This is a genomic window from Shimia sp. R9_3, assembly GCF_017743755.1.
GTDB lineage: Bacteria > Pseudomonadota > Alphaproteobacteria > Rhodobacterales > Rhodobacteraceae > Shimia.
In genome coordinates, this window is record NZ_JAGHRP010000011.1 from 1 (window position 1) to 57,671 (window position 57,671).

At 58.1% G+C, this 57,671-nt stretch carries 43 protein-coding genes and 1 tRNA gene (1 of these 44 running past the window's edge); 22 read left to right on the plus strand and 22 right to left on the minus strand.

Annotated features, from left to right (window positions below):
* The 5 genes from J7412_RS19650 to J7412_RS19670 all read right to left on the minus strand — a co-directional run.
* Window positions 1-3,932: Ig-like domain-containing protein (locus J7412_RS19650; RefSeq protein WP_209080821.1), on the minus strand; the 3,932-nt coding region annotated here is incomplete at its 3' end.
* A gap of 215 nt (window positions 3,933-4,147) precedes the next feature.
* Window positions 4,148-5,452: an HlyD family type I secretion periplasmic adaptor subunit gene (locus J7412_RS19655; RefSeq protein ID WP_247744025.1), complete on the minus strand. Its 1,305-nt coding sequence runs from the start codon at window positions 5,450-5,452 to the stop codon at window positions 4,148-4,150.
* An 8-nt stretch (window positions 5,453-5,460) separates the two neighbouring features.
* Window positions 5,461-7,638 (minus strand): type I secretion system permease/ATPase, encoded by a 2,178-nt coding sequence (locus J7412_RS19660; RefSeq protein WP_209080825.1) that lies wholly within the window; start codon window positions 7,636-7,638, stop codon window positions 5,461-5,463.
* 11 nt (window positions 7,639-7,649) lie between these two features.
* Window positions 7,650-9,032, minus strand: a complete 1,383-nt coding sequence (locus tag J7412_RS19665; protein WP_209080827.1) for a TolC family protein — start codon at window positions 9,030-9,032, stop codon at window positions 7,650-7,652.
* Between the two features lie 313 nt (window positions 9,033-9,345).
* Window positions 9,346-10,269, minus strand: a complete 924-nt coding sequence (locus tag J7412_RS19670) for a LysR substrate-binding domain-containing protein (protein ID WP_209080829.1) — start codon at window positions 10,267-10,269, stop codon at window positions 9,346-9,348.
* Window positions 10,270-10,401: 132 nt separating this feature from the next.
* Here J7412_RS19670 and J7412_RS19675 point away from each other — a divergent pair, with 132 nt between their 5' ends.
* The 4 genes from J7412_RS19675 to J7412_RS19690 all read left to right on the plus strand — a co-directional run bounded on the left by J7412_RS19675 (window position 10,402) and on the right by J7412_RS19690 (window position 15,295).
* Window positions 10,402-11,118 (plus strand): hypothetical protein, encoded by a 717-nt coding sequence (locus tag J7412_RS19675; protein WP_209080831.1) that lies wholly within the window; start codon window positions 10,402-10,404, stop codon window positions 11,116-11,118.
* 172 nt (window positions 11,119-11,290) lie between these two features.
* On the plus strand, window positions 11,291-12,214 hold the full coding sequence (locus tag J7412_RS19680) for an alpha/beta hydrolase (protein WP_209080833.1): 924 nt from the start codon (window positions 11,291-11,293) through the stop codon (window positions 12,212-12,214).
* Window positions 12,215-12,385: 171 nt separating this feature from the next.
* The gene (locus J7412_RS19685) at window positions 12,386-14,320 is read left to right on the plus strand and encodes an acyl-CoA synthetase (protein ID WP_209080835.1); all 1,935 of its coding nucleotides are present in this window, start codon (window positions 12,386-12,388) and stop codon (window positions 14,318-14,320) included.
* Window positions 14,321-14,386: 66 nt separating this feature from the next.
* The gene (locus tag J7412_RS19690; RefSeq protein ID WP_209080837.1) at window positions 14,387-15,295 is read left to right on the plus strand and encodes a bile acid:sodium symporter family protein; all 909 of its coding nucleotides are present in this window, start codon (window positions 14,387-14,389) and stop codon (window positions 15,293-15,295) included.
* Window positions 15,296-15,549: 254 nt separating this feature from the next.
* Here the strand turns inward: J7412_RS19690 and J7412_RS19695 are convergent, their stop codons facing one another.
* Window positions 15,550-15,771 carry a sulfurtransferase TusA family protein gene (locus J7412_RS19695; RefSeq protein WP_209080839.1) on the minus strand — a complete coding sequence of 74 codons (222 nt, stop codon included), beginning with the start codon at window positions 15,769-15,771 and terminating at the stop codon, window positions 15,550-15,552.
* Window positions 15,772-15,864: 93 nt separating this feature from the next.
* On the opposite strand from J7412_RS19695, the gene J7412_RS19700 reads away from it, so the two are divergent.
* The 3 genes from J7412_RS19700 to J7412_RS19710 are packed head-to-tail and all read left to right on the plus strand — an operon-like array spanning window position 15,865 to window position 19,236.
* Window positions 15,865-16,617, plus strand: a complete 753-nt coding sequence (locus J7412_RS19700; protein ID WP_209062983.1) for a cytochrome c biogenesis protein CcdA — start codon at window positions 15,865-15,867, stop codon at window positions 16,615-16,617.
* A 55-nt stretch (window positions 16,618-16,672) separates the two neighbouring features.
* On the plus strand, window positions 16,673-17,893 hold the full coding sequence (locus J7412_RS19705) for a hypothetical protein (protein WP_209080841.1): 1,221 nt from the start codon (window positions 16,673-16,675) through the stop codon (window positions 17,891-17,893).
* Window positions 17,890-19,236 (plus strand): cytochrome P450, encoded by a 1,347-nt coding sequence (locus tag J7412_RS19710; RefSeq protein ID WP_209080843.1) that lies wholly within the window; start codon window positions 17,890-17,892, stop codon window positions 19,234-19,236. Before J7412_RS19705 ends, J7412_RS19710 begins: the two co-directional genes overlap by 4 nt.
* A 172-nt stretch (window positions 19,237-19,408) precedes the next feature.
* On the opposite strand, the gene J7412_RS19715 is transcribed toward J7412_RS19710, so the two are convergent.
* Window positions 19,409-21,124, minus strand: coding sequence for an extracellular solute-binding protein (locus tag J7412_RS19715; protein WP_209080996.1), 1,716 nt, complete (start codon window positions 21,122-21,124; stop codon window positions 19,409-19,411).
* Window positions 21,125-21,578: 454 nt separating this feature from the next.
* Between J7412_RS19715 and J7412_RS19720 the strand changes: the two genes are divergently transcribed.
* From J7412_RS19720 to J7412_RS19730, 3 genes are all read left to right on the plus strand, one after another.
* Complete coding sequence (locus tag J7412_RS19720; RefSeq protein WP_209080845.1) at window positions 21,579-22,352, plus strand: 3-hydroxybutyrate dehydrogenase; 774 nt, start codon at window positions 21,579-21,581, stop codon at window positions 22,350-22,352.
* Between the two features lie 34 nt (window positions 22,353-22,386).
* Window positions 22,387-23,415 (plus strand): patatin-like phospholipase family protein, encoded by a 1,029-nt coding sequence (locus tag J7412_RS19725; protein ID WP_209080852.1) that lies wholly within the window; start codon window positions 22,387-22,389, stop codon window positions 23,413-23,415.
* Window positions 23,416-23,507: 92 nt separating this feature from the next.
* Window positions 23,508-24,107 carry a pyridoxamine 5'-phosphate oxidase family protein gene (locus J7412_RS19730; RefSeq protein ID WP_247744026.1) on the plus strand — a complete coding sequence of 200 codons (600 nt, stop codon included), beginning with the start codon at window positions 23,508-23,510 and terminating at the stop codon, window positions 24,105-24,107.
* A 122-nt stretch (window positions 24,108-24,229) separates the two neighbouring features.
* Here J7412_RS19730 and J7412_RS19735 read toward each other — a convergent pair whose 3' ends face one another.
* The 7 genes from J7412_RS19735 to J7412_RS19765 all read right to left on the minus strand — a co-directional run bounded on the left by J7412_RS19735 (window position 24,230) and on the right by J7412_RS19765 (window position 30,211).
* Window positions 24,230-25,864: a hypothetical protein gene (locus J7412_RS19735; RefSeq protein ID WP_209080854.1), complete on the minus strand. Its 1,635-nt coding sequence runs from the start codon at window positions 25,862-25,864 to the stop codon at window positions 24,230-24,232.
* Window positions 25,865-26,053: 189 nt separating this feature from the next.
* A complete protein-coding gene (locus J7412_RS19740; RefSeq protein ID WP_209080856.1) occupies window positions 26,054-26,335 on the minus strand; it encodes a hypothetical protein in 282 nt (93 codons plus the stop codon).
* A 95-nt stretch (window positions 26,336-26,430) separates the two neighbouring features.
* Window positions 26,431-27,138: a DUF502 domain-containing protein gene (locus J7412_RS19745; RefSeq protein WP_209062971.1), complete on the minus strand. Its 708-nt coding sequence runs from the start codon at window positions 27,136-27,138 to the stop codon at window positions 26,431-26,433.
* 145 nt (window positions 27,139-27,283) lie between these two features.
* Window positions 27,284-28,186 carry a pseudouridine-5'-phosphate glycosidase gene (locus J7412_RS19750; protein WP_209080858.1) on the minus strand — a complete coding sequence of 301 codons (903 nt, stop codon included), beginning with the start codon at window positions 28,184-28,186 and terminating at the stop codon, window positions 27,284-27,286.
* On the minus strand, window positions 28,183-29,100 hold the full coding sequence (locus tag J7412_RS19755; protein WP_209080866.1) for a PfkB family carbohydrate kinase: 918 nt from the start codon (window positions 29,098-29,100) through the stop codon (window positions 28,183-28,185). The genes J7412_RS19750 and J7412_RS19755 overlap by 4 nt, the downstream gene beginning before the upstream one ends.
* Window positions 29,101-29,166: 66 nt before the next feature.
* Window positions 29,167-29,790 carry a thiamine phosphate synthase gene (locus tag J7412_RS19760; protein ID WP_209062965.1) on the minus strand — a complete coding sequence of 208 codons (624 nt, stop codon included), beginning with the start codon at window positions 29,788-29,790 and terminating at the stop codon, window positions 29,167-29,169.
* A gap of 82 nt (window positions 29,791-29,872) precedes the next feature.
* Window positions 29,873-30,211: a TfoX/Sxy family protein gene (locus J7412_RS19765; protein WP_209080869.1), complete on the minus strand. Its 339-nt coding sequence runs from the start codon at window positions 30,209-30,211 to the stop codon at window positions 29,873-29,875.
* A gap of 167 nt (window positions 30,212-30,378) precedes the next feature.
* Here J7412_RS19765 and J7412_RS19770 point away from each other — a divergent pair, with 167 nt between their 5' ends.
* The 3 genes from J7412_RS19770 (at window position 30,379) to J7412_RS19780 (ending at window position 33,897) form a co-directional block, all read left to right on the plus strand.
* Window positions 30,379-31,122, plus strand: coding sequence for an RNA methyltransferase (locus J7412_RS19770; RefSeq protein ID WP_209080871.1), 744 nt, complete (start codon window positions 30,379-30,381; stop codon window positions 31,120-31,122).
* Between the two features lie 118 nt (window positions 31,123-31,240).
* Window positions 31,241-32,392 carry a heme A synthase gene (gene ctaA, locus J7412_RS19775; protein WP_209080873.1) on the plus strand — a complete coding sequence of 384 codons (1,152 nt, stop codon included), beginning with the start codon at window positions 31,241-31,243 and terminating at the stop codon, window positions 32,390-32,392.
* 29 nt (window positions 32,393-32,421) lie between these two features.
* Window positions 32,422-33,897 (plus strand): carboxypeptidase M32, encoded by a 1,476-nt coding sequence (locus J7412_RS19780; protein WP_209080875.1) that lies wholly within the window; start codon window positions 32,422-32,424, stop codon window positions 33,895-33,897.
* Between the two features lie 231 nt (window positions 33,898-34,128).
* Here the strand turns inward: J7412_RS19780 and J7412_RS19785 are convergent, their stop codons facing one another.
* On the minus strand, window positions 34,129-35,679 hold the full coding sequence (locus J7412_RS19785) for a YARHG domain-containing protein (protein WP_209080877.1): 1,551 nt from the start codon (window positions 35,677-35,679) through the stop codon (window positions 34,129-34,131).
* 121 nt (window positions 35,680-35,800) lie between these two features.
* Here J7412_RS19785 and J7412_RS19790 point away from each other — a divergent pair, with 121 nt between their 5' ends.
* The gene (locus tag J7412_RS19790) at window positions 35,801-36,571 is read left to right on the plus strand and encodes a class I SAM-dependent methyltransferase (protein ID WP_209080879.1); all 771 of its coding nucleotides are present in this window, start codon (window positions 35,801-35,803) and stop codon (window positions 36,569-36,571) included.
* Window positions 36,572-36,643: 72 nt separating this feature from the next.
* On the opposite strand, the gene gyrA is transcribed toward J7412_RS19790, so the two are convergent.
* Window positions 36,644-39,376: a DNA gyrase subunit A gene (gyrA, locus tag J7412_RS19795; protein ID WP_209080881.1), complete on the minus strand. Its 2,733-nt coding sequence runs from the start codon at window positions 39,374-39,376 to the stop codon at window positions 36,644-36,646.
* 198 nt (window positions 39,377-39,574) lie between these two features.
* On the opposite strand from gyrA, the gene J7412_RS19800 reads away from it, so the two are divergent.
* Window positions 39,575-41,872 (plus strand): CARDB domain-containing protein, encoded by a 2,298-nt coding sequence (locus J7412_RS19800; RefSeq protein ID WP_209080883.1) that lies wholly within the window; start codon window positions 39,575-39,577, stop codon window positions 41,870-41,872.
* A gap of 19 nt (window positions 41,873-41,891) precedes the next feature.
* Here J7412_RS19800 and J7412_RS19805 read toward each other — a convergent pair whose 3' ends face one another.
* Complete coding sequence (locus J7412_RS19805; protein WP_209080892.1) at window positions 41,892-42,833, minus strand: radical SAM protein; 942 nt, start codon at window positions 42,831-42,833, stop codon at window positions 41,892-41,894.
* A 215-nt stretch (window positions 42,834-43,048) separates the two neighbouring features.
* Here J7412_RS19805 and zwf point away from each other — a divergent pair, with 215 nt between their 5' ends.
* Genes zwf through pgi form a run of 3 tightly spaced genes read left to right on the plus strand, consistent with a single transcriptional unit; the run spans window position 43,049 to window position 46,778 of the window.
* Window positions 43,049-44,503, plus strand: coding sequence for a glucose-6-phosphate dehydrogenase (zwf, locus tag J7412_RS19810; RefSeq protein ID WP_209080894.1), 1,455 nt, complete (start codon window positions 43,049-43,051; stop codon window positions 44,501-44,503).
* Entirely contained in the window at window positions 44,500-45,171 is a 672-nt protein-coding gene (gene pgl / locus J7412_RS19815) for a 6-phosphogluconolactonase (RefSeq protein WP_209080896.1), read from the plus strand. Before zwf ends, pgl begins: the two co-directional genes overlap by 4 nt.
* 5 nt (window positions 45,172-45,176) lie before the next feature.
* Entirely contained in the window at window positions 45,177-46,778 is a 1,602-nt protein-coding gene (gene pgi / locus J7412_RS19820) for a glucose-6-phosphate isomerase (RefSeq protein ID WP_209080903.1), read from the plus strand.
* A gap of 53 nt (window positions 46,779-46,831) precedes the next feature.
* On the opposite strand, the gene J7412_RS19825 is transcribed toward pgi, so the two are convergent.
* The 4 genes from J7412_RS19825 to J7412_RS19840 form a co-directional block, all read right to left on the minus strand.
* A complete protein-coding gene (locus tag J7412_RS19825; protein ID WP_209080905.1) occupies window positions 46,832-47,545 on the minus strand; it encodes an enoyl-CoA hydratase/isomerase family protein in 714 nt (237 codons plus the stop codon).
* A 131-nt stretch (window positions 47,546-47,676) separates the two neighbouring features.
* Window positions 47,677-47,750: transfer RNA gene (locus J7412_RS19830), tRNA-Gly, on the minus strand.
* Window positions 47,751-47,887: 137 nt separating this feature from the next.
* Window positions 47,888-48,412 (minus strand): outer membrane beta-barrel protein, encoded by a 525-nt coding sequence (locus J7412_RS19835; protein WP_209080907.1) that lies wholly within the window; start codon window positions 48,410-48,412, stop codon window positions 47,888-47,890.
* A 244-nt stretch (window positions 48,413-48,656) separates the two neighbouring features.
* A complete protein-coding gene (locus J7412_RS19840) occupies window positions 48,657-50,702 on the minus strand; it encodes an ASKHA domain-containing protein (RefSeq protein WP_209080909.1) in 2,046 nt (681 codons plus the stop codon).
* A 259-nt stretch (window positions 50,703-50,961) separates the two neighbouring features.
* Here J7412_RS19840 and guaB point away from each other — a divergent pair, with 259 nt between their 5' ends.
* The 3 genes from guaB (at window position 50,962) to J7412_RS19855 (ending at window position 55,952) form a co-directional block, all read left to right on the plus strand.
* Window positions 50,962-52,413, plus strand: coding sequence for an IMP dehydrogenase (gene guaB / locus J7412_RS19845; protein WP_209080918.1), 1,452 nt, complete (start codon window positions 50,962-50,964; stop codon window positions 52,411-52,413).
* Window positions 52,410-53,558 carry an RsmB/NOP family class I SAM-dependent RNA methyltransferase gene (locus J7412_RS19850; protein WP_209080920.1) on the plus strand — a complete coding sequence of 383 codons (1,149 nt, stop codon included), beginning with the start codon at window positions 52,410-52,412 and terminating at the stop codon, window positions 53,556-53,558. The genes guaB and J7412_RS19850 overlap by 4 nt, the downstream gene beginning before the upstream one ends.
* Window positions 53,559-53,648: 90 nt before the next feature.
* Complete coding sequence (locus J7412_RS19855; protein ID WP_348540516.1) at window positions 53,649-55,952, plus strand: ATP-binding protein; 2,304 nt, start codon at window positions 53,649-53,651, stop codon at window positions 55,950-55,952.
* Here J7412_RS19855 and J7412_RS19860 read toward each other — a convergent pair.
* Window positions 55,949-56,548 carry a sulfotransferase family 2 domain-containing protein gene (locus J7412_RS19860; protein ID WP_209080930.1) on the minus strand — a complete coding sequence of 200 codons (600 nt, stop codon included), beginning with the start codon at window positions 56,546-56,548 and terminating at the stop codon, window positions 55,949-55,951. The two genes, J7412_RS19855 and J7412_RS19860, sit on opposite strands and share 4 nt — an antisense overlap.
* A gap of 196 nt (window positions 56,549-56,744) precedes the next feature.
* Here J7412_RS19860 and recA point away from each other — a divergent pair, with 196 nt between their 5' ends.
* On the plus strand, window positions 56,745-57,671 hold the 5' portion of the coding sequence (gene recA / locus J7412_RS19865) for a recombinase RecA (protein ID WP_209080932.1). The gene runs 147 nt beyond the window's last position; only the first 927 of its 1,074 coding nucleotides appear in the window; its start codon is at window positions 56,745-56,747; the stop codon falls past the right edge of the window.

Below are 57,671 nucleotides of genomic sequence, written 5' to 3' on the forward strand. Positions count from 1 at the left end.
GCGGCGGGGGCATCGTTGACCGGGGTGACGGTGATGGTGATGGTGCCGGTGTCCTGCCCGCCATTGCCGTCATCAATGGTGTAGCTGAAGCTGTCACTCCCAGAAAAATCCGCATCGGGAGTGTAGAGATAGCCTTCGCCGTCCAGCGTGACGGTGCCGTTTGCGGGTGTGCCGATGGCCGCGATGGAGAGGAGGTCGCCATCAGCGTCGCTGTCATTGGCAAAGAAGGGAATATAGACGGAGGCGTCTTCGTTGGTTGTGATGGCGGTGTAGTCCCCGGCCACCGGCGCGGTGTTGTCATTCACGGCGACGGTCACGGTGCCGGTGGCGAGGCCGCCTGCGCCATCTGACAGCGTGTAGGTGAAACTTGCCTGACCTGAGAAGGTGGCATCCGGCGTGAAGGTGATGGTGTCGCTAGCCAGCGCCACAGTGCCACCCACGGGCGCCTCCACCGACAGGACGGAGAGTGTCTGGGTCAGCTCCGGGTCACCATCGGTGTCATTGGCTAAAAGCGTGGCCACGGCGATGGAGATCGGGGTGTTGAAGGCGGTGGAGAGCCCGCCGTCATCAGTGGCCACCGGCGCGTCGTTGACGGGGGCAATATTGAGCGTGACGGTTGCGGTGCTTGTTTCCCCGTTTCCGTCGTTGATCTGGTAAGTGAAGCTGTCGTTGCCGTTGAAATTTGCGTCCGGCGTGTAGGTGAAGCTGCCGTCATCATCGAGGGTGAGGGTGCCGTTTGAGACATCGCTGGTCAGGGTGACACTGATCGGATCGCCATCGGGGTCGCTGTCGTTGGCCAGAAGGCCCTGGGCTGCGTCTATGGCGAGGGGGGTGTCTTCTGTCAGGCTGTAGCTGTCATCGGTGGCCACGGGGGGCAGGTTGACGAGGGCCACGGCGAGGGTGACGGTGGCGGTATCGCTGCCGCCATTGCCGTCTGCCACGGTGTAGGTGAAGCTGTCGGCGCCGGAGAACCCAGCGTCCGGCGTGTAGGTAAGCTGGCCGTTGGCCTCAATCACCACGGAGCCGTTGGTGGGATCTGTCACGCTGGTGACGGTCAGCGGATCGCCGTCCGGATCGCTGTCATTGCCCAGCACGTCGAAGGTGACGGCCAGGTCTTCATCGGTTGCGGCGCTGTCATCCTGTGCCACTGGCGCGTCATTGATGGGGGCAACAAGCACAACCACGGTTGCGGTGTCGGTGGCGCCGTTGCTGTCGGCCACGGTGTAGGTGAAGCTGTCGTTGCCATTGAAGTTTGCATCCGGCGTGTAGGTGAGCTGGCCGTTGGCCTCAATCACCACTGTGCCGTTGGCGGGATCAGAGACGCTGGTGACAGACAGCGCGTCGCCTTCCACATCCGCATCATTGCTGAGCACATCAAATGTGAGCGCGAAATCCTCATTGGTGCTGACGCTGTCATCTGCGGCGGCGGGGGCATCGTTGACCGGGGTGACGGTGATGGTGATGGTGCCGGTGTCCTGCCCGCCATTGCCGTCATCAATGGTGTAGCTGAAGCTGTCACTCCCAGAAAAATCCGCATCGGGAGTGTAGATGACCCTTCCATCAGTCGTTAGATCCACTGTGCCGTTGGAAGGTTGCTCAACCGAGGCCAATGAAACAGCATGACCGTCAACGTCTACAGCGTTTTGCAGCAGATCAATGGTAGTTGCGCTGTCCTCGAGGGTGCCAATGGTGTCGTTGGAGGCGATTGGGGGCGTGTTTTCAGCGACCTCGATGAGCACTGTTGCCGTAGCTAGCCCGCCCGCACCATCAGAAACTTCATACGTGAAGCTGGCTTGCCCGCTAAAATCTGCGTCTGGCGCGAAGGTTACAGCACTTGTTGAGAGCGCAGCCGTGCCTCCTACCGCAGAGCCAACCGAAAGCATTGTGAGGGGCTGCACAGTTTCTGGATCACCATCGGAATCATTGGCCAAAAGTGCGGACATGTCGATCGCCAAGGGCATATTATACGCAGTGGATAATCCGATATCGTCTGCTGCAATCGGCGCGTCGTTGACGGGGGTGATCGAAAAGGTCACCGTTCCGGACGTGCTGTCGCCCTGTTCGTTCTCCACATTGTAGGTGAAGCTGTCGGTGCCTGCGAAATCGGCGTTTGGCGTGTAGGTCACATCCCCGTTTGTCAGGAGGGTCGCAACGCCGTTTGAGGGGGCACTTGTTGCGGTGAAGGACAGCGTTGAGCCGTTGGCACCACCGACCGCGCTGGCGAGGTTCAGTGACATCGAGGTATCTTCAGCCAGCTCAGAATTGGTGTTTTCGGTCGTTAGCTCTTCGCTCTCAGTGCTTCCGGATGAGGAGGATCCTCCGTCTTGACCTGAAGAGGCGTCATTAACTGGAGAGTTTGTTGGCGGGGGCGTGGGTGCGGGCGATGTTTGCGCCGCAGGCGCACCAATTTGTGTGAAAGACTCACCACTTGTGGTGTCGCCAAGACCTGGGTCGGAAGAAAAGGTACCGGTGTCAGCGGTTTCTGTTCCGGGACCAAGCCCCGGATCAGCAGTACCAAGGGAGCCTGTGTCTAAGCCATCCTCGCCAGTGACCAAATTTGTTACGCCTTCAAGGCCAAGATCCCCGCCGTCGGCGTCTAGTTGCGCAAGAGCGAGCGCGGCGATGCTTTCTGCTGAGGTCTCGGAGTTATCGACCTCGGAAGGCGCGACCGCCGCAAATTGCTCCTGGCTGTTTTGTTGAAGTGAGGCGTCGTCTTCGCCCTGAGTTTCTGCGTCGTTGGGAGTTTGAGGGACTGTCTCTTCGCCTTCGGAGTCCCCAGGGTCTTGTCCCTGATCCTGAGGAGGTGCTGCATCTTGACCACCGCCACCATCTTGAGGCGTGGGCGCCGGAGCAGGGGGGGCGTCGCCGGGGGCTGCCTGCCCGCCGCCGTCAGGCCCTGCTTCGCCTGTGCCTGTTCCGTCAAAGTCTATGTAGCTGCCGCTGTTCTCCAGACGCAGTTCGGCGCGTTCTGTCACCTCATTTGTTTGGACTTGTAGCGCCTCCGAGTCCGCTTGAACCACCTGGGCGCGCGGCACTGGGCGTGTTTCGCCATCGACGGGTGACACAATCCAGCTGGTTTCCGGGTCGGAAAGGGAAGAGACAAAATTCCCGTTCTGATCAAACAGATCTATGCTGCCGAGAGCGCCGTCTGGCCAGTCTGGCAAGAGAGAGACGACAACTTCCGTCACACCGTTGACCACCACGATGCGCACTTCCACAGTTGTGCCTCTAATGCCGATTGTCGAAGTGGGTGTGTTCACCTCCATGTCGCCGATCTTGGCAACTTGTCCAGCCACAAAAACAAAGCCGCCCTGTATCAGATTAAACGCTGCGGAATTGTCTGACCCGTCAGGATCATAGATCAGCTCGTCCAAAATCATGCGGCTGTCTTGCGCCAAGGTAAAAATCGTTCCGTCGATAAATACCAAAGATACCGTGCTGCCAGCGCCGGTCTGGACCACATCGTTTTGAAAAACCAACGCACCGTCGTTCAGCCGGACGGTAGAGCCGTCACCGCGGGTGACCGTCACCACACCTTCAATCGTATCAACTTGTCCGATGGCGTCAGATGACGCTTGCGCTTGAACAGGAACGATATCTGATTGCGTGATATCTGTGTGTTGGAAAGTCGCTTCGGTCTTTAAGGCGGCTGTGCGCGTATCGATACCGGCCCCAGCAAGCCGAGCCACATCTGCGCCCTGGATTTTCGCTCCATTGGGAGCGATCAGCGCTGCAGGAGAGGCGAAGGTAAAGTACCCAGCAACCCGCAGCGTTTCTGCACCATCAAAAGAGATGACGAGGTCTTGGCCGTCCTTGGCGTAGTCGCCTTGAAAGAGGGCTTCAGTATTCGGGGTCAGAACCTCTGACCCATCCGCCACAACCACAAATTCGTTTTCGCCGCTATCAGGGCGGTCGAACTCACTAATACTCATGGGCAGTCCCCAGGAACAACCAATACAAAAACACGTCCGCGAATATTGAGGCGAGAAACGCCAGGCGGCTCTAAAAACAATTGGATAGAAAATTAAATCAAATTGTAAATAAATGCCACAATTTAGATGTGGGGCTGACTTAAGTAACTGTTATGTTTCGATATTTCATGTTGTGTGACAGATTTACCCTCGACCTCTGGCCGGTATCTGTCTTGCTAGCGTTCGCGTAAAGCCTCGTGCTGGGCGCGCAATACAGGGCGGATAAGATACTCGAGTACCGTTTTGCGGCCGCTTTGTATATCGATGCTTGCAACCATTCCCGCAGAGATGTCGAGTGCTCCGTTGTCGCCTTCCAATGAGGTTTGTTCGGTGCGTAGCATGACTTGAAAATAGGGCACGCCATCGGCGTTGTTGAGCGCATCCGCGCCGATACGTTCTACTTGGGCAGGGAGGTCACCATAGCGCAGATAGTCATAGGCGGTGATCTTGACGGACGCATCTGCCCCAACCCGGACAAAGGCCAGATCCCGTGGGCTGACCTCTGCCTCAATCAGCAGCGTATCATCCAGAGGCACAATTTCTGCCAGCGTCATCGCGGGTTGGACGACACTCCCGACATTGGTGACTGAGATCCGATTGACAGTTCCACGAACAGGCGCACGCAAATCTGTGCGCGAGACCCGATCTCTCGCGGCGGTCAGCGTTTCCTCGACCACTGCGAGATCTCCAAGCACCACCGAGATACGCTCCCGCGCAGTGAGACCATAGGATGATTGGGCAGAGCCGATCTGTTTTTCGGTTTCCGCAATGCTCGCACGGACACGGAGTTCGGTGGCTTCTGACACGGTGATGTCGCCTTCGATTTCCGCCAGCTGCCCCCGCAAGCGCAGGATTTCAATCTCAGGGACCGATCCACTTGCAAAGAGGCCTTCAGAAATTTGGACTTCCCGCCGAAGGGGGGCAGCGACCGCTTCAAGACGCGCGCGTTTTGCGGTCAGTTCCACAAGCTCGGCTTCCCGCTGTAACAGGCGATCTTGCAAAACACTGATCTCCAGATCCAGTTGGCTTCGCCGCGTGTCAAACACGGCTATTTCTGCCGCGATGAGCCTGGCATTCCAGTTCTGTTCTGTCGGGAATGTAAGCACATCTGCCCTTTCGGCTTCCGCTCTGAGCCGGACAAGTTCAGCGGATAAAGCCTGATAACGTTGTTCCAATTCACCGAGATTGGATTGCACCGTTGTATCGTCGATCTGAAAGAGCACCTGACCAGGCTCGACCACATCTCCTTCTGAGATATGGATTGCAGAAACAATACCTCCTTCGGGAGCTTGCACTGTTTGAACTTGGGAGCTGGGCACAACACGTCCAGAGGCACGGGTCACTTCTTCGATTTCGAAGGTTGCTGCCCAAAGCACGAACCCGCCAATGAGCGCGATCACAAACAGCAGCAAGACCCAAAGCCCTTGTCCTGCGTCCTGGCCTCCCGGACGATTGACGAATTCTTCGTCTTCTATCCGCATGGAAAACATCACTCGGCTGCCTTCTGATCGATCTGACGCTCGGCAGGAGTTGTTTGTGACAGTTGATGCATTACCTCGGCGCGTGGTCCATCAAGCACCTTGCGACCCTGTTCAATCACTATGAAACGATCTGCGAGTGCTGCGAGAGACATCCGGTGCGTGGACAAGATCATGCCCACACCTTCCTTTTGCAACAGACGTAGCCGCTCAATTGCTAGAGCTTCGCTTTGATGATCCATTGCGTTGGTTGGTTCATCAAGGAAGATGAACTTCGGACGACGAAGCAAAAGGCGCGCCAGAGACAGGGCTTGCCTTTGCCCTCCAGAAAGCCGTTCACCTCTTTCCCCCGCGAAGTACTCTAACCCTTCAGGAAGGCCTGCAACAAAGGCGTCGAGCCCTGCCAAATGCAGTACCCTCATGATTTCGGCATCCGTAGCATCCGGCACACCCAGCGTGATATTTTCTCGGATGGTACCTGTAAACAGCAGGGGATCCTGAGGCAGATAGCCTACGCCCGCGCGGACGGCTGCAGGTTCAAACTGCGCGATTTCATGACCATCGATCAGCAAAGTGCCTTCTTGGGGCTGGTAGAGACCGTTGATCAGCTTCCCGAGTGTAGACTTCCCCGAACCGATCCGCCCGAGTAGGGCGGTTGTGCTGCCGGGCTCAAAAACTGCAGAAATCCCGACAATCGCTGGAGTTTGCATGTCGGGATAGGTAAATTTTATTTCACGCAATTCGATCTTGCCTTCTCTGACTTGTAGATCGCTGCGCAAGGCTTCGCGTTGCTCGATTTCTGTTTCCACGAAGCGTGAAATCGACCTCATGGACCAGATCGCAAAGTTGGCTCTGAAGATGGTCTGCGTGATACCTGCAAGCGGCGCAAGTATACGGCCTGCCATGATGTTGGCAGCAATCAGGGCCCCAATGGTGACGGTCCCCTTAGACACCAGAAACACACCCAGACAAATGATACCCGCGCTGACGGCCTGTTGCACAAGCACAGTCGCGGATCCTGTAAAATTCGCCCAGTTTCGGGTTTGGGCCGTTACACGCGACGACGCTGCCACCGCGTTCTCCCATTCACGTAACAACACAGGCTCTGCGCCGACGCTCTTGACGGTTTCCAATCCTGTCAGCGCCTCAATCAGCACCTCATTGCGCTTTACGGTCATTTGCTGCGCCTGTCGCGCGGATCGGGCAATTGGCACCTGCGCCAAAACGGCAATGGCTATCATCACCGGAATAGCCGCGATTGGTATCCACGCAAGCGGCCCCACAATCATGGTGAGAACCGTCAGAAAGATGCCGACAAAAGCAAGATCAATGAGCGCGATCAAGGTTGAGGAGGTGAAGAAATCCCGCACCACTTCAAAGTCGCGCAAATTTGTGATTGCGCCGGTTGCACCGCCTTTACGGGCCAGAATTTTTTGCGCTAGCGCCATTTGAAACAAGCGGGAGGCCAGTGCCAAGTCCGCTCTGCGCGACACTCTTTGAATGATTGCACTACGCAGGAGCCGCAATAAGAGATCCAGCCCGAGCGCCAGCCCGACCCCAATCGCCAGTGTGATCAAAGTGACAAAAGCGAGGTTTGGGATCACGCGATCAAAGACATTCATCACAAAAATCGGCAAGGCTAGCCCAGCCAAGTTGACGCCAAAGGCCGCCAGAAACACTTGCAACCATGCAGATTTGTGGCGCGCCAGTTCTGACCAGAGCCAATGTCCACCATTTGGGGCGATCTTTTGTGCATCCGGGCTGAGACGTGAGGAGGTCGAAGCTTCCTTTGACGCAACCAACAGAACCTCACCAGTTAACTGGCGCGATAGAGAGCGGGTCGGAACCTCATCACTTTCGTTTGTAGCAGGATCAACGATTGAGGCCGTGCGCGTTTTGTCATCCAGTCCCACAAGGATCTTCGGGGCCGCTGATTTGGTCATGAGCACGGCGGGTAAGCTGCCGCGGTCAAGCTGCGATAGGCTGCGTTTCACTTTTTTGGCCTTCAGGCCGACCACGTCGAGCGCGCGTATCAGACCTAACGCGCCATCCGTTTCGAACCCTTCAGGCAGGCGTCCGGTCACACCGGTTTTAACAAACGGTCGGCCATGATAGCGCGCTAGCCAAGCCACGACGTCAAGCGCGCTGCGAAGTTCACTGGAAGGGGTGGAAAGATCAGGGTCAGCCACTGCGACGGGCTCTACTCAAGGGCAGGGGCAGAGACGTCAAACCGATCCATCGGTGCGGATTTAACGCGATCTTCGAAGTCCGCGTTGAGTGCGCGTCCTTCTTTGGTGAGGCCAAAATGATCGGAGAGTTTGCTTTGCGCTGCGAGCACGCGGTAGCCTTGATAGTGATGCGCAGCTGAGGCGTTGATCTGACGAATGCGAAGGTTGAAAAGGGCGCGTTCCGCATCAAGAACTTGAAGCAGCGGCCGTTTGGCAGCTTCAAATTCCTGCCGGAAGGCTTCCACAATCAATTCGTTGGTTGAGACGGAGCGATCTAACAGAAGTTTGCGTTCACGAGCTGAATCGTAGGAATTCCAGGCGCGCCGTGCAAAATCGCGCACTTCATTTTCCACCTGCTTTAAGCGGTAGTGCGCCCGGATGAGCAAATCGCGGTTGCGCGCGCGTGTGGCCTCTCTGGTGTTGCCCTTATAGAGTGTCCAATTCAGTCGCACTCCGGCAGCGATTGTCGAATCCGTTCCGCGTGCACCCTCTTGGTTTTGGCCAATGTCGGCGCCGACAAAGGCGTCTAAGCGTGGTTTCCAATCAGCTTCGTCAATTGCGCCCTGATAGGTTTGGGCCTGAATGTCGGTCTGTGCCAGACGCATCTGAAAACTGTTGGTGACAGCGGCGGTTTCAACCGCCTCGCGGGAGGGCGGCGTGTGCGTGTGAAAGGCGCGAGACAAGGTTGACGTTGGTCGTTTGCCGGTCACCAACTCGAACTGGGAGTCCGCGTCGCCGAGTTGTGCCTCAGCCTCTGCAAGCGCGAGTTGGGCGGCCAGCAGCTTGTCATTGGCACGAAAACGATCAGATTCGGACAGTTTCCCAGCATCGACTTGTTCCGCGACCTGCCGAGAGATTTCGCCGTGGCGCGCAAGATTGCGTCGCGACGCCTCAACGATATTTCGGTGCCGGACCACGTCGATATAGGCTTGGATCGCATTCAACGCCAAAGTCTCGGTCGCATCGGACAGGCGTATGATCTCCGCATCCAGTAAGGTCGCTTCGCGGTAGATCCGGTTCATGGCACGCATGCCATCGAGCAGATTGACTTGAACATCTACGCCGATGATGCGCGCGAATTTTGTGTCCCGATTGTCCGCGGCATCCAGCGTTGGGTCATCGACCCATTCGGCGGCCACGCTGCCAAACAAATTCACCTGCGCTCGCTTATCGCCTTGGGCGATGGTGATCATGCGCCCTTGGGCTTCAATTCCGGAAATGGCCGCCTTGCGGGCTTCACTGTTGGACACGGCATTGTAGACCGCATCTACCAGCGTTTCAGCGCGGGCATCTTGAGGGAAAACCGAATAAATGCAGGTAGTCGCGACCGCCGCGAAGGCAAAAAGATTTTTCATGGATCAAACGAAGTGACATAAAATGAAAGTACTGATTAAAAGTCGTTCTTCGTAAGCGATACGCCATTTTGCCCCTCAAAATCAAACGAATACTGGGTTTGGAGGTAGCGCAGGTGGGTAATGGAAAGGCTGGATGAATGCCCTTTGAGCCTTTCTGGCTTGGCGCAAAAGCGTTTTGATGATGTCACAAAATTGGTGCAGAACGATTAGGTTTCGCTGGGGGAGAATTAACCATAACGGTTTGGTCGAAGCGACGGATGCAATCTTTGCGAGAGGCATAAAGGCGTTCTTTTTGCCAGTGGGTTTGCTCTCGTTATTGTCGCTCAGGCATCGCACCAAAAGCCACTCTTGCGCGGTCCTTGAGGAGGTCCAGAAGCCAGATATGGCTAGGATCGCGGTTCCGACTCTTGTGCCAAAACAGGTGCAAGACAACGTCAGGGCACTCAAAGGGCAGATCGTGGGCGCATAGCGCACCGGTTTGCAGGAGCGGGTCGGCAAGCTGCTGTGGCACAACCGCTATCAAATCCGTGGAGGCGACGATACTGGGGATCGAGAGGAAGCTTGCCACCTGAACGACGACATTTCGGTTGGGAAGTTCTTCCCCCATGAGATACTCAAGCGGCGTGTGGCGTCTGCTGTTTTTGGAGCGGATCCACTCTGAGCGCCGTAGGAGAGAGGCTTGGGGCAGAGTTTCAAAATCCGCGATGTCAAAGCCCGAGTTGGCCTTTGGATGATCCGCAGAGCAGATCAGTGTCAGTTTCTCATGCGCTAAAGCGATTGAGCTGAACTGATCTTCGGGCAAGAGGTTGTAGTCCACGGCGTAGCTGAGGTGGCCCGCTTTCAGTTGATTAGGTATGTCGTCGCTGTAGTCTGGATGCACTTTGAGTTTGGCCATGGGGGCCTGCGCGCGGATGGCCTGCAGCAACGCGCCGCTCCAAAGGTATTCAACGGCATGGTTCATTGCGATGGTGATTGTTCGGGAAAAGGTTTCGGCTTCAAAGCCGCGATCCTCAAAGCCATCAAGGATAGAAACCAATGCCGGTTGGATTCGATCATGCAGATCAAATGCCCTTTGAGTTGGTTTTAGACCGCGCGCTGTCCGCACGAAAAGGTCGTCTTCAAACTCCAGCCGCAGCCGTTTTAGTGCGTTGCTGACGGCTGGCTGACTCATGTTCAGACGCTCTGCAGCACGCGACAAATGCTGTTCGCGCATCAGGGCTTCGAAGATTGGAAGCAAATTTAAGTCATGATTTCTTAACATTGCGAATTCATTCATGAAAGTTATAATGTGGTTTTGTAATATATATTAGACGTGATATCAACGCCTCCTATTATTGCCCTGGTTGGCTTAACTAGGGAGGAACGAGCCATGAACGATGAAGCACGCGAAAAATTTCGCGCTCGCTATCGCGCAGCCATCAGCCCCAACTACAGTGGTTTTCTACACCTCTCAGTTGTTCTCTTCGGAGCAGGCGGGTTGATCAGTTTTGGCATTTCCCAATTGGAAAATGTCACCCTTTTGCAGATCCTGTTCGTTGTGGCGTTGTATGTCGTCTACAATTGGGCAGAGTGGTACACCCACTGCTTTTGGGGTCACAAGAAGACAGATCTGTTCAAGTTCTTCTACCAGCGCCACACCGGCGACCACCATACGTTCTTTGTCGAGCATGACATGGAATATCAGATGGTGCTCGACTGGCGTGTTGTGATCTTCCCGATCGCGCTGTTGGTTGCGACTGCGGTCGTGTTCGCGCTGCCTGCGGGCCTTGTGTCTTACTTTGTACTGGGCTGGAACTATGGCTGGTTGGCGTTTGTGACCATCATGTGCTGCTATCTGGCATATGAGGTGCTGCACTTCAGCTACCACCTGCAGAAAGGCTCTGTCACCGAACGGATCTTCAAACTGATCCCAGGTTGGACTTATCTGCGACTGTTCCACACGGTGCACCACAACCGTCACCTGATGGCAGAAGGCAACTTCAACATCACGCTGCCGCTCTTTGATTGGCTCTGCGGCACCCTTTACTTCAGCTCTGACGAATGGGCGAAGGCCAAGGGTAGGGGGAACACCACCCCAGCGGAGTAATCCGACACGTGATTGGCATGTTGTCCGAAAAACCAATGCGATGCCGATGGGGTTTCCGTCGGCATCGCGTCGGCACGTGCTGAGAGCGCCCGTCTGTGATCATTCAGCGATGATCTCTGTCCTCATTCGAACTGAGCTCTAGTTACTAATGTCAAAAAACGATCTGAGACCTTTGAAACAACGTTTTGCCATGTGGCTGATCAAGCGCCCGGCAGGACTGCGGTTTTCTTTGCGCGGCAGCAAGAAAGCGGCGTTGCGAGACTTGGAAGGGGCCGTCAATGAGCGCGTCGCCATTCCAAGACGGGACGGCAATGGGACCATCCGCACGCGCATCTATAAGCCTGCGGATGCCAAGGGGCCTCTCCCTGTTGTGGTCTATTTCCATGGCGGTGGTTTTGCGACCGGATGGCCGGAGCGCCATCACGGGATCTATGAGCGCCTGATGAAAGCGCGCCCATGTATCATTGTGGCACCTGCGTTTCGTTCCTCTTTGGAAGCCCCGTATCCCGCCGGGCATGATGATTGCTATGACGCACTGCTTTGGGTACGCGACAATGCCGAAAGCATGGGTGGGAACAGCCAGTCCATCATTGTAGCGGGCAACGGTTCCGGCGGCGGCATCGCGCTTTCAACAGCATTGCGCGCGCGCGACACAGAGGACGTGAATATCGCGTTTCAGATGCCGCTTTACCCGATGGTTGATGATCGCTCCAAGAATTGGAGTGCACTGCCCAAAGACAAGATCACCTGGACCAAAGAGCATGGTGTGATGGCGTGGCATCTGTTGTTGCGCGGTCTTCGTGCGGAAAAACGCTACGACATCCCAGCCTATGCTGTGCCGACTTTGGCAACGGATCTTTCTAAACTTCCGCCCATGCTCAGCTACGTCGGTGCTGACGACATTCTTATGAATGAAGTCAAAGACATCGCAGAGCGCGTTGAAGCGGCTGGGAACGATGTGACATTCCGCGTCTTTGACGGCCTGTTCCACGCGATGGAAGACAATGTACCAGACGCTCAGGTAACCGTCGATGTGCACAATTGGGTCGAGCGCGAATTCGGGCGCATGATCGATCAACACTGCGGAGCCACCTAAGATGGCGCGCTGGGAAACACTTCAACAAGTTTGTCGGACAGTTGGAGCACTGTCGGCAGCCGCTGTGTTTCCTATCCCTTATTCAGACACTCCAAGAGCCGTTAGCGCAGGATTAAACGGGGGCCTCGGCCCGGTATCCGCGCAGTCTCGGACACAAATTCAAGGATTGCTATGAACCAGAGCCACGCCATTCAAACCGGTTTCGCAAATCTTGCTGATATCGAAAGCTTTGAACAAACGCCGCTAACCAGCCATGATCTTCCTGCCACCACCTATGACGCGCTGAAACGCGGCGCGGCGCTCAATCCGGCAGCGCCTGCGATCAGCTTTTTTGTCTCCGGCAAGGATTATGATAAGCCGAAGACGCTGACACATGGCGAGCTGCTGGCCAAAGTCACTCAAACGGCCAACGCGCTGCGCAAGCTTGGCGTTGGCCCCAATGATGTGGTTGCCTATGTGCTGCCGAACCTGCCGGAAACCCATATGGTGATTTGGGGTGGTTCCGTTGCGGGCCGTGTGCTGGCCATCAATCCGCTTCTGGAAGCGGACCAGATTGCCGAACTACTCAAGGCCGCAAACACCAAAGTCTTGGTGACACTGGAGAAAACGCCACGCACAGATCTTTGGGAAAAGTGCCGCGCGGCGGTTCTTATGGTGCCAAGCATCCAGCATATTGTGACCTGTAGCGTCTTTGGATGGATGGATGGGGCTGCAGCATCCGTTTTCTGGGCTTTGGGAAAGAGTCGGTCGTCCAAGCTGCGTATTTTCAAGCGCCCGATACCGGTCACACGCTTTGAGGATCTGATCAAAGGGGCGCGGTCTGATGATCTGGAATTTGAAGCTCCAAAAGCCTCAGACACCTCCACGATGCTCTGCACCGGAGGCACCACGGGCCTGCCAAAGATCGCCCCGCGGACTCATGCCTCTGAGGTCTATGACGCATGGGCGCTTGCGCAGTTTAACCCAGAGATCTCCTCTCCGGGTGTTTCGGTGCTCTGCGGCCTGCCGCTGTTTCACTCCAACGCAATCCTGGTGACCGGCCTGTTGGTACTGATGTCAGGTGGCAACGTCGTGCTGGCGACGCCGCAAGGCTATAGGGGCGATGGGGTGTTTCCGAATTTTTGGAAGATTGTTGATCACTACAAGATTGTCGCGTTCTCTGGCGTGCCAACTGTTTATTCCGCGTTGCTTGATGTGCCGCGCGATGGTCTGGATATCTCTTCCGTCAAATTTGGTGCCTGTGGTGCCGCGCCAATGCCGGTTGAGCTGTTCAACAATTTTGTCGAGCAGACTGGCATCCCGATTGTTGAAGGCTACGGTCTGACAGAAGGGGCCGTGGCCTCCTCCTTGAACCCGACACATCCGGATGGCGGCGCGCGTATTGGCTCCATTGGTCTGCGTTTACCGCACCAGAAAATGCGCTGTGCTGTTTTGGCGGAAGACGACAGCTTTGAACGCTGGGCCGAGATCGATGAGGTCGGGGTCATCCTGATCTCTGGACCAAACGTCTTTGACGGCTATCTGGTTGAGAGCCAGAACAAAGGGCTTTTCTTTGAGATCGAGAGCGAACACTGGATGAGCACCGGCGATCTGGCGCGTCAGGATGCTGAAGGATACTTCTGGATGACTGGTCGCAAGAAAGAGCTGATCATTCGCGGCGGGCATAATATCGACCCGAAAATCATCGAAGAGGCGATGCACATGCACCCGGGCATCACCATGGCCGCGGCCATCGGCCGGCCCGACGCCAAGGTCGGCGAGTTGCCTGTTCTCTACTACCAAGGGGAAGAGCTCTCCACCGCGGAACTTGCCGAGTTTGCGGCAAGCAACGTGGCTGAGCGGGCTGCCGTCCCGAAAGATTTCATCCGACTGGAAGAGCTTCCGGTGACGGGTGTTGGAAAGATCCACAAGCCAAGCCTGATGATGATGGAGATCGAACGCGTCATCCGAGCTGAAGCCGCAGCGAAAAACCTCGATATCGCTGAGCTGGAACTGACGCAGGACAATCAGCGCGGCATTGTGGCGAAACTACGTATGGTAAACAGTACCGACGAGATGCGTCATGTCCTCGGTCTTTACGCTTTTAACGTCGACTACGAGGACTGATCAGTCGCCTGCGGCGCCAGAGGAGAGCGCTTCAGGCAACCCCAATCCACTCAAGGGAGGAATACTATGGACTTTGCAATCAACGTGGTGGTGCCTGCAGCGCAGGCTTTCATTATGTTCTCATTGGGCCTCGGCCTGGAAATCGCTGACTTCAAACGTGTTTTCACACGCCGCACCGCCTTTGCCATTGGTGCTTTTGCACAGATCGCGCTGCTGCCGCTGGCGGCTTTCTGCGTTGTGATGGTGCTGGACATGCCGCCTGTTTTGGGCGCTGGTTTGATGCTACTCAGCTTCTGCCCGGGCGGGGTGAGCTCCAACGTGATCACCAAGCTGTCGCACGGTGATCTTGCGCTGTCAGTCTCCATGACCGCTGTTACATCTGTGATCGCCTTTATCACGGTGCCACCGCTTGCGACCTGGTCTATTCTCTATCTGATGGGCTCTGAAGCGCCGGATTTCTCCTTCTTTGACATCGCGATCTTCACCTTCCTCGTCACCACGCTGCCGGTTCTGACCGGTGTTTTTGTGCGTGCGGTGGTGAACAAGCTTGCGCGTCGTTTGGAACGTCCGCTGCAAAACATCGCCATTGTTCTGTGGGTGCTGCTGCTGCTCGCGCTGTTCGCCAGCAACCGTCAGGTGATCATCGACAACATGCCGACCCTTGGCTACGCGACCATGCTGCTGCCTGCGGTGTTGGTAGTGATGGGCCTGTTGGTGGCGCGTCTCTTTGGTCTCAACAAGACTGAGTCCAAGACAGTCAGCATCGAGACAAGCGTTCAGAACTCTCCGCTTGGCATCACGCTGGCCATCGTGATCACTGGGACTTCCACCAACTTTGCTGAGGTGCCACTAGCGCTGCCGTCTGCCATGTACTCGATCACGATGTATGTGGTGGTTCTGCCGGTGATGTTCCTGTTCCGCTGGTTGAGCCGCGATGAGGCTGTGGAGGCCACACCAGCTGACGCCTCTGCGTGATGGGCTGGTGACAGCTACTCTAAGGTCCCCGGCGTTTCGCATATAGCGGTGGGGATGCCTTGGCAGCGGTGCCGCGCCAAATTTGGTGCCGCTGTTTTGCGAAACGCTAAATTGGCCTGAAACAAGAAAGAGCCCGGGATGATCCTGCTAGAAGCGCTGAATCGTCTCGGGCGTTTTATGTTTGTCAGTAGGTTATGTTGAGAGCTGTGTTGCCACAGGACTTGGCCTTGTATGGCTGTGAAAGGGCTCTCAGCTCAGCCTTTTTGGATCATAAACTCCAACCGACCGTCCACTTCGGACATGCTGATAAACTGGTGGCCGGCTTCATTGCAGAAGTGCGGAACGTCAACAATGGCGGCGGGATCATCTGCGATCAGCAGCACTTTGGCGCCTTGTTGCAGCGGCTCCATGCGCTTGCGTAGGCGCAGAACGGGGAGGGGGCACAGCAGGCCGAGGGCGTCGATTTCCAGATCCATGAAAATCACATATGCGCGATGTTTCGAAGTGTCCACAAGGATGTTACCGGAGCATGGGTGACCTTGGCGAAGGGATACACTAAGTGTTGCCTCATGTTTGGAATTGATATCATCGATGCAGGGCTGCTCCCTGCCATGTTCGTGGCTTTGCTGGCGGGGACCATCTCGTTTCTGAGCCCCTGTGTGCTGCCGATCGTGCCGCCCTATCTTGCCTATATGAGTGGCATGAGCATGTCAGAGCTCACCACCCAACAGGAGGCGCGCCGGAAGGTCATTATCACGGCGCTGTTCTTTGTGCTGGGGCTCTCTACGGTCTTCCTGTTCTTAGGGTTTACGGCCTCGGCATTTGGTGCATTTTTCCTGCAAAACCAAGAGCTTTTCAGCAAAATTGCTGGGGGCGTGGTGATCATCTTTGGTCTGCACTTCCTGAATGTCTTCCGCATCCCTTTTCTGGATCGCGAAGCGCGGATTGATGCCGGGGACTCTGGCGGATCTGCCTTTGGCGCCTATGTGCTGGGCCTCGCCTTCGCCTTTGGCTGGACGCCATGCATTGGCCCTCAGCTTGGTGCGATTCTCTCCATTGCGGCGAGTGAAGCCTCCATTGCGCGCGGCACCGTTTTGCTGGGTGTCTATGCGGCGGGGCTGGGCATTCCGTTCCTGCTGGCGGCTGTCTTCCTCAACCGTGCCATGGGCGTGATGAACAAGATTAAACCCCATATGGGCACCATTGAGAAGGTGATGGGTGGGCTGCTGCTGTTTGTGGGCATCATGCTCCTGACCGGTGCATTCTCCACATTCTCCTTCTGGCTGCTGGAAACATTCCCGGCGCTTGCAACACTCGGATAAGGCTTAATTTTGCCCATCTGACGGTCTATGCTATCTCCAAAGGAGAGAGCAGCCAATGGGCGAAAACACCCAACACCAGAGCGTGCGTAAGCGCCGTGTGTTTTATATTCCCGGATATGACCCGATCCACCCGCGCCGGTACCGTGAACTGTACCGCAAGGAGGGGGCCGCTCAGGCGGAGATTTCAGGGTACGAGATGGCGCTTGCCCCTAAGATGGCAGGCGCTGGTCCGTTTGGCTGGCATGCCACTGGGCGTTTTCAAGGTGTTGAAAGTGAAGCGGATTTTGAGGTTCTGATCTGGTCGGATATCGTCAAAGACAGCATGGATCAGGGCATCTTTGCCACCTATGTCCAACTCCTGCGGACAGCTTGGATCTACATCGGCAGTGGCGCGCTTGCGCGCCTGATGAAGCTACGCAAGGGGCCGGTGATTGCAGCGCTCTATCCGGTTGTCTTTCTATTGACCCAACTGGTCTTCGCCTTGCTGGTGGCCTGGGGTGTCGGAGCCCTTTTGGCACTGGTGTTGCCGTGGTGGAGCAAAGTCTTCGGCCTGCTTGTGGTGCCGCCAATTCTCAAGTGGTTTCAAAGACATGATGGGAAGTTCTTTGCCTACTATCTGATGCATGACTACGCCTATTCGGCGTCGACGCGCGGGGCCAATCCTGTGGAGTTGGAAGCGAGAATGGCACAGTTCAAAGAGCGCATTTCTGAAGCTTTGCAGAGCGACTGTGATGAGGTTCTGGTGGTTGGGCACTCCAGCGGGGCGCATTTGGCTGTCTCTGTTCTGTCCGATCTGATCCGCGAAAATCGGCTGCCACCTGAGGGGCCAAAGTTGGCGTTTCTGTCGCTTGGGCAGGTTGTGCCCATGGTCTCTTTCTTGAGTGATTCCTATCGGTTACGTGGCGATCTTGCCTTTCTTTGTCAGCGTGAGGACATCACCTGGGTCGATGTGACTGCACCCGGAGATGGCTGTGCCTTTGCGCTGTGTGATCCGGTTTCGGTGACGGGGGTTGCGCCTGAGAGCGGCAAAAAATGGCCTCTGGTGGTCTCTGCAGCTTTCACGCTGACCTTGACGCCTGAGCGTTGGAAAGAGCTGCGCTGGCGCTTTTTTCGGCTGCATTTTCAATACCTTTGCGCCTTTGATAAGCCCGGTCATTATGACTATTTTCAGATCACCGCTGGTCCTTTGACACTGGCGGAGCGTTATGAGGGGCGGAGCCCGTCCAAGTCGCGGATTGAAAAGCCGGTGAACAAGTTTACGAAGATAGCCCCATGATCCCACCAAAGCCGACACCGCGGCCGGATAAAGTCTCATTACGTCAATACGTTAAGCTGTTTCGGCAAGATCTGCTTTCGGCCCAGCCGCAGCGGCTTTACCGCGCTTGGATGGCGGAGTTTCGCACGCCGTTTTTCCGATCCTACATGATCAATCAGCCGTCGCTGATCCAGACAGTGCTCAAGGAGCGGCCCGATGATTTCCCGAAATCTCAAAGGGTTAGTGAGGGATTGAAACCTCTGTTGGGGGAGTCGGTCTTCCTCACCAATGGGGAGACTTGGAAGCGGCAGCGGCGGATTATTGATCCGGCTTTTGAAGGCGGGCGGCTGCGCGATACCTTTCCGGCGATGTGGGCTGCGGCGGAATCTGCGGTGGCGCGGCTTGAGAGAAATGTCGGGCAAGACATTGAAATTGAAGAGGAAGCCAGTCACGCGGCGGCGGATGTGATCTTTCGCACGCTGTTCTCAATTCCTATTGAGCATGAGATCGCCGGGCGGGTTTTCAGCGAATTTCGCACCTATCAGCGCTCAGCTCCGATTGTGAATTTGGGTGCGTTCCTGCCGTTACCCCGTTGGTTTCCAAGGTTTTTTCACAAAGACACAAAGAGCACCGCAGCCAGCATTCGGGCTTTGATCACCGGTCTCACGGAAGAGCGGATGGCGGCGATTGAAGCGGGGACGGCACCGGATGATCTGGCCACGAAGATCATGACGACGGTTGATCCGGAGACCGGAAAACCTTTTGATACCAATGAGATGGTGGATCAGGTTGCGATCTTCTTTCTGGCGGGGCATGAGACAAGTGCCTCTGCACTGGCCTGGGCGCTGTATCTCTGTGCGCTGTTTCCGGAGTGGCAGGAGAAAATTGCTCAAGAGGCGCAAGGGCTTGAGGCCGACTTTGCCGCGATCAGCCGTTTGAAAATCAGCCGTGATGTGTTCCGCGAGGCGCTGAGGCTCTATCCGCCGGTGCCGATGATGGTGCGCGAAACAACATGTCCGGAAGACTTCCGAAAACGCGAAATTCGTGAAGGATCTCAGATTGTTATCTCACCCTGGCATTTGCACCGGCAGGAGCGGCTTTGGGACAATCCGGATGCGTTTGATCCGACGCGATGGCAGACGGAGAACGGCAAGCAATGCGCGCGGGAGGCCTATGTGCCGTTCTCGGCAGGGGCGCGGGTTTGCACCGGTGCGGGCTTTGCGATGGTGGAGGGGGTGTTGATGCTGTCGATGATTTTGAAGCATTTCAAACTGACCCCCGTGGGCGATCCACCGGTGCCGATTGCGCATCTGACGGTGCGGTCGCGCGATGGCATTAACCTTCGGATTGAGCGCCGGATTTAACGTCGGTATCGCGTCGGTAATGCGACGTTATTGCGTAGGTGCAAAATCGCGGTTTCAAAGGTTAACGCTAATGCACGACACGGGCCGTGGCGGCAGGTTTTTCCGACAAATTTGAGCGCTGCGTTCGGTGCTGCCTGAGATGAAAAGAGGCGCCCATAGGCGCCTCAGATCGTTATTGCTCTTCGTGCCACCAGACACCCGGCAGCCAATCAACCCCGTCGCCGTAGATCGGCAGGGTCTCCGGGAAATGCAGGTTCTTGTTATGGGCCACGCGACCAACCGCATACGTCCAGATCGGGATCACATAGCGGCCGGTGCTGAGCACACGGTCAAGCGCGCGGGTGGCGGCGACAAAATCCTCCTGTGAGGTGGCGGTGAGCATTTCGGTGATCATGGCGTCGATTACGGGAGACTGCACACCCATCAGGTTGCGCGACCCTTCTTGTTCGGCAGCATCAGATCCCCAATAGAGGCGTTGCTCGTTGCCCGGGCTGAGCGAGATGGCGCGGCGGTAGTTGGTGATGTCAAAATCAAAAGATCCGGTGCGCTGATTGTATTGAGGTCCATCGACAAGGGTGATGGTCACGTCGATGCCAAGCGCCTCCAGCGATTTGCTGTAGATATCGGTGATGGCCTTGTTTTCGGTGTCGCCCTGTTTGAGCAGAATTTCGAGGGTGAGCACCTCGCCAGCGGCGTTTTGCATTTTGCCGTCAACCACGCTGTATCCGGCGGCTTCCATCAGGCCCATGGCTTTGCGCAGGTTCTTGCGGTTGCGCACGGAGCCGTCCGATTGCGGCAGCGTGTAGCCTTCCAGAGCCTCGGCGGGGAGCTCTGCGGCGAAGGGGGCAAGCAGCTCGGCCACGCGGCCTGTGGCGGGGCCGAGCTGCATCGCCAGAAGGGAGCCGGAGAAGAAGGAGCTGATACGGGGCTGGCGGCCGCCGGTCATGGTGTCGTTGATGAATTCAAAATTGAACACATGCATCAGCGCGTCGCGCACGCGGATGTCATCCAGCGGGGCGCGGCGGGTGTTGAGCACAAGGCCGGTGATGCCGGAGGGTTTCTGGTGCGGGATTTCCGATTTCACCACATCGCCGGATTGGGCGAGCGGGAAATCATAGGCGGTGGCCCATTTCTCTGCGTTGAACTCGCGCACATAGGAGATTTCACCGGCCTTGAAGGCCTCAAACATCACCGCCGCGTCGCCGAAGAAATCAATTTTGATTTCGTCAAAGTTGTTGGTGCCTTTGCGGAACGGCAGATCGTTGCCCCAGTAGTCTGCGTTGCGGCTGAGGGTGACAAAGCGACCGGCCTCGAAATTTGACACCACATAGGGGGCGGTGCCGATGGGCACTTCCTGCAAGGTGATGTCTTCAAAGGATTTGCCCTCAAACTGCGCTTTTTGCAGAATCGGACGCAGGCCTGCGAGCAGGGCCAATTCACGATCTTCGGTGTTGAAGGTGATGCGCACGGTGCGGGGGCCGGTGGCCTCAATGCTTTCGACCTGTTGCCAGAAGCCGAGATAGCGCGGATGGCCGACCGTGCCGAGGGTCTCATAAGACCAGATCACATCTTCGACGGTGACCGGCGCGCCGTCAGAGAATCGTGCCTCTTCACGTAGTGTAAATTCCACCCAAGAGCGATCTTCCGGCGTTTCAATCGATTCGGCGAGGAGGCCGTAGAGGGCAAAAGGTTCGTCCCAATTTCGGCCCATCAGAGATTCATAGGCAAAGAAACGGAGCTGCCATGGAACCTCGCCTTTGCGCACAAACGGGTTGAGAGAATCAAAGGATCCGCCATTGCCGGTGACCACGCGGCCGCCCTTGGGCGCGTCGGGGTTTGCGTATGGGAGGGACACAAAATCCTGTGGAAGTGCAGGGTCGCCATACATAGCGATGCCATGGCGCGGCTCTGCCACGCTTTGCGCACCGGCGAGCGAAAGCGCAAGCAATGCTGCTGCACTGGTGACTTTGGGGAAACTGATTGGTGTCATCGCCTGAACAATCCTGTTGGTGATTTCTTGTCGTTGTCCAAAAACTAGCGAGGGATTTGAGGCTTATCAAACTTTTAGCTTGGAGGTCGGCGCGAGAACGCTTATAACAAGATCACTGCTCGATAGGTTTCTTGCCTGTATGAAACCTGCCTCAATAACTTCACGCCCGCTTCGCGCGGGCGTTTTTTTTGGCCTAATGGGCCGGATCCTGACAGGTCAAATCACAGTCTGATGAGGGCGTTGTGAGGCGTTTACGTAAGACTACGGTAGGGCCGTAATCCCCCTTATTTTGCGAGTGCAGCATGCTATGCTGCGCCTAACATTGTGCAGTCGCAGAGGGAAGGGCTGAGGTATGAGTATGAAAGGCAAAAGCGCGATCATCACCGGATCCAATTCGGGAATCGGTTTGGGCGTGGCGCGGGAGCTGGCGCGAGTCGGGGCGGATGTGGTTTTGAACTCATTCACCGATCGGGACGAAGATCACGCATTGGCTGCGGAGATCGCGGCGGAATTTGGCGTCAACGCGCGCTATATTGCGGCAGATATGTCACAAGGGGACCAATGCCGGAGGTTGATCGAGGCGGCGGGCGGTTGTGACGTTTTGGTCAACAATGCGGGGATCCAGCATGTGGCGCCGATTGACGAGTTTCCGACCGAGAAATGGGACGCGATCATCGCGATCAACATGAACTCGGCGTTTCACACCACCGCAGCGGCGCTGCCGCATATGCGCAAGCGTGGCTGGGGCCGGGTGATCAACATCGCCAGCGCCCATGGGTTGACCGCATCGCCCTATAAGGCGGCCTATGTGGCGGCGAAACACGGCGTGGTTGGCATGACCAAGACCGTGGCGCTGGAAACCGCAGAGGAGCCGATCACCTGCAATGCGATCTGCCCGGGCTATGTGCTGACCCCGCTGGTGGAGGCGCAGATCCCGGACACCATGGAGAAATACAACATGGGCCGCGAAGAGGTGATCAAGAAGGTGATGCTGGAGCGTCAGCCGAGTCGGGAATTTGCCACGGTAGAGCAGCTGGGCGGCACGGTGGCCTTTTTGGCCAGCGACGCGGCGGCGCAGATCACCGGGACCACGATCAGTGTGGACGGTGGCTGGACCGCTTTGTGATTTTGTTTTGAGTTCAGGTGTTTAGGAGGCTTACATGAAGCGCATCAATCTGGCCCTGCAAGGCGGAGGCGCACATGGGGCCTTCACCTGGGGTGTGCTTGACACGCTGTTGCAGGATGAAGAGATCGAGATTGCCGGGATCACCGGCACCTCGGCAGGCGCGATGAATGGGGCCGCGCTCAAGGCGGGCATGCTGAAAGGCGGCCGGGACGGGGCGCGCGCAAATCTCAACTGGTTCTGGGAGAAAATGGGCGCGGCGCAGGTGCCGGGGCTGGATTTGTGGTTTGCCGCTGTGCCGCCCGGCATGGTCAGCCGCAGTATGGAGTACAGCTGGCCGTTTATGGCGGCTGATATGATGCAACAGATGACCTCGCCTTATGCGATGGGGCCGCTTTATGCGCATCCGCTGCGCGCTATCGTGGATGAGATGAGTTTTGATCTGATCTGCGCCGATCAGGGGCCTGCGCTGTTTGTTTGTGCAACCAATGTGCGCTCCGGCAAGGCGCGGGTGTTTTCCGGCAGCGAGATCAGCACCGATGCGTTGCTGGCGTCGGCCTGCCTGCCAACCATGTTTCAGGCGGTGGATGTCTATGATCCCAAGAGCGGGCAGACGGAGGCCTATTGGGACGGGGGCTATACCGGCAACCCGTCGCTCTGGCCGCTGTTTGACCGGAAGTTCCCGGATGATGTGGTGATCGTCAATATCAACCCGTTGCGGCGGGAAACTCTGCCGGTGACACCGCAGCAGATTGCCAACAGAATCAATGAGATCAGCTTTAACGCCTCGCTGATGAGCGAGCTGCGGGCGGTGGCCTTTGTGCAGCGGTTGATTGCCCAAGGCGCGCTGAAGCAGGAAGAAAAGCGCGATGTGAAGGTGCATATGATCGCTGATGATGCGCTGATGAACAGCCTGTCGGTGATGACCAAAAGCTGGCCGGTGACTTCGGTCCTGCTGCAGCTCAAGGAGGCGGGGCAGGCGGCGGCCAAGGCGTTCCTCTCCGCCCATAAGGATGATCTGAACGCGCAAGGCACGGTGGATTTGGCGGCGATGTATGGCGGGTGATGCGCAAGGCTTGCCTCAGGGCGGTCAACGCGCTTCAAGACTGAGGATGGGCAGGGCTGGACGCCGTGCAAAGGGCGAAGGGAGAGACGGGCATGATGACACCTGAGAAGCTGAGAGAGATCTACGGGGATGTGTCGCCGCATGCGGCGCAGAAGGTGATCGCGCAGTTTGACGCGCATTGCCGCAACTTCATCGCCCATGCGCCGTTTCTGGTGCTGGTGACTTCTGACGGGCAAAATCTGGACGCCTCACCCAAAGGCGATCCGGCGGGGTTTGTGGAAGTGGAAAGCGACACCACGCTGTTGATCCCGGATCGGCCGGGCAACAACCGGATTGACGGGCTGCTCAACATTCTGGCGCATCCGAAGGTGTCGGTGCTGTTCATGATCCCCGGCGTGGCGGAAACGCTGCGGGTGAATGGTGTGGCAGAGATCAGCGATGATGCGGCGCTTTGTGCGCGCTTTGCCATCAAGGGGCGTGCTCCCAAGACGGTGCTGCGGGTGACGGCGGAGGAGGTGTTTCTCCATTGTGGCAAAGCGCCGGTGCGGTCAGGCCTCTGGAAGCCTGAGACCTGGCCAACCCAGCGCCCTGTGCCCTCGCTTTATGCGATGATTCAGGATCATGCGGAGCTTGAGGTGCCCTCTACAGAGCAGCCTTATGCCGAGCGGCGATATCGCGAGACGCTCTATTGAGCGGGCCAAGGTGGCAAGGGGGCTTTGCCCCCGACCCATCAGAGATGTGACTCCCCCCAGAGTATTTTTGGCAGAATGAAGGGCGCCTGCGTGAGGCGCTGTGGGCGAGTCTTGGAGTCTCTCTAAGCAGCGGCGGCGCGGCAGAGGCAGCTGGCGCGGATTGGGATGTCGGCGCGGGCGAGGGCTTGATCGAGCAGCAGTTTCACATGCGGCAGCTCCACGGTTTCGCCACGGCGTACCAGACATTCATGCAGCCCGTGCAGCGCCCAGACATTGCGGGGGTGCTGGCTGGGGCGGGGCAGTTTGCCATCAAGGCCGAGATCCGCGCGGTAGACGGCCTCGGCTTCCTCATAGACCCCGGCCTCCATCAGCAGCGCGCCCAAGGCGTGGCGGGTCGGCTGGGGCCATGACCAAGGCTCCTCATATTCAAGATGATCGTCCAGATGCACCGCTTTGCGCAGGCGGCTCAGCCCAGTGTGGTGATCGCCTGCCTTGAAGGCGAGCTCGCCTTTCATCATCTCTTCGGCCACGGCCAGTACGTCGCGTGCTTTGTTGTTAAAGAGCATGCGTGTGTCGGGCACGCCGGCATAGGCGGCGGTGAAGGCGGCCATCATGGTTTGGGCCTCGCTGTGCTGCCCCAGATTGGCAAGCGCCACGGCCTTGGCGTAGTAGATCAGGGCGTTGGTTGTGACATAGAGCTCTTTGTCCTTGGGTTGCGCGAGCCCGATGATGTCTTCCCACATGCCAAAGCGGATATAGACATGGGGTGCGGCGGCGACGAAGGTTTCAAAGATGTCGGGATAGGCGCGCACCACCTCATCTGGCACCTCTTCGCGCAGGCGCAGCACCGCGTCTATGGCGGCGGCTTTCTGGCCCAAAAACATCGCGCCGTAAAAGGCGAAATGCAGATTGTGGATGCGGTAAAGCGCGTAGAAATTGGCCGGTCCAGCGTAGGTTTTGAATTTGTCATCCACTGCGGCGGCGGCGAGATTGCGGTAGAGCACGTTCTGATACTCGCCACAGAGCACATCAATGTGGGTGGCCATATGCACGAGATGGCCTGCATCGGGCACAAGGTCTTTGAGCCTGTCGCCGTGACGCAGCGCGCGCTCGGGGTGTGGCGACATCTCCATCAGGTGGATATACATATGCAGGAGGCCGGGGTGATCCCAGGCCCCCGGGGTGTGATCAAAGGCACGCTCCAGTACCGCGATGGCCTCGGGTGTGGAGGCGTCGGGATTTGGCACGCCGTTTTTGAAATCCCAAAGCTGCCATGGGGTGCGGTTCATCATCGCTTCGGCATAGATGCAGGCAATGTCCAGATCGTCGGGATTGGCCTCATAGACCGGTTTCATGGCGGCAGAAAACCCGTCGTTGAAGGGCTGGTAGTCTTCGATCTCGGGATCGGTTGGGTAGCGTGACGCCAGCGCCTCCAGCAAGGCGCGCTCTGCCGGGGCGGCGTTTTTGAGGGCCAGCCCGTCGCGGAGCGCTGTGTGGGCGCGCGCCAAGGCGGGGGCTTTTTCCTCAGGGGTGAAGACCTCCCAGGGTTTGTTGTAGTTGGGCCCAAACCCATAGGCGACGCCCCAATGGGCCAGGGCGCAGGCGGGATCGGCAACAAGCGCCTTTTCAAAACAGACGATGGCCTCTTCGTGGTTGTAGGCAAAGAGCCAGATCAGGCCGCGATCACACCAGATTTGCGCTTCGGGAACGTCACTTGCGGGGCGGCTGTGGCTGCCCAGATCAAAATACTCTGACATTTAAATGCTCCTCGATAATGGGAGGAGGATAGCACAGATTGGGGGCTGGGCGGAGATTGGGGATGTGGTGGTCGAGAGTTGGAGGTTGGGGTTGTTTTGAAATGTTGTTTCGAATTGGGGATTTAGCGGATGACTCTCAAGTGTTCTTTTGCACGTTGGGAGGCGCATAAATCGCAGCTGTTGTCTGGCTCAATGCGCTTTAACCACGAGCAGAGAGTTGGTTAGGTGGCCGTTTGCCGTGTCTTGCGCATAGTCGCCTGAGAGCTCGTAGATCGCCCATTTTGCGCGGTCCCAATTGTGGCTGCGCATATGATCTTCGGCCTCCTGCGGGGAGGCGAACGCAAGACCGCCGGGATAGAGGCCAAAGAGCAGCGGGCCGAATTTGACCACGGATTTGCCCGCCTCCAGAGCGGGGGTGTAGCTGGCGCGCTCTCCGATGGTGAAGACTGGTGTTTCTGGCGATGTGCGCATGACCGGTGTCATGGCGGGGCGGATTTCAAACAGAAACAGAGCGCCCAAGGCGGCGATGAGCAGCAGCGATGCGCGCAGCGCTTTCTGGAAGCCGTTCAGCTTGCGCGGTTTTTTTTTGAGGCTTCCTCGGCGGGGGCGCTTGGATCTTTGGGGTTGGGATAGACCAGACCTGCGGAGATCACGAGTTTGGCGGCGTCCTCAACGGACATTTCGAGCTCGATGATGTCGTCCTTGGGGAAGAACAACAGGAAGCCGGAGGTCGGGTTGGGGGTTGTCGGGACAAAGACGCTGACAAGGCCGTTGGTGGTGGCCGCAGACTCCGCAACTTCGCCCTTGGCGGTGGTGGAGATAAAGCCAATCGCCCAGATGCCGCGGCGGGGGTATTCGATCAGGCAGGCTTTTTCAAAGCTGCGCTCGCTTTGGGCAAAGACCGTTTCCGCGATCTGTTTGACGCCGGAATAGATCGAGCGCACCACCGGCATGCGATCCACAAGGCTTTCGCCGTAGCGGATCAGGGAGCGGCCGATGAGACCTTTGGCGATCCAGCCGACAAGCACGGTGAAGATCAGGAAGATGATCAGGCCAACGCCGCGCAGGTTGATGCCGATATATTTTTCCGGCTGGATGGTGCTTGGCACCAGAGGCAGAACAAAACCGTCGACCCAGCCGATCAGGGTCCAGACCAGCCAGATGGTCAGCGCGATGGGGAGAATAACGACGATGCCCGTAAAGAAGCTGGAGCGGAGGCTGCCAAAAAAACCAACTTTGTGTTTGTTTGGATCTTCGTCAAATGGGGTCGTCATTCGTGGGTCCTGCCAAATTCTGATACCTAGTTAGGCATTTGTGGCAGAGGCTGCAATGACGTTTACGCTAGGGGCAAGTGAATGTGGCCGCCGCGCGGGGCAGCGGCCGTTTTTGTGCCTTCTCAGGAGGCAGATTTCAAAGCGGTCAGACCAGCGCGGCGGCGATATCTGCTGCGAGGCGCGCGTTGTTGCGCACCAGAGCGATATTGGCCACCAGCGAGCGGCCTTCGGTCAGCTCAAAGATGCGTTGCAGCAGGAAAGGGGTGACGCCCTTGGCGGTGACGCCCTGTTCGTCAGCTTCGCGGGTGGCTTGCGCGATCACAGGGGCCAGCTCGGCAGCGGGGATTTCATCGGCTGCGGGAATCGGGTTGGCGACCAGCTGGCCGCCCGGCAGACCCATGGCACCGCGCATTTTGTGGGCGGCGGCGATTGCGGCGGCGTCATCCATGCGCAGGGGGGCGGCGAGGTCAGACTGCGCGGACCAGAAAGCCGGGAAGCTGTCCTGACCATAGGCAATCACCGGCACGCCGTTGGTTTCCAGCACTTCGAGCGTTTTTGGCACATCAAGGATGGCTTTTGCGCCCGCAGCGACAACGGTTACAGGGGTGTGGCCCAGCTCGGTGAGGTCGGCAGAGATGTCAAAGCTCTCCTCGGCACCTTTGTGGACGCCGCCGATGCCGCCGGTGGCAAAGACGGAGATGCCTGCAAGATGCGCGGCGATCATGGTGGCGGCGACGGTGGTGGCGCCGGTGCGGCCCTGCGCCATGATCACGGCCATATCGGCGCGGCTGACTTTGGCGACGTCTTTGGCTTGTGCGAGCGCTTCGAGCTGCGCATCTGTCAGGCCCGCGTGCAGGGTGCCGTCGATCACCGCCATGGTGGCCGGGACAGCGCCTTTTTCACGGATGTCGTTTTCCACCTGACGCGCCACCTCTAGGTTTTGCGGATAGGGCATGCCGTGGGTGATGATGGTGCTTTCCAGCGCCACGATGGGCGTGCCGTTTTTCTTGGCCTCAGACACTTCGGGGGACAGAGTGATCAGGGTCATGTGGCGTGTTCTCCAGAGACGTATTTGGCGGCAGCGGTGAGGGCGCGGGACAGCGCCTCGTCGCGGCTGCTGCCTTGGGATTCGGCCACGATGTGCGCGGCCATGAAAGTGTCGCCTGCGCCGGTGACACGGGTCACCAGAACGGCGGGCGGCTGTTGGGTGATGACGCCCTCGGCGGTGCCGTCGGACGCGGCATTTCCGCCATCGGTCACAAGGGCGCGGGCGGCGCCGCGTGCGAGAAGGCCTTCGGCGGCGGCCTCCGAGGAGGTGAACTCGGTCTGGCAGAGGTAGCCTGCTTCCTCCAGGTTCACATAAAGCACCGCACGGGAATGCATCAGGAAAGGCATCAGGCGCTCAGCCTTGCCCGGAGAGGCAGGCGCGACGCGCAGATCGGCGGCCGCAAAGAGCGGGCTGCGGGCAATCTGATCGAGCAGACGCTGGGTGAGATTGCCATCGAGCGCAATCAGCCCGCCATAGGGGGCGGTCTCTGAGCCAAGGGTGCCGTTTTCCAGCGGGGCAAGGATCTTGTCGCCTGCGGCCTCAAGCGAATGGGCATCAGCGATCGCGGCGATCAGACCGTTTTTGCCTTCCACCGCCATATAGGTGTCGGTGGGCAGATCGGCGGAGCGGTAGACGTAATCCATGATCGCGCCCATTTCGCGGCAGGCGGTCATCAGCTCGTCGCCTTCCACATCCTGACCGATGGCCGACAGCGCGGCGGGGCGCAGGCCAAAGCGTGCGAGCGTCATGGCGATGTTCCAGGCGACGCCGCCGGGCAGGCGGGAAATCCGGCCCGGCACGTCAGAACCTTGCCGCATGTGGCTTGGCGCGCGGCCAATGATGTCCCAGAGGACGGAGCCGATGCAGAGAATGTCAGGATGTGTGGCGGATGAGGTGGCAGATGTCGCGGTCATGGCAGCTCACAGGGTGGGCGGGCCAAAGACAGGTGCTGGCCCGCACAGAGGGGTTTGGGTGCGCGTTTAGCCGGCAAAAGCGGCTTCGAACTCTTTGAGTTTGGCAACCGGATCTTCGGCGCGCCAGATCTCTTCGCCGATGCCAAAGAAATCGGTGTAAGGCGCAAGGGTGCGGATGATGTCGGTGTCCAGCGCGCCTTCGGCGACCACCGGCACTTCGATCATCTGAGACCACCATTCAAAGAGGTCTTTTTCCGCCAGCGTGCCATCGCCCAGCGGGGTGCTGCCAACAGGGCCGAAGCTCACATAATCCGCGCCGTTTTCCCCGGCGGTCATGCCCTCGTGGCTGGAGGCGCCGCAGAAGGCGCCGACAATGGCGTCTTTGCCAAGCTCTTTACGGGTCTTGGCAACAGAGCGCGCGGCATCGGTGAGATGCACACCGTCCAATCCCAGACGCTCAAACAGCAGCACATGTTCGTCGATCACAATGGCCACATCGCGTGCATGCGCCACTTCGCGCAGAGCGTCAGCGGCCCGTGACAGGCGGTCTTCGTCCCGTGTGGCAAGGGCCAGACGCACGCAGGCGATGTCGCTTGCGTCCAGCACAGCGGCCAGTTGATCGGGGAAACGGGAGAGTTCGATCTCTGGCGGGGTGATCAGATAGATCTGCGGCAGCTCTGTCTCGGCCATACGCGGGCTCCTCGTGTCTTGATCGCGCCGCTATAACGCGGATTTTGCGGCTTGGCTATGCGCATCTGCGCAAAACAGGTTTTCATTTGGGCGGAAGGCTTTGGGCGTTTTTGAGCGCGAGGCGCAGCACGGCGGCGCGGCGGCTGTCATCTTCCAGCAGATCCTCTGACAGGTCGACCATGCCGCCCATGGGGCGTCCGGTGAAAGAGAGCGGGGCAGTGCCTTCGATCCGCAGCGCCTCGGCCTCGCGGGATTTGCCGATGCGCGCCATGCCACCGCCTTTGTGAACGCCGCAGACCATATGGCCGTTGAGCAGAAAGCAAAGCCCGCCAAACATCTTTTTCTCGATGATAGTGTTGTGGCCGATGATGTCACAGAGCTCTTCGCGCATCAGGGTGGCGTGTCCTTCGTCATATGCCATTGTCACTCTCCTGTGCCACTCTCCTGGGCAGCGGTTCGGGGGTGGTGGAAGAGAGTTTAGCCTCCGGCGGGGATATTTGAAGAATGAGAATTCGGGGTGGGTTGTTTTGAGCCGCCCGGAGCGGTATCAGCGGCCAGATTTTCTTATGAGATGCCCCGGAGAGTGCCATGACATCCGCCACACCGCAGCCTGCCTTTGTTCTTGTGCGCCCGCAGATGGGGGAAAACATCGGTGGCGCGGCGCGCGCGATGCTGAATTTCGGGCTCGATAAGATGCGGGTGGTGGATCCGCGTGATGGCTGGCCCAATGAGCGCGCGGTGGCGATGGCCTCGGGTGCGGGGCGGGTGCTGGATGCAGCTTACCTGACCGAGACCACAGAAGCGGCGCTTGAAGATTGCCATTATGTCTTTGCCACCACGGCGCGGGCGCGGGGGCTGACCAAACCTGTGGTGACGCCGGAAGTGGCGATGAAACAGGCGGCGGAGATGATCGCGCGCGGTGAGAAGGTTGCGGTGCTGTTTGGGCCGGAGCGTTCTGGCCTTGAGAATGAGGACATTGCGCGCGCCAATGCGATCATCAATGTGCCAGTGAACCCGGAGTATGCCTCGCTCAATCTGGCGCAATGTGTGCTGCTGACCGCCTATGAGTGGCGGCGTCAGAGCGCGGATATTGTGCATGAGCGCGTGGATATGACCAAGACGGACTGGGCCAATCACGCCGAGATGGAGGCGCTGGAGCGTCACTATGAGGAGCGGCTGGACGCGGCTGGTTTCTTCTTTCCGCCGGAGAAGGCGGAGGGCATGAAGATCAATCTGCGCAATATGTGGAGCCGCATGCGGCTGACGCGCGCGGATGTGCAGATGCTGCATGGGGTCATGCGACAGATGGTCCGCTGGAAGGAAAAAGGGTGAGTTTCGCCCTTAATTCCAAGTCTGAACAGATAGTCTATCCGTACCATTGAGGACCCCTTGAGTGGTTGCAGCGCGCGTGTGGCCGGATTAGGCTCGCGCGCAATATCAGGAGGCAGCGATGAGCCAGAAACGCAGCATTTTTGAAGAGGTTGGCAGCGAGGCGCCCAAAGAGGCTCCCAAGGCTGTTGGCGTGATTGATGCCGGTGCCAAAGGCGCGCGGCGCGGCATTCGGATCTGGCTGATGATCCTCTTTGCGCTGGTGGTGGTGATGATCGCTGTGGGCGGGCTGACACGTCTGACCGATAGCGGGTTGTCGATCACCGAATGGCGTCCGGTGACCGGGGCTGTGCCGCCGATGAATGAGGCGGACTGGCAGAGCGAGTTTGAGAAATACAAGCAGATCGACCAATGGGCGCTTGAGAACAACTGGATGACGCTGGCGGACTTCAAGGTGATTTACTGGTGGGAATGGGGCCATCGTCAGCTGGGCCGCGTGATCGGGCTGGTCTGGGCGGTTGGTTTTGCCGGCTTTGCGCTGTCGCGACAGATCCCGACGGGCTGGACCGGGCGGCTGTTGCTGATCGGTGCTTTGGGTGGTCTGCAGGGCGCGATCGGTTGGTGGATGGTGGCCTCTGGTGTGACCTCCGGTGAAGGGGTCACAACCGTTGCGAGCTATCGTCTGGCCACGCATCTAGGGCTGGCGTTCCTGATCCTCGCGTTCATTGGCTGGTATGTGCTGATGCTGGGGCGCAGCGAGCGTGACCTGATGCAGGCGCGGCGCGGCAAGGAGGCCAAGCAGTTCTCCATGTCGACCGGGCTTTTGCATATGACCTTTGTGCAGATCCTGCTGGGCGCGCTGGTGGCCGGGATTGATGCGGGGCGCACGTTTAACGACTGGCCGCTGATGGCGGGGCAGGTCTTTCCGCCGGATGCGTTTTACATCGAGCCTGCGTGGCGCAATTTCTTTGAGAATGCGGGGCTCGTGCAGTTCATTCACCGCAGCTGGGGCTATCTGCTGATGATCTTTGCCATCGTCGTCTGGCGCAAGGGGCAGGGCTCCGCGCATAAATCCACGCGCTTTGCCTTCAATCTGGTGCTGGCAGCGGTGTTTTTGCAAATGGTGCTGGGCGTGGTCACGGTGCTGACATTCGCGCATATGCATGTGGCGATCACCCATCAGATCATGGCGGTGCTTGTGGTGGCGCTGATCCTGCGGGCGCGGTTCCTGAGCCATTATCCTGTTGCCACGTCGGTGCGCGACGCAGCCTGAAGATTTCACCCGAGAGAGAGGGAAAAGACATGTCTGCATATGAGCAGTTGATGGCGTTCAGCCACACCACAGAGGCGCTGGGTCAGGTGGCCGGGCGTCTGGGCTGGGATCAGGAAGCGATCATGCCGGAAGGGGCTGCGCCGCAGCGGGCCGAAGAGATGGCGGCAATGGAAAGCGTGCTGCATGCGCGCCGCACCGACCCAAAAGTGGGGGCCTGGCTGGCGGAGATTGATCCGGCGCAATTGGATGAGGTGGGCCGTGCGCAGCTGCGCCACATCAAAAAGAACTTTGAGCGCACCTCCAAAGTGCCGGCGGATCTGGCGGCGGAGATTGCCAAAGTCACCAGCCGTGCGCAGGGCATCTGGGCACAGGCGCGGGCTGATGAGGATGTGGCGGCGTTTTTGCCAACCTTGAAAGAGGTTGTTGGCCTGAAGCGTCAGGAAGGGCAGGCGCTGGCGGCCGGTGGTGATGTCTATGACGCCATGATTGACGACTATGAGCCGGAGATGACGGCGGCTGAGATCGCGGCGATGTTTGACGCGATGCGGCCCCGGCTGGTGGCGCTGCGCGCAGCTGTGCTAGCAGCAGAAGCTCCGGCGAAGCTGAGCGGCACCTTTGCCAGCGACAAGCAGATGGCGCTGACCGCCAAATTGGCAAAATCCTTTGGTTATGATTTTGACCACGGGCGCATTGATTGTGTGACCCACCCGTTCTGCTCGGGCAGCGGGCTGGATGTGCGCATCACCACACGCACCAGCGAGAGCGATCCGTTCAACTGTTTCTACTCCACCATTCATGAGGTGGGCCATGCCGCCTATGAGCAGGGCATTCACCGTGACTATCTGCTGACGCCAATCGGGCATGGGGTCTCCATGGGGGTGCATGAGAGCCAGAGCCGGATTTATGAGAACCAGCTGGGGCGCGGGCGCGCCTATACCGGCTGGCTTTATGAGCAGATGAAGGCGGAGTTTGGTGATTTTGGCATCGCGGATGCTGAGGCGTTTTATGGCACCGTGAACCGGGTGAATGACGGCTATATCCGCACCGAGGCGGATGAGGTGCAATATAACCTGCACATCATGCTGCGCTTTGATCTGGAGCGGGCGCTGATGTTGGGCGATCTGGCGGTGGATGATCTGGAAGCGGCCTGGAATGACCGGTTTGCTGCTGATTTTGGCTATGCGGTGGACAAGCCCTCCAATGGTGTGTTGCAGGATGTGCATTGGTCGGTGGGGCTGTTTGGCTATTTCCCGACCTATTCGCTGGGCAACGTCTATGCGGGCTGCCTGAATGAGGCGCTGCGTAAGGCGGTGCCGGATCTGGATGCACAACTGGCGCAGGGGGATACCTCGGCGGCCACAGGCTGGCTGCGCGAAAACCTGCAGCAGCACGGTGGTTTGCGCGAGCCTGCGGCGACCATCGCACATGCCACGGGTATGGCCCCAAGCGGGGAGCCGCTGCTGGCCTATCTGGAAGAGAAGTTTGGTGACATCTACAAGCTGTGAGCGCTTGGGGAGATGTTGGATAAAAAAGGGGACGCTTTGGCGTCCCCTTTGTTTTTTGGATATTTGAAGAATGAGAAGCTCAGGGCGCGCGTGCCTTAAATCAAGGTTGGGACAAACGCCGCGCGCGGAGTATAGCAGTTTGCGTTTGATCTGAATCGCTTGTTTGCTGCCTCTCCCTTTCGGTCGAACGCGAAAAGCGATCCACTTGCCCCATATAAAACGCAAACTGCTTTAGCATCCGAGTTCTTTTTCTCCGGCTTTGATGATTTTCATCAGCTCTGCATCCCGTCCTGAAAGTTCGGGGGATTTTGTGAAGCAGCCCTCGTTGCCGAATGTGGCGATGCCGCGCTCTGAGGAGAAGCAATAGCCGTTTTCATGGAAGATGCGGTTGCGGTGAAACCACAGATCGTCGCAGGAGAGCCGTTGCGTGTGTGGGGCTTCCGGGGCTTCTGTTGTTTGGGTTGGCTCAGGGATGCGGGGCAAATCCGCGAGAGGCTGGCCCATGGGAAACAGCATCAGAGTTGGATAGGTATGCGGCTCGCTGTCGCTGGTGGCGCTTTCATACTGCCAGTAGCTGTAAGGCGTGGCGACATGGTCAGGCTCCGGCAGGCTGTGGGGGCCGCGGGGCGTTTGGGTGCCGATGCGGATGTCTATGCCAGGGCTAATGCGGGCGTCCCAGGCATCCCGAATGATGCCAAAATTGGTTTGCTCCCCAACCTCTGCGGAGGTGGGCAGACGCACAAGGCAGTCTTCGGCATAGTAGGGTCCGCCGACGGGATAGCCGCGCTGAACGCCGTAGATGGCACCGTCTCGATGTTCGATTTGAACATCGGTCGCAAACGGCGGGGCGTCAGGTTGATAGGTGCTGTGAACAATCTCGGCAAAATTGGGCCAGAACTCCTCAAAAGAGGCGAGCCTGTGCGGCTTCCATGTGGGGGCAAAAGACCAACTGAAAGCGCCGTCATCCATCTGGAAGGCGTTGTGGCATATTGAGGTGATCAGCTCGGTGTTGAGCGTCACGTCATAGGAGACACCTGTGACGGGGATTTGTGACAATAGCGCGTCGGCCACGGTGTCGACATAATACACATCGAAATCGGGTGTTTCGATGCTGCGGGTATGGAGATAAGGCGTCAGATAGGGTGTGCCTTCGTCATCGGTGATCTGCGCAAAGCGGTGGATTCGTGCCGATGTTTTGATTGCACGCGCGTAGAATTGTGAAATGTCATCTGCATAGTAGAAGGTATTTGGATCGAGCCCCGTGATGCGCGGCGCATGAACGCCAAGTTGCGCTGTTGGAGCGATTGCGCGCATGGCGATGGTCTCATAGCTCTCCCCTTCGAAGGTGTGGGCTCCGGACAAAAAGAGCAGCGAACAGGCAGAGGCGCAAAGATCATCGTCGGCGACATAGGTCTGAAGGTCAGCAAAGGCGGAATGCAGGAACTCTGTGATGTGGAGCGCCTCATTCATATTGCCGCCGGGACTGTTGAGACAGAGCCGGGCACCTGCCGGCAGCGGGTTTGAGAAGCTTTCCCCGTCATAGCCAAAGAGATCATGAAATGTCTGCAGATCACCTTCCACGACTTTGCCGTCATACAGCAGAGTGCAGTCTGCGTATTTTTCAGAGAGTCGTTCGGCTCTGATGGCGCCACCATATTGGCTGTCGAGCGCGTCTTGGCTATCGGTTGTGTTGTAAATCAGGGTGGCGGCCTGTGCCGGAGAGGTGGTCATAAGGCCGAGGCAGGCGCTCAAAAGAGCTGCGCCGGAAAGGTATTTTATCATAGGTATTTAGGTGTTTTCTAAAGTCAGTGATAGTCTGTGCGAACTTCGGCACAGAAATGTTGGTGAGGCAAGGAAAAGCTTTCCGGTCGGGTTTGGTGATGTGTGGTTTGGAGGTGGTGCGGTGACACGGGATCATGTGGCGATCAATAAGGCGGTCTGGGAGGCGGATGCGGCCAATTGGGAAGAGATTGGCGCGCGGCTTTGGTCGATGGAAGCGCCAGTTTGGGGAAATTGGAACACGCCTGAGGAAACGCTGAATATTTTGCCCGAAGACATGCGCGGCAAGGCGGCAATCGAGTTGGGCTGCGGCACCGGTTATGTCTCTGGCTGGATGACGCAGCGGGGCGCGGAGGTGACGGCGATTGATGTCTCGCCCCAGCAATTGGCAACAGCCCGGCAGCTGGCACAGACCCATGGGGCCGCAATCGACTTTCTGGAAGGCAATGCGGAGGCGACCGGTTTGCCGGATGCGTCGTTTGATTTTGCAATCTCGGAATATGGCGCGGCGATCTGGTGCCCGCCGGAGGTGTGGCTTCGGGAGGCGTGGCGGCTGTTGAAGCCGGATGGGGCGCTGGTGTTTCTGGGAAATCATCCGTTGTCTCTGATCTGTTCGCCGCTGAATGGCGCGCCCTGTGATCGCCAGTTGCATAGGCCCTACAAAGATATGTGGGGTGCGGATTGGACAAAGGTCGATTTTGAGCCAAGCGGGGTGTGTTTCAACCTGACAATAGCCGATTGGATGGCGTTGTTTGCGGAGATTGGCTTTGCAGTGACGCGCTATCAGGAGGTCTATGCGCCGGAATGGGCGAAAGGCACACGGGCGGCGATCCCTGCGGAATGGGCGAAAACCTATCCGATGGAGCAGGTTTGGCATTTAAAGAAACCTGCGTAACTTACTGTTTTTGAATAAAAAAGCCCCATCGCCATGAGCGTTGGGGCTTGTATCATGCTTGGGTGTGGCGGTTTATTCTTCCGCCACATCCTCGTCATCTTGTTCCGCGATCCAGGCCACGGAGACCACTTCTTCGCCTTTGCCGGTGTTGAATACCCGGACGCCGCCGGCAGAGCGGGAGCGGAAGGAGATGCCATCCACAGGGACGCGGATGGATTGGCCTTTGGAGGTGGCGAGCATGATCTGATCGCCCAGTTCCACCGGGAAGGAGGCGACAAGTTCGCCGCCGCGCATGGCTTTGTCCATGGCTGCCACACCCTGGCCGCCACGGCCGCGCACGGGGTAGTCATGGGACGAGCTGAGTTTGCCCGCGCCGCCCGCGGTGATCGTGAGGATCAGGTTTTCGGCGGCGGACATTTCGGCGTAGCGCTCTTGAGAGAGTTCGCCTGCCGGTGCCTCGTCTTCATCCCCGCCATCATCGGTGAGGCCGGCCACGGCGCGGCGCATCTTGAGATAGGCGGCGCGCTCTTCGCTTTCGGCGCGGAAGTGGCGGATGACGGACATGGAGACCACCTCGTCATTGCCGTTCAGGCGAATGCCGCGCACACCAGTGGAGGAGCGGCTGTTGAACACGCGCACCTCGGTGGTGGGGAAGCGGATTGCCCGGCCGGAGTTGGTCACCAGCATCACATCGTCCTCTTCGGTACAGATGCGCGCGTTGATCAGCTTGGTGTCTGCGTGATCATCCTCCAACTTCATGGCGATCTTGCCGTTGGATTTCACATTGGTGAAATCGGACAGGCGGTTGCGGCGGACGGTGCCTGCGGAGGTTGCAAACATGATTTGCAGATCGTCCCATTCATCCTCCGGGCGGTCCACCGGCATGATCGCGGCAATCGACACACCGGACGGGATTGGCAGGATGTTCACAATCGCCTTGCCTTTGGCGGTGCGGCCTCCCAGCGGCAGACGCCAGGTCTTGAGCTTGTAGGCCATGCCATCGGTGGTGAAGAACAGAAGCTGGGTGTGGGTGTTGGCCACAAAGAGGGTAGTGACCACATCCTCTTCTTTGGTCTGCATGCCCGAGATGCCCTTGCCGCCGCGTTTCTGGGCGCGGAAGTCGGCCAGCGGGGTGCGCTTGATGTAGCCGCCGGAGGTGACGGTCACGACCATGTCTTCGCGCTCGATCAGGTCTTCGTCGTCCATGTCACCGGACCAGTCGACGATTTCGGTGCGGCGCTCTACGGCGAAGTTTTCACGGACTTCGCGCAGCTCGTCGCCGATGATCCCCATGATGCGTTCACGCGAGCCGAGAATTTCAAGGTATTCCTTGATCTTAGCGGCCAGTTCTTCGAGTTCGTCCGTGACCTCTTTCACACCGATCTGGGTGAGGCGCTGCAGGCGCAGCTCGAGAATGGCGCGGGCCTGTGTTTCAGACAGGTTGTAGGTGCCGTCCTCGTTCATGGTGTGGGTCGGATCGTCGATCAGACGGATGTAGCCAGCGATTTCTGCCGCTGGCCAGCGACGGGTCATCAGCTTTTCACGGGCCTCGGCCGCATCGGCGGAGCTGCGGATGGTGGCGACCACTTCGTCCACATTGGTGACAGCCACGGCCAGACCACAGAGGATGTGGCTGCGTTCGCGGGCTTTGCGCAGCAGGTAGGCTGTGCGGCGCGCAACCACGTCTTCGCGGAAGTCGATGAAGGAGGTCAGGAAGCGGCGCAGGGTGAGCTGCTCCGGGCGACCGCCATTGAGCGCCAGCATGTTGCAGCCAAAGTGGGTCTGCATCGGGGTGAAGCGGAAGAGCTGATTGAGCACCACTTCGGCGGTGGCGTCGCGTTTGAGCTCGACCACCACACGCACGCCGTCGCGGTCAGACTCGTCCTGCACGTGGGCGATGCCTTCGATGCGCTTTTCGCGTGCGGCCTCTGCGATCTTTTCGATCATGGAGGCTTTGTTCACCTGATAGGGGATTTCGTCGATGACGATGGCGTAGCGGTCCTTGCGGATTTCCTCCACGCGGGTCTTGGAGCGGATCACAACGCTGCCGCGGCCCTCAAGATAGGCTTTGCGCGCCCCGGAACGGCCCAGAAGGATGCCTCCGGTCGGGAAGTCCGGACCGGGGACATATTGAATGAGCTGCTCAGAGGTCAGATCCGGGTCGTCGATCAGGGCCAGCGTGGCGTCGATCACTTCGCCCAGATTGTGCGGCGGAATGTTGGTGGCCATACCCACCGCGATACCGCCCGCGCCGTTGACAAGCATGTTGGGGAAGCGCGCAGGCAGCACGGTCGGCTCCTGGTCTTTGCCATCATAGTTGTCTTGGAAATCAACGGTTTCCTTGTCGATGTCCGCCAGCAGTGCAGCCGCCGGTTTGTCCATGCGGACCTCGGTGTAACGCATGGCTGCCGGGTTGTCGCCGTCCATGGAGCCGAAGTTGCCCTGACCGTCCAGAAGCGGCAGCGACATGGAGAAATCCTGTGCCATCCGCACCAAAGCGTCATAGATCGCGCCATCGCCGTGGGGGTGGTATTTACCCATCACGTCGCCCACAGGACGGGCCGATTTGCGGTAGGCTTTGTCGTGGGTGTTGCCGGTTTCATGCATCGCATAAAGAATGCGGCGGTGCACCGGTTTGAGGCCATCACGCAGGTCTGGAATTGCGCGGCTGACGATCACGCTCATGGCGTAGTCGAGGTAGCTGGCGCGCATTTCCTCCTCGATGGTCACAGTAGGACCGTCGTGGATCATCCGCTCATGCGTGTTTTCTTCTTCGTTTTCAGGGGGTTCCGGCGTGTCGATCAAGTCCCGATCTCGCTTCTTTTTGGCGGTCCATATCTTGTTGGCTCGCTTATATCAGAGGCGACATGTAGGGTGCAATGGGGCTGTGCAGGAACTGTATAACTTAAATTTCTTTCTGTGATTGAAAAATAGACTTAACACTTTTCTCATGATTGATGCTCAAAAGAAACTCCGATCAGAGTTGAACGGAGTAATTGCGTCATGAGTGTTGATATATCTTTCAATCGCTTTGCAACAAATAGCTATTTTCATTCGGGAGTCTATAACGATGACTTGAGGGGGCAACTCACATTTACCATCGTTAACGACGGCGACGAAGCGACGACTGTAGCCGCTGGTTACAAGATCACTGCGCTCGCGCCAGACGGGTCTGAACTCGGAGTTGTGAAACAGGGAAGACTTAGCGGGATTGCTTCCGGAGAAAGTGAAATAATCCGTGAATATTTCTATCACAAAGAAATTTACGCACAGCACCCGGAGCTTGTTGGACAGACACTCAGTTACCGTGTCGATCTGGATAGTGAAAATACAATTTCAGAATCCGACGAAAGCAATAATTCTCTCGTTATTCAGGGGCAACCTCTCATCGAGATCGCACCAGACTATGCATTTGATACGCGCTATGGGTACATGAATTCTTTCGTTGGAAGTGTGCATAATGATGATTACACCGGCGGTATTAGGTTCGCTTACAAAAACGACGATGTAGGCAGCATGGGCGAAGGTGCAAGCTATACCGTTACTGCGGTTGCACCAGACGGAAGGGCGCTTGGCGTTGTTGCGACTGGGAGTTTACGTGCGCTTGATCCGGGTAAGACTGGTTCGGTTCAAAAGTCGTTTAGTCACAAAGAAATCTACGATAATCATCCAGACTTGGTTGGGCAAAAGATAGACTACCGCGTGAGCCTAGATAGCGCGAGCATCATTGATGAAACGAACGAAAGCAACAATGAGCTCTTAATCCGCGGACAGGACCTGCCTGAGATCGCACCAGACTATGCGTTTGATACGCGCTATGGGTACATGAATTCTTTCGTTGGAAGTGTGCATAATGATGATTACACCGGCGGTATTAGGTTCGCTTACAAAAACGACGATGTAGGCAGCATGGGCGAAGGTGCAAGCTATACCGTTACTGCGGTTGCACCAGACGGAAGGGCGCTTGGCGTTGTTGCGACTGGGAGTTTACGTGCGCTTGATCCGGGTAAGACTGGTTCGGTTCAAAAGTCGTTTAGTCACAAAGAAATCTACGATAATCATCCAGACTTGGTTGGGCAAAAGATAGACTACCGCGTGAGCCTAGATAGCGCGAGCATCATTGATGAAACGAACGAAAGCAACAATGAGCTCTTAATCCGCGGACAGGACCTGCCTGAGATCGCACCAGACTATGCGTTTGATACGCGCTATGGGTACATGAATTCTTTCCATACTACCAATCGAGATGGCGAATACACCGCCAACGTTAGATTTACATATAAGAATGACGACGTCGGGAGCATGGAGAGTGGCGCAAGCTACACCATCACCGCATATGGACCTGATGGTGCCGAGCTCGTTGTTGTGGCGAGCGGCCCATTGTCTGCGCTTGCCCCTGGCAAGAATGCACAAGTCCGTACGTCATTCAATCATGATGAAATCTACAAAAACTATCCTGAGCTCATCGGCGAAGAGATTACATACAAAGTCCGTCTAGATAGCGGTGACGAGATTTATGAAACTGATGAAACGAACAATGAGATGGTTTTTGTCGGAGGACCGTTGCCTGTTCCGCCAGTGGATCTTGCGGTAAAAGATGTCGAGTTGAGTGCCGCTGCAATACTTGATGGCAAGCTTAATACATCACTATATTTTGACTACAGCATCGACGGTCTGTTGGGCCTGCATGGAGACATAACCTACAAGGTCGAAATGATCCCGCCGGGACAAAGCTCTGGGACTGTCATATCTTCAGGTCAGATTGAAGCGCCTCTCGGAGATAGTTCAGGTACTATCACGATACCGGATGCGGCGGCTGCTATCTACAACGGTGGCGGAGCGCTTGACGAGACATACCGGTTCAGGGTGACCATCGATCCTGAGAATACGATCGATGAAACCAATGAAAACAATAATACTGGTGAGACTTCGCTGTTTGCACCGCTTATCAAACCAGATGCGTATGTGACGGAAGTCGACGCAGAAGGTGATGATACCTTTGTTTTCAAAGCCTCTCTCGGAGGTAACGATATCCTAAGCGCACCCGTTGAATATCAAATTGTGGCGAGTGCAGAAAAAGGTGGCCCCATTCTTGTCTTGGATTCCGGTGACACGACTCTGTTTGCAGGGGGGGACATGCAGGTCATACGACTGAATGATGTCGACGACGCTCTAGCTGCTGCAGGAGGAAATCCAGCTACTGACAAGTACATCTTGACGGCAATCTTAGACCAAAACGCCAAACTAGACGAGTTCAACGAATTCAACAATTTTGGCTCAGAAGTCTTTGACTTCGTATGATGCAGTAAATGAAATGAGCTCAGGCGGAGCAGCTGGCGCCGCCGAGCACACAGAATTTGGCGCAGTGGGGGTGGTTGAGAAGCACGGGCTTCTCAGCCTCCTTGAGCGTCTGGCCAAGCTCAAACTCTTCTACATAGGGTAGTAAGGTGCAGGCAATGACCGCCGGGGCTTTGGAGCCTTTGCGGCGCACGACCATACGTGAGCTTGCGCACATGATGTCGTTGGGGGATTTGTTGAGGATGCCCCAGCAGGCGGTGGTGATTTCCGGCACTTCCACGGTTTCATCCATTTCCGGGAAGAGCATGGTTTGCGCCGGATGCTGCGGGTCGATCTCAAACCCGTGTTTGGCATAAAGGCGCGCGTATCCGGCGCGGGAGTCCGCATCGGACTCGCCCCAGAGGGTGCGGCCCGCAACAGTCATCTGAAAACCTTCGTCGCGCAGCCATTCCATGCCGAGGATCATGCGGTCAAAGGAGCCGGCGCCGCGTTCCTGATCGTGACGCTCCGGGTTCCAGTGGTCGATGGAAATGCGGAACGTGAGCTTGTCGCGGTAGGTTTCACGTAGCTCGAGAAGGCCTTCGCGGACACGTTTGCGCATCAGAGGCTGCATGGCGTTGGTGAGGATCAGTACATCATAGCCACGTTCCAGCGAGCGGCGGGTGATTTCGATCATTTCCGGGTTCATGAAGGGTTCGCCGCCGGTGAAGCCGATTTCGCGCACGTTCCATTCACGGGTTTCAAGCTGATCGAGATAGTCGCTCACCTCATCAGCGGTGATGTAGAGCAGGTCATCATTGGTGGGCGATGAGAAGATATAGCAGTTCTCGCACTCAATATTGCAAAGCGTGCCGGTGTTGAACCACAGCGTTTCAGGGTTGTTGAGCGCAACATGCGCCCGGTCTTCGCCCTTGGCGGTGATGAACGGATCCTGGAATTTGCCGAGATTTGCCTGATCTTTCATGAAACTGCCATCTGTTATGTGCCCAATGCCTCCTACCCAATGTTATAGGGCTTGACCATCCGTGCCGCAGCGCTTCTGACAGAGTTGTGATGCGCGCTTGCGGTGTTAGAGTGGCGATGTTAGACCACTCGAAAGCGTCGTTAGCGCTAACGATGTTGGGGCAATGGGACGGCGCCGCAGCGACGGTCCGAGCAGAAAGCAAGGGAAGAGGCCGCATGGTTTCTCGTATTATTCCAGTAGAGCCTTTTGATTTGGTGGTGTTTGGGGGAACGGGTGATCTTGCGCGGCGCAAGATCCTGCCGGCGCTGTTTCGGCGGTTTTGTTCCGGGCAGATGCCGGATGGCAGCAAAGTGGTGGGTGCGGCGCGCAGTGCGCTGAGCTCTGAGGCCTATCGCGCCACTGTGAGCACGGCGCTCAAGGAGTTTGCCGGAGAGCTGGCGCTGGATGATGCGCAGGTCGCGGCGTTTTGCGAACATGTGGATTATGTGGCGGTGGATGCGCGCGGCGAGGGCGGATGGTCTGAGCTGGCGGCGCTGTTGACGCCGGGCTCGGTGCGGGCGTTTTACTTCTCCGTCGGGCCGGGGGTGTTTTCCGATCTTGCCAAAGGCCTGAAACGGCAAGGGCTGGTGGAAGATGACACGCGGATCGTGGTTGAAAAGCCCTTTGGTCATGATCTGGAGAGCGCGCAGGCGTTGAACAGCGAGCTGGCACAGTATTTTGACGAGGGGCAAATCTACCGGATCGACCATTACCTTGGCAAAGAGACCGTTCAGAACCTGATGGCGGTGCGCTTTGGCAATATGCTGTTTGAGCCGTTGTGGAATGCGCAATACATCGATCATATCCAGATCACGGTGGCGGAAACCGTTGGCGTGGCGGGGCGCGGGGACTACTACGAAAAATCCGGTGCTATGCGCGATATGGTGCAGAACCACCTGATGCAGCTGTTGTGTCTGATCGCGATGGAGCCACCGGCGCAGTTTGAGCCGGATGCGGTGCGCGATGAAAAGCTCAAGGTGATCCGCGCGCTGGATAATGTGCAGCCCCATCATATTGTGCGCGGCCAGTACACGGCGGCGGATGGCGCGGCGGCCTATCGTGAGGATGTGGACAATGCGCGCTCCAAAACCGAGAGTTTTGTGGCGCTGAAATGTCAGGTCAACAACTGGCGGTGGGCGGGCACGCCGTTTTATCTGCGCACCGGAAAGCGGCTGAGCGCGCGGGACAGCGAGATCACGGTGGTGTTCAAGGACACGCCGCATTCGATCTTTGGACCCGAGGCCGGACGGCACCGCAATGAGTTGAATATTCAGCTTCAACCCAATGAAGGCATTACATTAAATGTGACCATTAAGGAGCCGGGCCCGGGGGGCATGCGGCTGGTGGATGTGCCGCTGGACATGAGCTTTGCGGAGGCTTTGGGGCCATCAGCTGAGGGCACGCCAGATGCCTATGAGCGGCTGATCATGGATGTGATCCGGGGCAATCAGACGCTTTTCATGCGCGATGATGAGGTGGAGGCGGCCTGGGCCTGGACCGATCCGATCATTCGCGGGTGGGAAGCGCGCGGCGATGTGCCCAAACCCTATGATGCGTTCTCTGATGGGCCGGATGATGCGGAATTGATGATGCGGAGGGATGCGCGCGCATGGAGAGGTTTAGACAAATGAATTTCAAGAGTTACCCCGATGCCGACATGCTGGCGATGGATGTGGCGCAAGCACTGGCGGGCGATCTGAGCGAGGCGTTGCACCAGAAGGAACGGGTTGTGTTGGCGGTGCCGGGTGGCACCACGCCGGGGCCGATTTTTGATGCGCTGAGTGCGGTGGATCTGGATTGGGAGCGCGTGGATGTGATCCTGACCGATGAACGCTGGGTGCCAGAAGATCACGAGCGCTCCAATTCGGCGCTGGTGAAGGCGCGGCTTCTGACCAACCGCGCCGTGGCGGCACGCTACCTGCCGCTTTATGCGCCTGCGGAGGTGCCGGAAGACGTCTTGCCGGAGCTTGAGGCTGGCATTGCGCCGTCGCTGCCGGTGGATGTGGCGGTGATGGGCATGGGCGCGGATATGCACACCGCCTCGCTTTTCCCCGGCGCGGAAGGGCTTGAGGCGGCGCTGGCTGCGGATGCGCCGATCCTGATCCCTGTGCGGCGCGATGATTTACCTGACATTCGGATCACGCTGTCGGCACGGGTGCTGAATGGGGCCTTGCGCAAGCACATCCTGATCAAAGGGGCGGACAAGCGTGAGGCGCTGAATGCGGCGCAGAGCCTGCCTGAGGTGGACGCCCCGATCCGTGCGGTCTGCGCGGGTGCTGATGTGCATTGGACGGAGTGAGTGAGATGTGGACCAAACTGGATGCCTTGAAGACCTACGCGCAAGATGCTCAGATTGCAGAGCTTTTTTCGGATGATCCTGCGCGCGCGGCGGGGTTTTCGCTGACGGCGGATGGGGTGCTGTTTGATTTCAGCAAGACCACGATCAACGCCGAGGCCAAGGCCGCGCTGATCGAAATCGCAGAGGCTGCGGGTGTGGCTGAAAAGCGGGCGGCCATGTTTGGCGGGGAAAAAATCAATGCCACCGAGGGCCGCGCGGTGCTGCATACAGCGTTGCGCAACCTGAGCGGCGCACCGGTGGTTGTGGACGGTGAAGACGTGCTGCCGGAGATCAAAGAGACCCGCGCACGTATGGCGAAACTGGCCTCTGCGGTGCGCGACGGAAGCTTTCCGGGGCAGGGCAAACGCATCACCGATGTGGTGAACATCGGCATTGGCGGCTCTGATTTGGGGCCGTTGATGGCGGTGTTGGCGCTGGCGCCGTATCACGACGGGCCGAAATGTCATTTTATCTCAAACGTCGATGGCGCGGACGCCACTGACACGCTGGACGAGTTGGACCCGGAAACCACGCTGGTGATTGTGGCCTCCAAGACCTTCACCACGCAGGAAACGTTGATGAACGCGCGCACCGTGCTGAATTGGGCCGGTGGTGAGGCCGCGCTGGAGCGGTTTGTGGCGATTTCCTCCGCCGTGGAGCGCTGTGCCGAGTTTGGCATTCCGGCGGAGCGGGTCTTTGGCTTTGAGGATTGGGTTGGCGGACGCTATTCGGTCTGGGGGCCAATTGGCTTTTCGCTGATGCTGGCGATTGGTCCGACAGCCTTTGAGGGCTTCCTTGAAGGCGGTCAGGCGATGGATCGCCATTTCTGTGAAGCGCCGCTGGCGGAAAACCTGCCTGTGCTGCTGGCCTTGGTGGGCATCTGGCATCAGCAGGTCTGTGGCTATGAGACCCGCGCGGTGCTGCCTTATGAGCAGCGGCTGGCGCGGCTGCCAGCCTATCTGCAGCAGCTTGAGATGGAGAGCAACGGCAAGGGGGTGGCAGTGGATGGCCAAACGCTTGACCGTGTGGCAGGGCCGATTGTCTGGGGTGAGCCAGGCACCAATGGGCAGCATGCGTTTTATCAGCTGATCCATCAGGGCAAGCAGGTGGTGCCTTGTGAATTTATTGTCGGTGCCGAAGGGCATGAACCCGCCTTGAGCAGCCACCACCGCGCGCTTGTGGCCAATTGTCTGGCGCAGTCTGAGGCGCTTTTGAAGGGGCGCAGCGAGGCTGAGGCGCGCGCGCAGCTGGAGGCGAAGGGCGTCTCAGGCGGCACGCTGGATCAGCTGGCCAAACATCGGGTGTTCAGCGGCAACCGCCCGTCGACAACGCTTGTCTATCCGCGGCTGACGCCCTTTGTGCTGGGCCAGATCGTGGCGCTTTATGAGCATCGGGTGTTTGTCGAAGGGGTGATCTATGGGATCAATTCCTACGACCAATGGGGCGTGGAGCTGGGCAAAGAGCTGGCGGGGGGATTGCTGGATGCTGTGGCCAGTGGTGAAGCACCGGAAGCGGCCTCCGCATCCACGAAGGCGCTTTTGGCCTATATCCGCAGCTTTCACAGCTGATTTGGGTCTGGCCGCGCAGGGTTTACAGCCCGCAAGTGGCGGCCAGATGTTCCTTACACGGTGAGTTTGAGCGCCGCGATCAGGGGCGCATCATCACGTGCCATGGTTTCAAGGATATCCTTGTGCATCCGGCGTTTATGCTCGCCAAAGATCGCGCGCCCTTTGGAGAAAGTGGCGGCAAATTCCAGCGCCGCTGTCAGGGTCGCCTCGGCATCAGGGGCGGCTGTCAGCACGTGATCAGCCTCAAGTTCTGGCGCGGTGACGCGGCGGCCGGTCAGCTTCATTTCGTTGAAGCGGTATTCGGGAATGGCTTTGCGCACATAGGCGATCATGGAGGGCAGGAAGGGGATGTTGATGTCCACTTCCGGGAAGCAGAAATAGCCGCGATCCGCGCGCATGAAACGGAAATCGCAGGTGCAGGCCAGCATGGCGCCATTGCCAAAGGCGTGCCCTGTGATCGCGGCGATCACCGGCATCGGAAAGGTCAGAACGCGGGCAAAGACCTCGTTCATGCCGTTCATGAAGGCGCGCATATCATCGACGTTGCCTGCCTGTTTGGCGGCCATCAGCCAGTTGAGATCGACGCCCTGGGACCAGTTTTTCTCATCACTGGAGGTGATCACAACGGCGCGGATGGATTTGTCGTCTTCAGCTTGCTGCAAGGCATCCAGCATGGCTGTGGCGAAGGCCGGGTTCTGACGGTTTTCGCCATTGTTCAGCGTGAGGATCGCGGTTTTGCCGCGGGTTTCATAGGTCACGATAGACATGGAAGGCTCATAGGTTTGGATGTTTGCCGGAAACTTTACCTGCACGTCAGGTGGGCGGCAAACATGACCTTACGCAACATGGCCGAGACGCCGCGTAGCATTCCGGCAGGCGACATCAAATGGGGGGGAGTTGGAGCGGGTAGCGGGAATCGAACCCGCACCTTAAGCTTGGGAAGCTCGCATGATACCATTTCACCATACCCGCAACGCCGCCTTAGGTAGTGGAGCGTTGCGGTAGGGTCAAGCGGGCTTTATCTGGAAGTTTGCGTTTATTTTGAGTGTCACCCACCTAACCCGCAAACCTTCAGTCTGGTCATAAGGACCAGCCGTCGTCGCAGGGGCTTAGAAACGGTAGCTGTATCTTACGCCGATCACGTCGTTGTCTACATCACCTACCGCGCCGTCGAAGGTGGCGCGTGAAAAACGCAGGGCAATGGATTGATTTTCTTTGAAATCATACCCGATGCCGAGACCGAGAACATGGCCTCGACCGGTTTGTGAGCCGACAAAAACATTGTCGGTCTTGGAGCGCGCGAGCCCGCCAAATACCAGAGCGTAGGCTTGGTCAGTGAAGTAAGCGCCAAAGCCGGCCGTCAGGCCGTAATATGCGTCAAAATCGGTGTTGCCGGTATTGGTATCGCCATTCAGTTTCGCCGCGAAGGCTTCCCCTTCGACGAAGGTCGCATCAGAGAGTGCGTAGCGATATCCAAAATGGGCGCCAAACGCGTTTCCGTCGCCTTCAACGGGGGCGCCGGTGAATTCGACATCAAAAGACGAAATGTCTCCGCCAAGATAAAACCCAGATGCATTTTCAGCGAGAGCTGGGCTGGCGAGCAAGCATGCGGCGCAGAGAAGAGCTTTTTTCATAGTGTACCTTTGGAGTAAGTGCTTCATTCTTGAGTTGAGAAATAAATCTCAGAAAGCAGGTCAACAAGGCTCAAGAGGTAAGGCCCACGCACCCCTATTTGAGATGTTTCTTATCTAGCACAGAGTTGTTCTTCTAGCGTCTTGAACAATCAATGGTTGATATTTGCGTAGCGGGACCTTGCATTTGGCTTGAGGCGCTTTTGCGCAAGTTCTCATCAAACGCAAAGTGCTTTCCCATGTGCGCTTACCCCCGCCGACGTCTGCGGCGTCCGCCGCCAGCGGCTCCGCCATCGCCGCCGCCTGTGTTGAAACTCACCTCCGGCAGATCGACCACGGTGCGCAGGATCGGGAAGGGATCAGAGGAGTTCGGCATGGCGGAGGCATTTACGAAATGCTCCTGAAAGCGTGGCTCCACGGCAGTTTCGATCTTCTCGATCTGGCGCACGAGGGTTTCGATCTGCCCGCGCGTTTCGCGGTTGAGCAGCGCAATGCGCGCGCCGGTGCCGGCGGCGTTGCCTGCAGAGGTGACTTTCTCCAGCGTGCAGTCGGGGATCATGCCCAGCACCATGGCGTGTTTGGCGGAGATATGCGCGCCAAAGGCCCCGGCGAGCACAACGCGGTCCACCTGATCGACACCGCGTTTGTCCATCAGCAGGCGCGCGCCGGAGTAGAGCGCGGCTTTGGCCATCTGGATGGCGCGGATGTCGCCGTTGGTGACGGTGACGGATTTCTGATCCGCGTCGCCTTCCCACAGAGTGTAGGAATTGGTGCGCCCGTCAGCAAAACAGCGGGCGGTGCCGGTTTGCTCGGCAGAGCCGATGAGGCCAGAGGCATCCACCAGACCGGCAAGGCGCATTTCGGCGATCACTTCGATGATGCCGGAGCCACAGATGCCGGTGATGCCGGTGCCCGCGACAGCGGCGGCAAAGCCTTCGTCATCAGACCAGAGCTCACAGCCGATCACGCGGAAGCGTGGTTCTTTGGTGACGGGATCAATTTCCACACGTTCAATGGCACCGGGTGCGGCGCGCTGGCCTGCGCTGATCTGTGCGCCTTCGAACGCTGGGCCGGTGGGGGAGGAACAGGCCAGAACGCCGTCTTTGTCACCCAGCAGGATTTCGGCGTTTGTGCCCACATCCACCACCAGAACAAGGTCTTCGGATTTGTCGGGCGCCTCAGACAGCGCAACGCCCGCCGCATCAGCGCCCACGTGGCCTGCAATACAGGGCAGCAGATAGGCGCGGGTGCCCGGCGCGATGGTGAGGCCAAGATCGGAGGCCATGAGTTCGAGCGCGTCAGAGGTGGCAAGCGCAAAAGGCGCCTGGCCCAGCTCAAACGGGTCGATGCCGAGGAACAGGTGGTGCATCACCGGGTTCATAACAAAGACCGCATCGAGGATCTGGCTGGTCTCGATTTTGGCGTCCTGAGCGATGTCCACCACCAGCTGGTTGAGACCTTCGCGCACGGCCTCGGTCATTTCCAGATCGCCGCCTTTGTTCATCATGGCGTAGCTGACGCGGCTCATGAGGTCTTCGCCAAAGCGGATCTGCGGGTTCATGAGGCCTGAAGAGGCCACCACTTCGCCGGAGGAGAGATCACAGAGGTGGCCTGCGATGGTGGTGGAGCCAAGGTCTACGGCGAGGCCATAGATCGGCCCTTCAAAATAGCCGGGCCAGAGTGCGATCACGCGCGGTGTGCTATCATTGTGGCCCTGATGCAGCGCGGCGGTCACCGCCCAGTTGCCTTTGCGCAAGAGCGGCTGCAGCGGGCGCAGAAGGTGGGTGTCTACCGCGATTTCTGCATGGCCTGTCGTCGCCTTCAGCGCGGTCAGCAGCCGTTCAAGATCGCCGGAGGGCTTGTGCATGTCGGGCTCTTCCACCTCAACATAGCTGAGCGAGACGGTGGCATTGAGCGTGATGTCACGCACTTCGGCGCGTTTGCGCACCACCTGTTTGTGGACCTGACTTTCCGCTGGGACATCAATCACCACGTCGCCCTGAACGGTGGCCTGACAGCCCAGACGGCGGCCTTTGGTGAGGCCACGCTTGTCATCATAGCGCTGCTCGACCGCGTTCCATTCAGACAGCGCATCATCCGCAACGGTCACGCCGTGTTTGGGGAATTCGCCATAAGACGGGGTGACCTGACATTTGGAGCAGACGCCACGCCCGCCGCAAACACTGTCCAGATCAACGCCAAGCTGGCGTGCGGCGGTGAGAATGGGGGTGCCGACCGGGAAGTTGCCGCGCTTGCCGGAGGGAGTGAAAATCACAAGTGGATCGCTGCTCATTGGAGTGCCTTGGGTCTGTTCGCGTGTCTGAGAGCATATCTGGCGTGCGCAGGCAGGAATGACAAGGAGCGGCATGGATTGGTCTGTGGGCGGCACGGTCAGGCGTAAATTGCGATGGATGCGCGAAAAATGACCGCGAGGCTCCGCCGGGGCAGGTATTTGAGCCCTGAGAGGAGGTTGGGGCGGATTAGGGGTTTTCCACAGGCGGAGGGCGTGCGATAGGGACGTGCCAAACGAGGTTCCCCCAAGGAGATTTGCGATGGAGATTCGTGAGGCGCTGACTTTCGATGATGTTCTACTGGTTCCAGCCGCGTCGGTGGTGCTGCCGTCTACGGCGGACACGCGCACACGGGTCACAAAGAGCATTGATTTGAACATTCCCCTGCTCAGCTCGGCGATGGACACTGTGACCGAAAGCCGGATGGCGATTGCCATGGCGCAGGCCGGTGGCATGGGCGTGATCCACAAGAATCTTGATGCGGAATCCCAAGCACGCGAAGTGCGCCGGGTGAAACGCTTTGAGAGCGGGATTGTTTATAACCCGGTCACGCTGACCCCGAACCAGACATTGGCAGATGCCAAGGCGCTGATTGAGCGTTATCGCTTTACCGGTTTCCCGGTGGTGGACGAAGAAGGCCGTGTGGTTGGCATTGTGACCAACCGCGACATGCGCTTTGCCCAGAGCGATGACACGCCAGTACACGCGATGATGACCACCAATGATCTGGCGATGCTGGCAGAGCCTGCGGATCTGGAAGAGGCCAAGAGCCTGATGCGCGCGCGCCGGATCGAAAAGCTGTTGGTGCATGACGGGCAGGGCAAGCTCACCGGCCTATTGACGCTGAAAGACACCGAGCAAGCCGTGCTGAACCCAACCGCCTGTAAAGACGAGCTGGGCCGTCTGCGCGTGGCTGCGGCCTCGTCTGTGGGCGACAGCGGCTTTGAACGCTCTGAGATGCTGATTGATGCGGGTGTGGACATCGTGGTGGTCGATACCGCGCACGGGCACTCTGAAGGGGTGATTGAGGCGGTGAAACGCATCAAATCCCAGAGCAACGCGGTGCAGGTGATTGCGGGCAATGTTGCCACCGGAGATGCCACACGTGCCTTGGTTGATGCAGGTGCGGATGCGGTGAAAGTGGGCATCGGGCCGGGCTCGATCTGTACCACACGGATGGTGGCCGGTGTGGGCGTTCCCCAGCTGACCGCGATTGATGATTGTGCGACCGCCGCCGGTGACGTGCCGGTGATTGCGGATGGCGGCATCAAATTCTCCGGTGACTTCGCCAAGGCGATTGCAGCCGGTGCAAGCTGTGCCATGGTGGGTTCGATGATTGCGGGCACCGATGAGAGCCCCGGCGAAGTGATCCTCTATCAGGGCCGTTCGTTCAAATCCTATCGTGGCATGGGCAGCCTTGGCGCGATGGCGCGCGGCTCGGCCGATCGCTACTTCCAGAAGGATGCCGCAAGCGACAAACTGGTGCCGGAAGGGATCGAGGGGCAGGTGCCTTACAAAGGTCCGGCAGGCACGGTGATTCACCAGCTGGTGGGCGGTCTGCGTGCGGCCATGGGCTACACCGGCAATGCCACCGTCGAAGAGATGCGCAAGAACTGCAAGTTTGTGAAAATCACCGGTGCGGGCTTGAAAGAGAGTCACGTGCATGACGTGCAGATCACCCGTGAGGCGCCAAATTACCGGATCGGCGGATGACGCCAGCGGCGCGCGTTCAGGCGGCGATTGAGGTTCTGGATCAGATCCTTGAAGGCGCGCCAGCAGAGAAAGCATTGACCGGCTGGGCGAGGCGCAGCCGGTTTGCCGGGTCCAAGGATCGTGCTGCCATTCGTGATCATGTGTTTGATGCCTTGCGCCAGCGCAATTCGGCGGCCCACTTGGGCGGCGGGTTGAGTGGGCGCGGACTGATGATCGGGGTTCTGCGCGCACAGGGGGCTGATCTGGCGGCGTTGTTTACGGGCGCGGCCTATGCACCTGCTGCTTTGGAGGATGCTGAAATTGCGGCCCCAGCAACAGATTTGCCCTTGGATGTGCCTGATTGGTTGGTTGAGCTGTTACGAGAAAGTCTTGGCGAGAAATTTGACGAAACACTTGAGCAGATGCGTGCGCGTGCGCCGGTGTTTCTGCGGGTGAACCTCGCGAAATCCACTGTGGCAGATGCGCAGGCAGCGCTTGCGGAGGCCGGTGTTGTGACGCGCGCGGTGGCTTTGGTGGACACAGCGCTGGAGGTCACGGAGTGCGCGCGGCGCATTCGGCAGGCAGCGCCTTATCTGAGTGGTGCTGTGGAGCTGCAGGATGCGGCCTCACAGGCGATGGTGGCAGAGCTGCCGCTGGCCAAAGGCATGAAAGTTCTAGATTACTGCGCGGGTGGTGGGGGCAAAACCCTTGCCATGGCGGGGCAGGTGAAGGGGCAGTTTTATGCCCATGATGCAGCCCCGCGCCGGATGGCGGATTTGCCGGAACGGGCCAAACGCGCAGGCGTGAAAGTCACCTTGGTGGATGCGCCGCAGACACATGCGCCTTATGATCTGGTGCTCTGTGATGCACCCTGTTCGGGCAGCGGAACATGGCGGCGCACACCGGATGCGAAGTGGCGATTTAGCCAAGAGGATCTGGCGGATCTGACCCGAATTCAGGCGGAGATTCTGGATCAGGCGCAGAGTTTGGTCGCAGAGGATGGCGTTCTGGCCTATGCCACATGCTCTTTCCTTGAGGCCGAAAATATGGCGCAAATCAACGCCTTCCACGACCGTCATCCGGGGTGGGAGACGCTCTCGTCGCGGCAGTATTCATTCGCTGATGGCGGTGACGGGTTTTTTGACGCGGTTTTGCGTCGAAAATAAGGTAGAATAGATGAATCCTCAGTTATCGTTAATGCGTGATTAAGGATATTTCGCGCATATTAACGAAAACCAAAAACAGTAGGTGCAAACGTGTCTAGCTCGACCGATGCAGCGCAACCGCTGCCCCGCAAAAAGGCAGCAACTCCCCATCACGCCGGACTTCTCGCCTTTGCCGCGCTCGCCATGGTGGCCACGACATTTATGCTGGAAAACGAGATGTTGCGGCTGATCATGCTGTTTGCCAGCGGGCTGACAGGCTTTGCCTGCGCGGTGACTATGGCGCTGTCGATGCGTCGCCGTGCGGTGCAAAATGGCGTTGTTGAGCTGTTGACACAACTGCATGTGGACGCCGAAGAGCAGGTGCTTGTTACCGATTTTGCAGGTCGCGTGCTTTATGCGAACAAGACAGCTCAGGAAGCGGGCGGCGATGCGCGCGAGACCATGCAGGATGTGCTGGCCGGTCATGTTCTGGATGCGGAAAACAAGGTTGCAGACGCCATTGCCACCAGCCTGACCGAAGGTAAGCACGAAGACGAACTTGTTTTGCGTGACAATATGTTGCGGCTCAAGGTTCAGCTGGTTGATGAAGATATTTTGCTCTGGACCATGAGCAAGACCCACCCGGCCAAAGACGCCGCTGCTGCGGGCACCGGGCCAAAGCTGCCGATGCTGACAGCCGGGCGCACCGGCACGATTTTGTTTATGAATGCCGCGGCGCGCGCGCTGCTGGGCGAGCGCAAAAAGACGCTGACGGATGTGTTTGGCCCCGATGTCGCGCAGCCGCGTGATGCGACGGTGATCCACACCTCCAGTGGCGAGCAGCAATGTTTGGTGGCGCAATATGATGCCACGGCGGGCCGTCGTGAGATCTATCTTTTGCCAACCGAAACCCCCGTGACCCGCGGCGGTGCGATGCAGTTTGATGAGCTGCCCGTGCCGATCGTGAAGCTGGAGCCTGAGGGCCGTGTGGTGCTGGCCAACCGTGCCGCGCGTAGCCTGATCCATCTGGACATCACCGAAGACACTGTGATGAGCGATCTGATGGAAGGCCTTGGCCGCTCCATTCGGGATTGGCTGGTGGAAGCTGCACAGGGCAAATCTGCCAAGAAAAGCGAATTCCTGCGCCTGAAGCGCGAAGACAAAGAAGTCATCGTGCAGGTGAGCCTGAACCGTATTGTGGAAGGCAACGGGCGGTCCCTGATCGCGGTTCTGAACGATGCAACTGAGTTCAAATCGCTGGAAAAGCAGTTTGTGCAAAGCCAGAAAATGCAGGCGATTGGCCAGTTGGCTGGCGGTGTGGCGCATGATTTCAACAATCTTTTGACTGCGATTTCAGGGCATTGTGACCTGCTGTTGCTGCGCCACGATCAGGGGGATGCGGATTATGCAGACCTCATCCAGATCAACCAGAACGCCAACCGCGCCGCAGCGCTTGTGGGGCAGCTGCTGGCGTTTTCACGCAAACAGAACCTGCGGCCCGAAGTACTTGATCTGCGCAACACGCTGGCGGATCTGACCCATCTGCTGAACCGGTTGGTGGGGGAGCGCGTGGCGCTTTCGCTGAGCAATGATCCGGTGCTGCCGTCGATCCGCGCAGACAAGCGCCAGCTTGAGCAGGTGCTGATGAACCTTGTGGTGAATGCGCGTGATGCGATGCCGGAGGGCGGCGAAATCCGTGTCACAACCGAAGAGGTGGCCTTGGATGCGCCGCTGGAGCGGGACCGTGTTGTGGTGCCGGTGGGCAAATATGTTGCGGTCAAAGTGGCTGATCAGGGTATTGGGATCCCGCAGGACAAGATGCAGAAAGTGTTTGAGCCGTTTTACACCACCAAGAAAACCGGTGAGGGTACCGGGCTTGGGCTCAGCACCGCATATGGCATTGTGAAACAGACCGGCGGGTTCATCTTTGTGGACAGCACCGAGGGCGTGGGCACCACATTTACGCTGATGTTCCCGGCCTATGGTGCGGCGGAAGAGTTTGTGCCGGAGTTGGATGAAAAGCGCCCCGATCTGCCAGCGGTGGAACACAGCGGTGTGGTGCTTCTGGTGGAAGACGAGGCACCGGTGCGCTCTTTTGCGACCCGTGCGCTGAAGATGCGGGGCTTCACGGTGCTTGAAGCTGCAAGCGGCGAAGAAGCCTTGGAGATTTTGGCCGCAGATCAGCCCGGCATCGACGTCTTTGTCAGCGATGTGATCATGCCGGGAATGGACGGGCCAACCTGGGTGCGTCAGGCGCGCTCGGAATATCCGGAAGTGCCCGTGATCTTTGTGTCAGGTTACGCGGAAGACAGTTTTTCGGACGATCAGTCACGTATCGACAACTCAAGCTTCCTGCCCAAGCCGTTTTCGCTCGGCGATCTCACCGAAGCGGTGCAGGCGCGGATCAGCGGCTAAGACAGGCTTTCGTAAAGCTCAAATTCTGCGGCGCATTTGCGGCGCAGTTTTGCCAAGGTGGCCTCGGGCAGATCAAGCGGCATTGATGGGGAGCTGTTGCGCCGCTCCAGTGTGATCTTCTGATCCAGACGTGCCTCCAGAAAGGCGAGCATCTTGGGCTGATCCTCATAGCGGAAGAGGTGATCGACCCGCACGCCATTGGGGCGCGGCTCCAGAAATTTGGCCTGACTCCCCACATTGGCAAACGGCGCTTTCTTGTCGCCCTTCATATATTCCTGCACAAATTCGTCAAAGCTCACCTCATGGGTGGAGTTGCGATGACCTTGCATGCTGTCGCGGCGGCGATACCGATACCAGCTTGCCAGCCAGCTCACAGGTTCGCGCATCACGGCCATGAGTTCCATGTCATCGCGGTTGCAGGCGCGTTCAAACATCGGGCGGAAGAAGCGGTTGTAGCGATAGACCGGTGCGTGTTTCAGCTCCGGGGGATTCGCAATCACCATATCGGCCACAGGGGCCAAAGCGGCCTCAATCGCGGTGGTGCCGGTTTTGGGCACCGATAGGAACACAAGTTTTTTGTTCCAGAAAACAAGCATCTGCGCGGCCTCGTTATGGTTTGTCTCAACTTATTATTGATCCGTAAACTAGTTGTTAACCAGCGCCTGCGGAAGATGTTCTTATTCTTTTCTATTGATTTGTTCTCCTTTTGATCTCATAAGATTGTGGAACAAGAGGTGAACACAGGCAGTGATTGCCGCCCGCGTGCGGGTGTGGAATAAGGAACCAAGCAAAATGGCAACGGCAGATCTTTTGACAATGACCTCCAAGAAATCCTCATCCCCGGATAAACAGAAGGCGCTGGACAGCGCGCTGGCACAGATCGAGCGGCAGTTCGGCAAAGGCTCCATCATGAAGCTGGGCGCCGACAACCCTGCGCAGGAGATTGAGGCGACCTCGACCGGGTCCCTGAGTCTGGACATTGCGTTGGGCATTGGCGGTCTGCCCAAGGGCCGGATCATTGAGATTTACGGACCGGAAAGCTCCGGTAAAACCACGCTGACGCTGCACTGTATTGCAGAAGAGCAGAAAAAAGGCGGCGTCTGCGCCTTTGTGGATGCGGAACATGCGCTGGACCCGCAGTATGCCAAGAAGCTTGGCGTCAATCTGGACGAGCTGCTGATTTCGCAGCCTGACACCGGGGAACAGGCGCTTGAGATCACCGACACGCTGGTGCGGTCGGGGGCTGTGAACATGGTTGTGGTCGATTCGGTTGCGGCGCTGACGCCGAAGTCCGAACTTGAAGGTGACATGGGTGACAGCAATGTGGGTGTGCAGGCCCGTCTGATGAGCCAGGCGATGCGTAAGCTCACAGGCTCTATCGCGCGTTCCAACTGTATGGTGATCTTCATCAACCAGATCCGGATGAAAATCGGCGTGATGTTTGGCAGCCCTGAAACCACGACCGGTGGTAACGCGCTAAAATTCTACAGCTCCGTGCGTCTGGACATCCGCCGCATTGGTGCGCTGAAGGACCGCGACGAGGTGGTTGGCAACGCAACCCGCGTGAAAGTGGTGAAAAACAAGGTGGCACCGCCGTTCAAGCAGGTGGAATTTGACATCATGTATGGCGAAGGCATCTCCAAAATGGGCGAGCTGCTGGATTTGGGCGTAAAAGCCGGTGTGGTGGAGAAATCCGGCAGCTGGTTCAGCTATGGCGAT

Bases quoted from the DNA above. Each gene is read 5' to 3' on its own strand.
- J7412_RS19655 (WP_247744025.1), bottom strand. From the start codon at position 5,452: ATGCGGATAGAAGACGAAGAATTCGTCAATCGTCCGGGAGGCCAGGAC.
- J7412_RS19665 (WP_209080827.1), bottom strand. From the start codon at position 9,032: ATGAAAAATCTTTTTGCCTTCGCGGCGGTCGCGACTACCTGCATTTAT.
- J7412_RS19675 (WP_209080831.1), top strand. From the start codon at position 10,402: ATGAACGATGAAGCACGCGAAAAATTTCGCGCTCGCTATCGCGCAGCC.
- J7412_RS19685 (WP_209080835.1), top strand. From the start codon at position 12,386: ATGAACCAGAGCCACGCCATTCAAACCGGTTTCGCAAATCTTGCTGAT.
- J7412_RS19690 (WP_209080837.1), top strand. From the start codon at position 14,387: ATGGACTTTGCAATCAACGTGGTGGTGCCTGCAGCGCAGGCTTTCATT.
- J7412_RS19695 (WP_209080839.1), bottom strand. From the start codon at position 15,771: ATGGATCTGGAAATCGACGCCCTCGGCCTGCTGTGCCCCCTCCCCGTT.
- J7412_RS19700 (WP_209062983.1), top strand. From the start codon at position 15,865: ATGTTTGGAATTGATATCATCGATGCAGGGCTGCTCCCTGCCATGTTC.
- J7412_RS19705 (WP_209080841.1), top strand. From the start codon at position 16,673: ATGGGCGAAAACACCCAACACCAGAGCGTGCGTAAGCGCCGTGTGTTT.
- J7412_RS19710 (WP_209080843.1), top strand. From the start codon at position 17,890: ATGATCCCACCAAAGCCGACACCGCGGCCGGATAAAGTCTCATTACGT.
- J7412_RS19715 (WP_209080996.1), bottom strand. From the start codon at position 21,124: ATGTATGGCGACCCTGCACTTCCACAGGATTTTGTGTCCCTCCCATAC.
- J7412_RS19720 (WP_209080845.1), top strand. From the start codon at position 21,579: ATGAGTATGAAAGGCAAAAGCGCGATCATCACCGGATCCAATTCGGGA.
- J7412_RS19725 (WP_209080852.1), top strand. From the start codon at position 22,387: ATGAAGCGCATCAATCTGGCCCTGCAAGGCGGAGGCGCACATGGGGCC.
- J7412_RS19730 (WP_247744026.1), top strand. From the start codon at position 23,508: ATGATGACACCTGAGAAGCTGAGAGAGATCTACGGGGATGTGTCGCCG.
- J7412_RS19735 (WP_209080854.1), bottom strand. From the start codon at position 25,864: ATGTCAGAGTATTTTGATCTGGGCAGCCACAGCCGCCCCGCAAGTGAC.
- J7412_RS19740 (WP_209080856.1), bottom strand. From the start codon at position 26,335: ATGCGCACATCGCCAGAAACACCAGTCTTCACCATCGGAGAGCGCGCC.
- J7412_RS19745 (WP_209062971.1), bottom strand. From the start codon at position 27,138: ATGACGACCCCATTTGACGAAGATCCAAACAAACACAAAGTTGGTTTT.
- J7412_RS19750 (WP_209080858.1), bottom strand. From the start codon at position 28,186: ATGACCCTGATCACTCTGTCCCCCGAAGTGTCTGAGGCCAAGAAAAAC.
- J7412_RS19755 (WP_209080866.1), bottom strand. From the start codon at position 29,100: ATGACCGCGACATCTGCCACCTCATCCGCCACACATCCTGACATTCTC.
- J7412_RS19760 (WP_209062965.1), bottom strand. From the start codon at position 29,790: ATGGCCGAGACAGAGCTGCCGCAGATCTATCTGATCACCCCGCCAGAG.
- J7412_RS19765 (WP_209080869.1), bottom strand. From the start codon at position 30,211: ATGGCATATGACGAAGGACACGCCACCCTGATGCGCGAAGAGCTCTGT.
- J7412_RS19770 (WP_209080871.1), top strand. From the start codon at position 30,379: ATGACATCCGCCACACCGCAGCCTGCCTTTGTTCTTGTGCGCCCGCAG.
- ctaA (WP_209080873.1), top strand. From the start codon at position 31,241: ATGAGCCAGAAACGCAGCATTTTTGAAGAGGTTGGCAGCGAGGCGCCC.
- J7412_RS19780 (WP_209080875.1), top strand. From the start codon at position 32,422: ATGTCTGCATATGAGCAGTTGATGGCGTTCAGCCACACCACAGAGGCG.
- J7412_RS19785 (WP_209080877.1), bottom strand. From the start codon at position 35,679: ATGATAAAATACCTTTCCGGCGCAGCTCTTTTGAGCGCCTGCCTCGGC.
- J7412_RS19800 (WP_209080883.1), top strand. From the start codon at position 39,575: ATGAGTGTTGATATATCTTTCAATCGCTTTGCAACAAATAGCTATTTT.
- J7412_RS19805 (WP_209080892.1), bottom strand. From the start codon at position 42,833: ATGAAAGATCAGGCAAATCTCGGCAAATTCCAGGATCCGTTCATCACC.
- zwf (WP_209080894.1), top strand. From the start codon at position 43,049: ATGGTTTCTCGTATTATTCCAGTAGAGCCTTTTGATTTGGTGGTGTTT.
- pgl (WP_209080896.1), top strand. From the start codon at position 44,500: ATGAATTTCAAGAGTTACCCCGATGCCGACATGCTGGCGATGGATGTG.
- pgi (WP_209080903.1), top strand. From the start codon at position 45,177: ATGTGGACCAAACTGGATGCCTTGAAGACCTACGCGCAAGATGCTCAG.
- J7412_RS19825 (WP_209080905.1), bottom strand. From the start codon at position 47,545: ATGTCTATCGTGACCTATGAAACCCGCGGCAAAACCGCGATCCTCACG.
- J7412_RS19835 (WP_209080907.1), bottom strand. From the start codon at position 48,412: ATGAAAAAAGCTCTTCTCTGCGCCGCATGCTTGCTCGCCAGCCCAGCT.
- J7412_RS19840 (WP_209080909.1), bottom strand. From the start codon at position 50,702: ATGAGCAGCGATCCACTTGTGATTTTCACTCCCTCCGGCAAGCGCGGC.
- guaB (WP_209080918.1), top strand. From the start codon at position 50,962: ATGGAGATTCGTGAGGCGCTGACTTTCGATGATGTTCTACTGGTTCCA.
- J7412_RS19850 (WP_209080920.1), top strand. From the start codon at position 52,410: ATGACGCCAGCGGCGCGCGTTCAGGCGGCGATTGAGGTTCTGGATCAG.
- J7412_RS19860 (WP_209080930.1), bottom strand. From the start codon at position 56,548: ATGCTTGTTTTCTGGAACAAAAAACTTGTGTTCCTATCGGTGCCCAAA.